Below are 53051 nucleotides of genomic sequence, written 5' to 3' on the forward strand. Positions count from 1 at the left end.
CTCAGCATTGGGCTGGAAAAGCCCCGTCGCATTCGAAAGGAAAGTGGCTTAAACGAGCACTTGGGGCGGCACAAAAACGGGACAGGTCCAGCTTCCGGACCCAATGGGAAAATCATCAATCTGATAATGGTTTCCCTGTCATATTTCTCAGCAAGAATTTCGGCCACCATCTGCTCAAGGGCGTTACTCGGCGCTGCAGGTGTCGGCCATACGTAGTCACCGATTTTTGGCGCAAATGCATCGTGCTCGTCTTCTCTGCTCATGGTTCAAATTAACAAGCCAGGAAAATTTCACAAGCACGGCTCGCAGGTGAATAACCCAACTTTCCAAAGGCCACTCCCTGCGCATTGCTGCCATTTGAGGCAGTCGATTTTGCGAAGGCGGTGAATGTCTGCTGCACGGAACAATCACTTCCGGCAACACACAGAAAAACCCTGCTCCACCTTCCCAACCCGAACCCTACAGATCCCGCATCCAGAACTGCAACGGCTTCAGCGTTTCTCCCTCCTCCCCGATATCCTTCCACGAGAATTGGGCGATTGCGCCGGGTAAGGGCTTGTATCCGCGGGCGCGCCAGAAGGTATCCAGCGGGCGGTAGTGGTCTGGGCGCAGGGGGTGGTCGGTGGGGCGCTGCACGCTGCAAAAGGCGCATTTGGCAAAGCCCAGTTCGCGGGCGTGCCCCTCGCGCGTGTCGAAGAATTTGTGGCCGACGCCCTGCCCGCGATAGTCCGGCAGCAGGACGGATTCAGCGCAATAGAAGATCTGCGACAGGTCCAGCCCGGTGTCTGCGAAGGCCGCGGCGAAATCGTCGGCGTGGTCGGTCAGCGGCGCACCGGTCGAGGCGCCGATCAGGCGGTCGCCATCGAAGGCGCCGACCACGATGGCCTGGTCGCTGTCGCGGTAGGATTGCAGGTATTTGCGTTCGTATTCCAGATCGCCGTCATAGAGATAGGGCCAGGCGTGAAATACCCTGATCCGCAGGCGGGCGACATCATCCAGAGCGGCCCCGAGTGCCGCTCCGGTCAGGGGGCGGACGTCACTGACGTCAGCCATTCGAGACCTGTTTGGTCCAGTCTGCAAGGTTATAGAAAGTGGTGACGCGGGTGATCTTGCCGTCCCTGAGGTCAAAGAACGACCCGGCAGGCAGGCGGTAGGTCTGGCCGTGCGCGTCGGGCAGGCCCTCGTCGGTTTCCAGATAGGTGCCGTTGACGATGAACTCGGCCGCAGCGCGGGTGCCGCCCTGAGCCTCGAACACAACGATGTCGGTCAGGTTTTCGCGGTAGCAGCGGTTCATATGGGCGCAAAAGGCGGCGAACTTGTCCTTGCCGACGCGAATCTGGCCTTCGTTCACGTGATGGGCCACGTCATCGGACAGGCAGGCCAGCATGCCATCGACGTCACCGGCGTTGAAGGCATCGAAATAGGTTTTGACGGTCTGGTTCATGTCCCCTCCGTTGGTTCGCCCCAGCGGTCTTTCAGATGCTGAATGATCTGGTCGCGGGTCTGTCGGTAGTGATGTAGCTTTTGTTCGCGGGTCTCGCCCATCCCGGTAGGGTCCATTATTGGCCAATAATCGACATCGAGGTGAAAAACACGGGTCAGTTCCAGCGCCTGACGCTGGCTGGCGGGTGAAAGCGCCACGACCAGATCGAACGAGCTGAGGTCATCGCCCCATTCCTGCATCTCGTCGAAGGAGCGCGACCGGTGGCGGGACAGTTCCACGCCGACCTCGTGGCAGACCGCGATGCTGAAGCCGTCGATTTCCAGATCGTTATGCACACCGGCGGACTGAACATAGGTGCCGGTGCCATAGAATTTCTTCATCAGCCCCTCGGCCATCGGGGACCGAACCGCGTTGTGGTCGCAACAGAACAGGACCGACTGCGGCAGAGGCTTCACGCGTCAGCCCCCAAAATGCAGAACGCAGATCAGCGTGAACAGGCGGCGGGCGGTGTCGGTGTCGACATCTGCCTTGCCTTCCAGCCGTTCCTGCAAAACACGGCTGCCTTCGTTGTGGATACCCCGGCGGGCCATGTCGATGGTTTCGATCTGGCTGGGTGGCAGCGATTTCACCGCGTCAAAATAGCTTTCGCAGATCTGGAAGTAATCCTTGACCACCTGCCGGAAGGGGCCGAGCGACAGGTGAAACTCGGCCGCTTTTTCGTTGGCCTCGGTTTCAATGTCGAAGACAAGCCGTTTGTCGCGGATCGAAAGCTGGAGGTGATAGGGGCCCTCGGGCACAACGCGGTCGTCGCGTTTGGGCAGCGAGAAGCTGTTTTCTTCCAGCAGATCATAGATGGCGACCTTGCGCTCCTGCTCGATCTCGGGCGTGGGCGGCGGCAGATTTCTATCATCCAGTTCGATATGCGAGATGCGGGTCATCTTTACAGTCACATTCCTTGCGTCAGCACAGACCTATAACAATGATATTCGGCGAGCAACGCACAGAAACGCCATATGCGCCCGGTCTTTGCGTCATTTCAGCCATTCAGGCGGTTCAGGCGCGCGGTGACCGAGAGGCCATGCGCCTCGAGGCTTTCCGATTGCGCCAGCTGTTCGGCAGCAGGGCCGATGGCACGCAGGGCTTCGGGAGTCATCTGACTAAGCGTGGTGCGTTTGAGGAAATCCATCACGCTGAGGCCAGACGAAAACCGTGCCGAGCGGGCGGTGGGCAACACGTGGTTGGGACCGCCGACGTAGTCGCCGATGGCTTCGGGTGTGTACTGACCCAGAAAGATGGCTCCGGCGTGGATGGTTTTTTCGCTCAGCGCGCGCGGGTCGGCCACGCAAAGTTCCAGATGTTCCGGGGCAATGCGGTTGGACAGGGCCGCGGCCTCGTCCAGGTTGCGCACGGTGATCACCGCGCCGTAGTCGCGCCAGCTGACCCCGGCGATGGCGCGGCGTTGCAGGGTTTCCAGCCGTTTTTCGACCGCCTGCGCGACGGATTGGCCGAATGCGGCGTCATCGGTGATCAGGATCGACTGCGCGCTTTCGTCATGCTCGGCCTGGCTGAGCAGGTCCAGCGCGATCCAGTCGGGGTCGTTGTCCTTGTCGGCAATGACCAGAATTTCCGAGGGGCCGGCAATCATGTCGATGCCGACCTTGCCAAAGACGCGCCGCTTGGCGGCGGCGACAAAGGCGTTGCCCGGTCCGGTGATCTTGTCGACCGGCGCGATGGTGTCGGTGCCGTAGGCCAGCGCCGCCACGGCCTGCGCGCCGCCGATGCGATAGACCTCGTCCACACCCGACAGCTGTGCCGCCAGCAGCACCAGCGGGTTCACCTGCCCGTCGGGCGTGGGCACCACGATTGCCAGCCGTTCCACACCGGCCACTTTGGCCGGGATGGCGTTCATCAGCACCGATGACGGGTACGATGCCAGCCCACCCGGCACGTAAAGCCCCGCGGCCGAGACGGCAGACCAGCGCCAGCCGAGTGTTGCGCCCGTTGCATCCGTCCATTCCTGATCCTCGGGCAATTGCCTTTCGTGATAGGCCCGGATACGGGAAGCAGCCAGTTCCAGCGCCGTGCGATCTTCGGCCCCGACCAGCGCCACCGCTTCTGCGATCTCCTGCGCGCTGAAGGCCAGCGTTTCGGGCGTCAGCGTCAGCCGGTCGAATTTGGCCGTCAGTTCGATCACCGCCGCGTCACCCCGGTTGCGTACGTCTTCGATGATCTGCGCCACAACCGCATCCACATCCGGGCTGTCCTCGCGCTTGGCCGAGAGCAGGGTCCGGAAGGCGGGTTCGAAATCGGGCGATGTGGTATCAAGGAAAACGGGCATGATCTGGCACTCCGGGCGTTGCGCATTGGGACATATCGCCCGGAGCGCGCGGCCTCAACCCTCAGCCCACGGGGTGCAGCGATTTGTGCATGGCAAAGCAGGACAGATCCCCGTGGCCGCAGCACCGGCCGGTAGCCTGCCAGCCGTGGCGCAGATAGAAATCCTGCGCGGTTTTTGTTGCCTCAAGCGAGGCTGAGGAACATCCCGCCGCGAGCAGTTCCCGTTCCAGCCGATTCAAAACCGCCGCCCCCAGACCACAGCCCTTATGATCCGGGTCGATGTAAAGCAGAGTGATCTCTCCGGTTTCCAACAAACCGCCTACGGCGGCCACCTGCCCGGCCCGTTCAGCCAGCCAGATCTGCGATCCAGGTTTGATCCAGCCCCGGATCGAGGCCGGGTCCTTGTTATCGGTCCATTGCGCGATGGCCTGCGGGTCACCCTGATGATCGGCCCCGCAGAGCTGCGTGATCGAACGGATCAGAACCCGACTGATGTCGAAAACGTCGAAAACGGTGGCGCGACGCAGAGTGACACCTTCGGGCACCTTCGAAAACGCCTGAGATATGCCGCGCTTGTTTTGCATCTATTCGGGATGATACGGGGCCTGACCGGAGGGGGCCTGATAAGGGCGCGTGACGTCCTTGAGGGTGGCATCCAGCGCCTCGACCGTCAGGCGGATCGCGCCGTCACCGGCCAGCGTCAGCAGGACATGGCCCGCGCCATCCTCGCCGGGTTCGAAAACGACCGACATCAGCGACATGATCATGTCGGTGTCACCGCGATCAATGCCCTGACTGGACACCGAGAGAACCGAACCGAAGACCAGCACCGACTGCACCCGTTCAAACGGGCGGTCGCGGCGGGCGGCGGCATCCTTGTCTTCCCAGCGAAAGCGGTTCAGCAGCAGGCCAAAGCGGCGCTGCGCCGGTTGCCACTTCATCTCGGTCACCGGAAACACGGCATCCTGCGCGAGGGTCGAGATCACCTGAAGGTCATCTGCATCCTCGGCCCCCAGATTAAGCGGCGCCTCGCGCCCGTCTTCAAAACTTGCGTCTGTCATTGGCCCTTGATCCGTTCAATCTTTGCACCCACGCCTTCCAGCTTGCGCACCACATGTTCATATCCGCGGTCCAGATGATAGACCCGGCTGACCGTTGTTTCCCCTTCTGCCGCAAGCCCTGCCAGAATCAGCGAGACCGAAGCCCGCAGGTCAGTCGCCATCACCGGTGCGCCTTTCAGTCGCTCGACGCCGGTCACCGTGGCGGTGCCGCCATGCACCTCGATCTGCGCGCCCATGCGCACCAGTTCGGGGGCGTGCATGAAACGGTTTTCGAAAATGCGTTCTTCGAGAACCGAGGTGCCCTCAGCCGTGCACATCAGCGCCATCATCTGCGCCTGCAAGTCGGTCGGGAAGCCGGGGAAAGGTTCGGTCACCACATCCACCGCGCGCACGCGCCCGTTTTTGCGCGCCACTTTCAGGCCGCCTGCGGTTTCCGAAACGCTGACACCTGCCGCATCCAGTTTGGCCGCAAAGGATTCGACCAGTGACATGCGACCGCCCAGCAGTTCGACCTCGCCACCGCAAATCGCCGGGGCCAGCATATAGGTGCCCAGCTCGATCCGGTCGGTGACAACCTGATGTGTGGCCCCGTGCAGGCGATCGACGCCCTGAATTTCGATGGTCGGGGTACCTTCGCCCGAAATCTGCGCCCCCATCTTGCGCAGGCATTCAACCAGATCGACGATCTCGGGCTCGCGCGCGGCGTTCTTGAGCACCGTGGTGCCCTTGGCCAGCGTGGCGGCCATGACGATATTTTCGGTGGCCCCGACCGAGGCAAAGCGCATCTGATGCACGGCCCCTTTCAGACCACCCGGAGCTTTGGCGTGCAGATAGCCGTCCTTCAGCTCGATCTCGGCGCCCAGCGCCTCGAGCCCTTCGACATGCAGGTCCATCGGACGGGCGCCGATCGCACAACCGCCCGGCAGTGACACAACCGCCTGCCCGAACCGCGCCAGCAAGGGACCCAGCACAAGGTTCGAGGCGCGCATCTTGCGTACGATGTCATAATCGGCGGTCTGGCTGGTCAGGCTGTGGCTGGACATTGCAATCACCTGACCGTCTTGCAACGACGACACCTCGGCCCCCAGCGATTGCAGCAGCGCGGTCATGGTCTTGATGTCGCTTAGCCGCGGCGCATTGGTCAGCGTCAGCGGTTCTTCGCTTAACAATGTTGCGGGCATCAGCGTCAGGCACGCATTCTTGGCCCCCGCAATCGGTATCTGACCGTTCAGCGGGCCGTTGCCCGTTACCAGAATCGAATCCATCTGCTCTTATCCCTCGTCCTTGTCAGGCTTGTCCCCCGCGGCCGCGCGCGCCTTGGCCTGCGCCTTGCGACGCGCCATGTTGGCCTTGAGCGCCGCCTTCAGCCGCGCCTCGCGCGCATCGCCGGGTTTACCTTGTTTTTTGGGTGAATTTTTATCCGTCATGATCTTTCTCTACAGGAGGCGAAAAAAACCGTCCAGACACCCTTGCGCCGCGTTTCGTTTGAGTCTAATCACCCGCCCACAGCGCTGCTGTAGCTCAGAGGTAGAGCACTCCCTTGGTAAGGGAGAGGTCGAGAGTTCAATTCTCTCCAGCAGCACCATCCTTCATATTCCTGCGAAAAAGCGCGCTTTTATCCGGAAGGGTTTGGGTGTTCCGGCGTCTTTGGCTATTGGCGTGTCAGAGACTTTTGTGGTGCGCGTTTGGTTTATGGGCGGTTCGATACAGCCCGGAGGCGTCGAGCGCTGCGCGTGGTAGTACCATGCGCTTGGCAAGGGGAGCCGCTGCGCGCCCGTTGCATCCCCCCGGCCAGCGGCTCTTTCAGGGCATTGAACCCATTCCAGAGCCATAGGTCGTTTCGTGACGGTCGGGCTTAGGTCATGCCCAGCGCTTCTTTGTACATTTCGATGACGGCCTCTTGCTCGGCGATGTCATCCTTGTCCCTTTTTCTGAGCGAAATGATGCTGCGCAGGGCCTTTACGTCATAACCGCGCGACTTGCTTTCAGCGTAGACCTCTTTGATCTGGTCGGCGATGTCTTTCTTTTCCATCTCAAGGCGCTCGATACGTTCCACAAACTGGCGCAGCTCGCCCGCGGTGACCTTGTAATTTGCTTCTGCTTCTTCAGACATGCTCATCTTTTTTGTTCCCGGTTATGGACCTGCAACCAGAAGAGGTCAGCCTGCGGCTGGCGGTGAACGGCGGTGGCCCGATCAACGGGAGCACCTTCGAAACACGCCTGCCCCAGAGGCTGAAACCCTGGTGTGGAATGCCGGATACAGTGCTGCCGCCCGGGTCGCAAGCACCCAATGGGCTGGCGCACTTGTATGACCCCAACCGATCCGTTAAGCGCGTGATCAGGTCACGAGGATATGCGGGGAACCATGTTTGAATTCATCACCTGGGGCGGTGCAGCCCTGTCTGTGGCCGGGCTTGCCGGTCTGGTCTGGTGCATTCTTCGCGTGATGCGGGCGCGCAAGGCCGGTCTGTCGGATGACGAGCTGCGCGCGGTGGTTCAGGGGGTCTTGCCCTGGAACCTGGCCTCGCTGTTTCTGTCGGTGCTTGGATTGATGCTGGTCATCCTCGGGATTTCCCTTGGATGACCATCCGGTTCACACCGGCAAGTTATCAAACTGCGCTTCAATCGCATCTTCGCACAAGGCCGCATCCAGACGACGCAGGCGCGAAGGCACCTCCATCCCCTGCTGCCGCATCCGGTCAACAATCTTACTCACACTCGGCTGAAGCGCCAAACGCGTTTCCAGACCCGCGTTCACAAGCTTACGTTCAAGCTGCTCGGCTTCGGAATAAAGACCAGTCGGTGTCATAACTATCCTCCCAAGTGGCGCCAGTATCCCCAATATACGTAACGGGATTACGACCCGCAGATAATATCGTAGCCTTGTGCGGGAAATTGCCTGCCATGGTCGAAGTTTCGGCAATCTGACGCGGATAGGTTAAAGATTAAGCCAGAATTACAGCGGTTGCTTTGACCGGCATCAAATTCAGGTTCGATATTGCATCACATTCCAATTCACATATATGATATGCGAGACCGAAACGGAGAAGATCATGACACCGAAAGTGAAAGCGTTTTTTGACGAGCAGACCTTTACGGTTTCCTACGTGGTTCATGAACCTCAGGGACGGGCCTGTGCCATCATCGACAGCGTACTGGATTTCGACCATGCCTCGGGGCGGACGTCGACAACCTCGGCGGACAAGATCATCGATTTTGTGCGCGCGCAGGACCTTAAGGTCGAGTGGATTCTGGAAAGCCATGTCCATGCCGACCACCTGTCGGCGGCCCCCTATCTGCAACAGGAGCTGGGCGGCAAGATCGGGATTGGCGATCAGATCGTCACCGTGCAGGACACGTTCGGCAAGGTTTTCAACGAAGGAACCGAGTTTCAGCGCGATGGCAGCCAGTTTGATGCGCTGTTCAAGGAAGGCGACAGTTTTCACATCGGCCAGATGCGGGGCGACGTGCTGCACACCCCCGGCCACACACCGGCCTGCATGACCTATGTGATTGGCGATGCGGCATTTGTTGGTGACACGCTGTTCATGCCCGATTTCGGCACGGCGCGCTGCGATTTTCCCGGAGGATCGTCGGCCACACTGTTCCAGTCGATCCAGAAGATTCTGTCGCTGCCGGACAATACCCGCATCTATGTCGGGCATGATTACAAGGCACCGGGCCGCGACGAATACGCGTGGGAGACAACGGTGGGTGAGCAGAAGGCGCTGAACGTCCATATCGGACAGGGGCGCAGCATCGAAGACTTCGTGGAAATGCGCGACGCGCGGGACGCCACGCTGGCTATGCCGCGCCTGATCCTGCCGTCTTTGCAGGTCAACATGCGGGCCGGTCAGATGCCCCCGGCGGATGAACAGGGCGATGTTTTCCTGAAACTGCCGGTCAACAAGCTGTGACGCGGGCACAACAAATCACAAAGGGAATTCCCACATGAATATTGAGTGGATCTGGGGGCTGTGCGGCGGTCTGGTGATCGGTCTGGCCGGGGCGGTCTACCTGCTGGGCAATGGCCGGATCATGGGCGCAAGCGGCATTCTGGGCGGCCTTGTCGATGGCAGTGCCAAGGGGAGCATGGCCGAAAAGCTGGCCTTTATTGCGGGACTTGTCGGAATGCCCGTTCTTCTGCACCCGTTGATCGCGCCCGAGGCCCAGACGCATCTTACCAGCAATCTGGGCGTTGTCATTCTGGCCGGGCTGCTGGTCGGTATCGGTACACGGATCGCCAACGGCTGCACCTCGGGGCACGGGGTGTGCGGTATCTCTCGGTTCTCGCTACGCGGCATCGTGGCCACCGTTTTCTATATCCTTGCCGGGGGCGTCACCCTTGTGCTGCTGCGTCATGTGATGGGAGTGATCTGATGCGTCTTATCATTGCGTTGATTGCCGGGTCACTGTTCGGCGCCGGGTTGCTGATTTCGGGCATGACAGACACCACAAAAGTTCAGGGCTGGCTGGATGTGTTTGGCAACTGGGACCCGACGCTGGCCTTTGTGATGGGCGGTGCCATTCTGCCGATGCTTGTGGCATGGCGGATGACAACAGGTCGCCAAAACGCCTTGACCGGCGGAGCCTTTCCACCCCCTGCCAAGCCCGAGGTTGATCGCAGGCTGATCGTGGGTTCGGTTCTGTTCGGGATGGGCTGGGGATTGGCCGGACTGTGCCCCGGACCGGCGATGGCCTCGCTGAGCTATGGCGGGCTGGGCGGGCTGGTCTTTCTGGTTGCAATGGCGGCCGGGATGTTCGTGGCACCACCGCTGGGCGCGCAACTGGACAGGGCGGCAAACGCGGCCTAAGGAATTGGCATGGAGATTCGTCAGATTACCCCCCGCTATGCTGTCTCGCCGCAGATCACGGTCGAGGATGTTCCGGCCATCGCCGAGGCTGGCTTTGCCAAGGTGATCTGCAACCGGCCCAATGCCGAAGTTCCCCCGGCCATGCAATCCGACGCGATCGGCGAAGCGGTGCGGGCCGCCGGTATGGAATATGAGGTGCTGGAGCTGACCCACCAGACGATGACGCCTGAGAACGTGAAGCGGCAGCGCGACATGGCGGAAAACGGCAGTGGTCCTGTTCTGGCCTATTGCGCCTCGGGCACGAGGTGTTCGGTGGTTTGGGCGTTGGGCCAGTGCGACCACATGAGCACGGACGACATCCTGAGTGCGACCGGCAAAGCCGGGTATCAGCTGGACAATCTGCGCCCCATGCTGGACCAGATCCGCGGCACTGGCGGCTGAGTGCCCCTCAACCTAGCTGGTGGACTCCGGGGGTGCCAACCCCGCCAGTTGCGTGATTTCAGCGACCATCCGTTCGGAATCGTTCACGATCAGATCGCTATCTGTCAGATCTGACACCCCGGCCGGGACGGTCTGGGCGTACGCATCATGCTCAGCTGGTTCAACCGGATAATCCTGCGGCGGTGTTCCACTTTTGCTGGCGATGAAGTCCTGCGCGTCAGCGCCGGTCAGGGCCGGCAGTGCAGCGGTTTCATTCAGCCGCACGGCCCGCAGGCCGCCGCATTGCCCAAGGCGACCGATACCGGCGCGTGTCCGGTCAATCGTCAGAACCTCGGTCCGGTCCAGACGCGCCCCGCGCAACGGCAGAATGTCCCCGATCCGCATTCCGGACAGGTCGGACAGCGGCAGCGACATGCGGCACAGCGCGGCGGTCAGTTCCGCCCGCATCACGCCTGAACACTGCTCCATACGCAGATCAACCTTTTCCCCGGCATCTTCGGCCACGTCCGGGACGGCAGGATGTTCCGGCAGAAAGACCGAGATGCGGCCCTGCTGCTCTCCGTTCGCGAGATCGACGGTCAGTTCGAAAATGCGATACGCTTCTTCCGTCATCGCCAGCGACAGGGTGCGCAAATCCTTGGCGCGCGAGGTAAATTCCAGCCCTTCAAGGCAAATCTGATCGCTTGAGGCGTCGAACAAAGCGGCGGAACCGGTCAACGCGGCTTCGATCAAGGGGGCCACGATGGCGGCGTCGGTATCAGTAAACGTGCGTGCGCCGGGATCACCGGACAGGACCTGACCAATGGTCTGGGCCTGAACAATGGCCGAGACCGCATTCGGGTTGAGACAGGTCGCGGCGCGGCCTTCGGGGCCGTCAAACACCAACAGCAGCCAATCCTGTCCTGCGGCGTCCCCCGGCACCTCCTGCGACTGGTTGGATTGCTTTGCCCCGATAACCGCCAGCGGCAGGTTCAGCCGGTCGCCCGCCGCCCGGGCGAACCCAAGGCGCAGCGCCCGCAGAACCGAGCGTGGGCGATCCCCCAGATCCTTTTGCCCAACGGACAGTTTGCGCGCCAACGCGGCATTGACATCTTGTGACATGACGCCCGATCACCAATTGTTCCAGCACCTGGCAACCGGTTTACACCCTCGGGCGTTACCAAGTCCTTTATGGTCGCTTCACTGCGCCGCCTGCTGATAGGCCTGTGGCAGGCTGATCCGGAAGGCCGCGCCGCCCTGCCCCGGCAGATAGGTAATCTCACCCCCCAGCCGCTGCATGATTTCGCGGCAGATGGCCAGACCAAGCCCCGCTCCGCCAGCCTTGTCGCCGCCCACGCGGGCAAATTTCTCAAACACCATCGAACGCGCGCCCGGTGGGATGCCGCTGCCATTGTCGATGAAGTCGACGATGACCCGCCCGCCGACATCATGGGCGGAAATGACCAGCACCGGATCGTCCGCATCGCAATATTTCTGCGCGTTCGAGATCAGGTTGATGAACACCTGCCCCAACCGATCCAGATCCGTATGCAGGAAAATACGCTCGGCCGTGCGGGTCCGGCGGACGGTGATCTTTCGGTCCGCCCCGGCCAGAGCGCTGGGCACGGCGCGGTCCAGAACCGAGCGCAGGCTGTCATCGCTGAGATTAAGGCTGACCTGCCCGTTTTCAAGCACGCTCAGATCCAGCAGATCATCGAGCAGCCGGGTCAGGCGCAGGGCTTCGTCATGAATGATCGCGGCATAGCGGGTCTGCTCCTGGCGGCTGAGGCCATCGGTGTCGCGCATGATTTCCGAAAACGCCCGGATCGAGGTCATCGGCGTGCGCAATTCATGACTGACCTGACTCAGAAAGCTGTCCTTCTGTTCGGAAATCTGGGTGAGCTTGGCGTTAGCCTCGCGCAGCTGGCGTGCGGTTCGGCTGAGTTCAGAGGACTTTTCCTCGAGCTGGCCGGAGTATTCCAGCAACTGCGCGGATTCGTCGGCCACGGCCAGCAGATCCTCGACCGAGACCGACGATCCGCCCACGATCTGGCCGATCATCGCATGGGCCATGGCCGCGCCGACCGAGCCGCTGAGCTCGCGTTCCAGACGGTTGAGAAAGCCCGGCGTCGGTTCCGGCAGGTGCGAACGGCCACCCTGTTTTTGCGCCTCGGCCTGAAAGAATTCCTGTGTGGGGCCGGTGCCCAGAATGCGCTGCGTCATGATCATCAGGTCTTCGCTTTGCGCCACTGACCCGGACCAACCGCGCGGCGCGACCGAGTGATCAAAGACGTTGACGAACTGCGCCCCTTGCAACCGCTCCAACGGGCTAGGAAAGCTGAGCAGGGACGCGACGCAGAAAGCAAGCGTGTTCAGGGACAAGGACCACATCACCGTATGCACCATCGGATCGATCCCCTCGATCCCGAACAGGGCATGAGGGCGCAGCCAGCCAAGGCCGAACAAGCCGTTTTGCAGCACGGTTTCGGGCATCCACGCGCCGCCCATTCCCGGCAGCAGCAGGGTGTATATCCACAGCACAAAGCCAACGGTCAGCCCGACCAGCGCCCCGGTCCGGGTCGCCCTGCGCCAGAACAGCCCCCCAACCAGCGCCGGCAGAATCTGCGAGATACCGGCAAAGGCGATCAACCCGATCGAGGCCAGCGCCGCACCGCCCCCGGACAGCCGGTAGTAGAAAAAGCCCAGCGCGATGATGGCGGCAATGGAAACTCGGCGTGCCATCAGGACAATGTTACGCACATCGCCCGATACCGAGCCGGTGCCTTCCTGCGTGTTCAGCCAGATGGGCATGACCACATGGTTCGACACCATTGTCGACAGGGCCATCGCACTGACGATGACCATCGAGGTTGCCGAGGAAAACCCGCCGATGAAGGACAGCATTGCCAGCCAGTCATTGCCCTGGGACAGCGGCACGGTCAGAACGAACAGGTCGGGGTTGGCGCCCTGGGGCAGCAGGTCCAGTCCGACCACGGCGATGGGCACGACAAACAGGCTCATGAACAGCAGGTAGAGCGGGAAAGCCCAGGCAGCGGTTCTGAGATGGCCTTCGTCATCGTTTTCCACCACCATCACCTGAAACATCCGGGGAAGGCAGATAAAGGCGGCGGCCGACAGAAAGATGAACGTCGTCCAGCGCCCGGCATCGACGTTCCACTGGCCGATTTCCGAGGCGTCGATCCGGTCCATCATCGGGCCAATTCCACCCGCGATCCCCCACACCACGAAAACGCCCACGGCGATCAGCGCAAACAGTTTGACAACGGCCTCGACCGCGATGGCCGTGACCACGCCATGGTGACGTTCGTTCACGTCCAGATTGCGGGTGCCGAACAGGATGGCAAACACGGCCAGTCCAGCCGCGACCCAGAACACGCTGGACCCTTCGCGATAGAGGCCTGACGGGTCAGCCTCGGCAAAGATCGAGAATGACAGGGTAATGGATTGCAGTTGCAGCGCGATATAGGGCGTGCCGCCCAGCACCGCCAGAATGGTCACGCAGACCGCCAGCGTATTCGACTTTCCATACCGGGACGACAGCAGGTCGGCGATCGAGGTGACCCGCTGGCTGCGCCCGACGCGCACCAGCTTGCGCAGCCCCCACCACCAGCCGACCATCACCAGCGTCGGACCGAGGTAGATGGTGACAAATTCCAGCCCCGACCGCGCGGCGTTGCCCACCGCGCCATAAAATGTCCAGGCGGTGCAATAGATCGACAGGGACAGCGTGTAGATCACGGGTGAACGCAACCATTTGCCGCGCCCGGCCGCAGCCATGCGATCCGCGGCGAAGGCCACTGCGAACAGGAACACGACATAGGCAAGGCAAACCAGAATCAGAACGTTTATGGTGGCCATCACTCAGCGCCCGTGTCCGATCCCTCGCGCGCGGCCATGCGGCGGGCGGCCAGCCCAAAGACAAACCCGGCCAGGATCAGCGCGCCCCAGCAGAGGAATATGTAATACATCGCCGAAGACAGGGGCACCGCCGCATCCCCGCCGGACGGGTCTGGCCACAGCAACGGAAGGGCCAGCAGCGCCGCACCCAGAAAGGGCAAAATCCGGGCGGCATCCGTCAACCTGTGACGACGATAGCTTTGTCGTTCCAGAAAAAGCGAGGGGCGTGTGCCCGGTGGTTTGGTCTTGTTGCCCTCGCCGGACATCATAAGCGCGTCGCCTGCGCGTGAAGGTCACGCACGGCTGTCAGAACTTCGGCATTGGAAAACGGTTTGGTCATGAAGCGGCTGACGCCTGCGTTTTCGGCCATTTCCCGGTCGCGCGACTGACCCCGTGCGGTCAGCATCAGAACCGGCAAGCCTGCCAGTTCCTCCATTTTTCTGAGTTCCCGCAGGATATCCATACCGTTCTTGCCCGGCAGCATGACATCCAGAATGACCAGATCGGGCTGCGCCCCCTGGATCACCTGAACCGCATCCGTTCCATCGCCATGCGTTTCGACCTGCCATCCCTCGCGCGACAGCAGGAACCGGATAGCCTCGGCGATGTTCGGTTCGTCCTCAATCAGCAGAACCTTTCGGCTCATATGTTCAGTTCCTCCCATAACCGGTCTTCCATCCCGAGACCGGTTCCCGCCAGATTAAGCGGTCTGTCATGAACGTGTCAAAAACCTTCGCTCAAAATCGACGGCTCGCGCCGGGACTTGCAATCGCGGTTTGGGCAGACACGGCAATTTGGCCCGACCTGAGTGACCGGCACCCCGTCTGACGGGTCCCTGACCGGGCGCACCACCATGACCGAGCGATAGGCCGGGTCCTGATCGTATCCCGACACCGCATGCGGCCAGGCATAAGCGACGCATTCGAACACGGCCGAGGACCTTCCGGTCAGGACGACCTGCTTGCGCACCGGCACCAGCGGACGGCTGAGGGCCGTGAACAGCGGCCAGAGCGGGCAGACATCGCCGTGTCGGGGCAAGGTAAACCCCTGAATCGGCTTGAGAAACAGGATACTTCCGGACGCGTCGCACAGTACCATGCCGACCGGTTGTGACAGGATACCATCTGGCAGAAAGGCCAGGCGCCTGAGGACGGTGGCAAAATCAACCGAGAACCGCTGCGCCAGTTCGATGGGGTTCGGATCACCCTGCTGAACAACCGCTTTGACGGCCTCCAGCGGCAGCGCCTGCGCGTCTGCGCGATAGATCCTGAGAACTTCGCGCGCAACGGTGCGCGCCGCCGAGGTATTGAGCCCGCTCAGGTCAACCGCGTCCACATCACCCCCGTCTTCCAGTTCGGAAATCGTGTAGGCGCGGGCTTCAAAGAAGGCTTCGACCTCTTCCAGGGGAACGGCACGCGGATCAACCGCCGAGTCGCTTTCGTCGAGGAAGGTCACCAGCGCCTTGGAACTGCCTGCCAGCCGTTCGGCATCCTGATGCAGGTTCTTGTGGAAACGCTCGCGCCATTCGGCCTCGATATCTTGGGTATCCGCAAGGATCGCGGCGGTCGAGCGTATGGCTGCGGCGGTTGACAGAACCTCGTGCATCGACGCGGCCAGTTGCGGGTCGTGCGTAAGGCGGTCGGACAGGGTTTCGACGTTCCGCTCCAAAGACACGACACGGCGATGCATTTGCGCCAGAACACCGGCCCAGCCGGGAAAACGCCCGGCGAACTCCTCGAGCCCGTCAACCTCGGCCTTCTGCCCGACCGCATCCTCGGCCGCCTCGCGCAGGGCGGAAACCAGAGTTGCCTCGATCCCCTGTGTCAGGACCGAAGGTTCAACGCCCAGCGCCGCCGCGATATCGACCAGCAATTTGCCCCCGATCCTGCGGCGATTGTGTTCGATCAGGTTCAAATAAGACGCCGATACTCCGGCCTGCCGCGCCAGTTCGGCCTGCCGCAGCCCGGCAATCTGCCGTCTTTCGCGAATGCGACTGCCTGTCAACGTGTCGCGCATGCTTACTTTCCCTGAATTCAGACCCGTCGAATTTCACGCTCGTTTTCAGATTATAGCATCTTTTTCCGCAGGTTAATCATTTCTTTTCAGCTGACATTTACAACTTTCACAAACTGGCGCAGACCACAGCATCGGTTTCGGGCGTCAATCTGGCGCAAGACATCGCATCCCCCCTTCATTTTCGCGCGCTTTCCCGGCACCATACACGCATGAGCGACCCCGCCTTTGAATATGCGCCGATCGGGCTTGTTGAGCTGGAAAACCGGATCATCCGGCGCTGCAACCTGCAATTTGCCCGCACCTTTGGCGGAGAAGAGAACGACTATCGCAACATGCCGCTGTTGCACCTTTACCCTTCGGTCGCGGATTGGGAGAGGATTGGCGAACGCAGCCTGCAGGTGATGCGCGGCACCGGATATTACACGGATGAGCGCGTCATGCGCCGCCGCAGCGGCGACCTGTTCTGGTGCCGCGCCCGGGGCCGGTCACTGACGCCCGACGACCCGTTCCGCCACGGTATCTGGAGCTTTTCCGACATATCCGAGGAACGACCGCTGGTTGAACTGACCATCCGTGAACGCGAAGTGGCCATCCTGTCCTGCCGCGGCCTGTCGGCCAAGGAAATCGGAGCAGAGCTGGGCCTGAGTTACCGCACAATCGAGGCTTACCGCGCCCGTTTGCTTGAAAAATTCGGCGCACGAAAGCTGTCTGAACTGGTCGCCAAATTATCGGGGATGCCCCTGTGACCCGTCCGACCCTTTAAATTACGCGTGAAACGCATGCCAGATGGTGCGAGTCGGCGCTTTTCATGCACCGCCGCTTAGCCTATAACCCTGCGTAATTTGATCAGAGCCCGCAAGAAACAGACGGGCCAAAGGGGAACCGTCGAGGATACTCATGACAGACACCAAACACGAAGCGGATGTGGCATTCATCAAGGCTCTGGCCGAATTGCTGCGCGAAAACGATCTGACCGAATTGCAGGTCAAACGCGAATATGGCGAAGAAGACAGCCTGAACGTGCGCGTCAGCCGTATGACACAGACCGTGGCCGCTCCGGTTCAGGTGGCCGTCCCTGCGGCAGCGCCCGCCCCAGTTGCGGCACCGGCTGCAGCCCCCGCGGCGGCCCCTGCAGCCGCCGAAGATCCGGCCAGCCATCCGGGCGCTGTCACCTCGCCCATGGTGGGCACGGTCTATATGCAGCCGGAACCTGGCGCGCCCGCTTTCATTTCCGTCGGTGCGGCAGTGTCCGAAGGCGACACGCTGCTGATTGTCGAAGCGATGAAGACCATGAACCACATCCACGCCCCCAAATCGGGCACCATCAAGCGCGTGCTGGTGGGCGATGGCGACGCTGTTGAGTTCGGCACCCCTCTGGTCATCATCGAGTAAGGCGGGCCCATGTTCGACAAGATCCTGATTGCCAACCGAGGCGAGATCGCCCTGCGCGTCATCCGCGCCGCGCGCGAGATGGGGATAAAAACGGTTGCCGTCCATTCCACCGCCGACAGCGACGCGATGCATGTGCGCATGGCGGACGAATCGGTCTGCATCGGCCCCCCGCCCAGCCCGCAAAGCTATCTGTCGGTGCCTGCGATCATTTCGGCCTGTGAGATCACCGGCGCGCAGGCAATCCATCCCGGCTACGGCTTTTTGTCCGAAAACGCCGAGTTCGTGCAGATCGTCGAAGATCATGGCATCACGTTCATTGGCCCCACCGCGGAACATATCCGCGTCATGGGCGACAAGATCACCGCCAAGGACACGATGAAGGCGCTGGGTGTGCCTTGCGTTCCCGGTTCGGACGGTGGCGTTCCCACGCTGGCCGACGCCAAGCGCATCGGTGAGGAATTCGGCTATCCCGTCATCATCAAGGCCACGGCTGGCGGCGGTGGGCGCGGCATGAAAGTCGCGATGAACGCGAACGAGATGGAAAGCGCCTTCATGACTGCGCGCGCCGAAGGCAAGGCCGCCTTTGGCAATGACGAGGTCTATATCGAGAAATATCTGACCACGCCGCGCCATATCGAGATTCAGGTGTTTGGCGACGGCAAGGGCAATGCGGTGCATTTGGGCGAACGTGACTGTTCACTGCAACGCCGTCACCAGAAAGTCTTTGAAGAGGCCCCCGGCCCCTGCATCACCGCCGAAGAGCGCGCCCGGATCGGCAAGATCTGCGCCGACGCGGTGGCCAAGATCAACTATATCGGCGCAGGCACCATCGAGTTCCTGTATGAAAAGGGCGAGTTCTATTTCATCGAGATGAACACCCGCCTGCAGGTGGAACACCCTGTCACCGAAGGAATTTTCGGCGTCGATCTGGTGCGCGAGCAAATTTTGGTCGCAGCGGGTGAACCGATGTCATTCGGTCAGGACGATCTGAAGATCAACGGTCACGCCATCGAGGTTCGGATCAACGCAGAAAAGCTACCGAATTTTTCGCCCTGCCCCGGCAAGATCACGGCCTATCACGCGCCGGGCGGTCTGGGCGTGCGGATGGATTCGGCGCTTTATGACGGCTATTCGATCCCGCCCTATTACGACTCGCTGATTGGCAAGCTGATCGTGCAGGGCCGCGACCGGGCCGAGGCGCTGGCGCGTCTTCAACGCGCGCTGGGAGAGTTGATCGTCGACGGTATCGACACCACCGTGCCCCTGTTCCACGCCCTGTTGCAGGAGCCCGATCTGCACAGCGGCGAGTACAACATCCACTGGCTGGAGCGCTGGCTTGCGGAGAACATGGAAAAATAAGGGCCAAGTGCCAGAGGGCCCGCGCCCTCTGGTCGCCCTATCAACGGCATGAGCCTGACCCCAGAACTGCTGCTGCACGGGTATTCCATCGGTATTTTCCCGATGGCCGAACACCGCGACGATCCTGAACTGTTCTGGGTTGATCCCAAGTTTCGCGGGATATTTCCGCTGGACGGGTTCCACATTTCGCGCAGCCTTGCGCGCCGCATCCGGAACTGCGGGTTCGAGATTTCAATCAATCGGGATTTCTCCGGCGTTGTTGATGGGTGCGCTGACCGGTCCGACACCTGGATCAACGCGGAACTGCACGCCCTTTATCGCCAGCTGCACCAATCGGGTCATGCGCATTCACTGGAAGTCTGGGACGGAGCGGCGCTGGTGGGCGGCGTTTATGGCGTGACGCTGGGGGCCGCGTTCTTTGGCGAAAGCATGTTTTCGCGCCGCACGGATGCCTCGAAAATCGCGCTCGCCTATCTTGTGGACCGGTTGCGGCAAACCGGCTTTCACCTGTTTGACACGCAGTTCCTGACCGCGCATCTGGCATCCCTTGGGGCGATCGAAATCCCGCGTGGGGCTTACAAGAAAGAACTGGAAGAAGCCCTGAACCAGAGCGCCTATTTTGCTGCGCCGATCACTCAGTCCGCAGAAGGCGTGATACAACGGATGACCCAAACGTCATACCGCGCGTGATCCAGCGCATTCAGCGCCGGAGAAGTCGCGATCATCCAACCGTCAAACAGCTGATCCGCTTTGCCCGTTTCCCAAATGGTCAGATAGGCGAAGGCATCGCCTGTCGGGTTATCCACCGGATACCGGCAATCCCCCAGCGCCACATCCAGCCCGAACACAGCTTCGGTTTGACCTGTCTGCAATTCGATATCAACCGTCTGGCCACTGACTTTGTCGAGCCCGCGCAGCATGGCGCCGGGGCCAGAGTTGACTTTCTGCTGCGCGGCGGCGCCGGTTCCAGCCAGCAACAGGGCAATCAGGGCGGCGCGCATCATTCGCCGCCATCTCCGGCTACGAACTTGACCAGCAGCGAGATTAGGCTGACCGCACCCTGGGTATCCTGAATCTCGTCTCCGGGTTCAAAAAAGAAGGGCGAACCGCCAGGCATGACTTCGACAAAGTTTCCACCCAACAGCCCTTCGGACGAGATCACGATGGCGCTGTCATCGGGTACAAGAACGCCTTCGGCAACAGAGAATGTCGTGTCGGCACGATAGGTGTCCGGGTTCAGCTTGACCCCGGTAACGGTGCCGATTTTCACACCGGCAAGACGGACATCCGTGCCGACGCCGACCCCTTCCAGCGACCGGAACGAGGCGCCCAGCTCATAGCCCGCAGCACCTTGCGACAGGCCGGTTGATTGGCTGGCATAAACGCCAAACGCGATGGCACCGGCCAAAACGACGCCTCCGACAAGAACTTCGGTCCAGTTATGGGTCGACATCTTCGCCTCGTTTATTCCGGGCTCCAGGCCTCGTAATCCCTGCGCTCAACCGGCTTGGCCCGCCGCAGCGACCCGGCAGGCGCATAGGCCAGCGCCGTACCTGTCAGGTTCTCCTGATGCGGTTTTTCCCAGGCTTTGTGCGGCAGTGGTTTGTCGGTCGGGGGTTCGTCCCAGGTGCGGTGCAACCAGCCGTGCCATTCGGGGTCAACCCGGCTGGCTTCGGCCTCGCCATTGAAAATCACCCAGCGCCTGCTGTCGTCGGCGGTGCGATAAAACACATTGCCTTCATTGTCTTCGCCCACTTTCACACCCTTGCGCGCCGTATAAAGCTGCGTGTTCAGTGTTGACCCGTTCCACCAGGTCACGGCTCGTAAAAGACTGTTCAGGATTCCCATCGGCTGCCTCCGGCATTTCGGTCGAGAGAAGGTATGGACCAAAGGCTCGCCAAGGTCCAGTGCCCCTTGGGCTTCCAGTGTTACTGCGGCAGGATGGCGGTCACTTCGATCTCGATCCGGTACTTCGGATCAATCAAACCGCATTCGATCATCGTCGCAGCCGGTGGATTGGCGCCAAACGTCTCGGCCAGAACCGGCCAGCACTGCGCGAACTCATTGCGGTCCGGCAACATGTAGGTGACCCGAACCACATCTTCAAAACCCGCGCCCGCCTCAGCCAGTGCCTTGCCGATGACATCCAGCGCAGACCGGCATTGCGCCACCACGCCCTCGCCCTGCCCGACGGTCCCGGCGACATGAACCCAGCCGCCCGCAACCACTGCACGGCAATAGCCGACTTTCGCCTCAAACTCACCGCCCGAAGAAATGCGCTTCACTGTCATAACCCGTCACCTTTGTTGTTCGAAAACTTGCTTAAGCTCCCGCCGCCTGATTGCGCATGCCTTCGCGTGCGAGCGACGGATCCCCAGCTTCATCTGGCTATAAATATCCCGGGGGAGATGCCCGAAGGGCAGCGGGGGCAGAGCCCCCTGAACCTGTTCAACTGAAGTCCCGCCGCCGCGAAATGACCGGCCTCAACCCGCCGAGGCCGATTCCTTGGCCGCATCGGCATAGATGAACAGCGGCTGCGCGTCGGACATCACCGCCTCTTCGTTCACCACAACTTCGCTGACATTTTTCATGCCCGGCAGTTCGAACATGGTGTCCAGCAGGATATCCTCGAGAATTGACCGCAGGCCGCGCGCACCGGTTTTGCGCTCGATGGCTTTCTTGGCAATCGCCTTCAGCGCGTCATCGGTAAAGCCCAACTCAACATCTTCCAACTCGAACAGGCGCTGGTATTGCTTGACCAGGGCGTTCTTCGGCTTGGTCAGGATGGTGACCAGTGCTTCCTCGTCCAAATCCTCCAGCGTTGCCAGAACCGGCAGACGACCGACGAATTCGGGGATCAGGCCAAATTTCAGCAGATCTTCAGGTTCCAGATCCTTGAAGATCTCGCCCACGCCGCGCTCGTCATTGTCACGCACATCGGCGCCAAAACCCATGGCCGAGCCCTTGCCGCGTTGTGCAATGATCCTGTCCAGACCCGCAAAAGCGCCGCCACAGATGAACAGGATGTTCGTGGTGTCCACCTGCAGGAATTCCTGCTGCGGGTGTTTGCGGCCGCCCTGCGGCGGAACGCTGGCCACGGTGCCTTCCATCAGTTTCAGCAGCGCCTGCTGTACGCCTTCACCGGACACGTCGCGCGTGATCGACGGGTTCTCGGATTTGCGGGTGATCTTGTCGACCTCGTCGATATAGACGATGCCGCGCTGCGCGCGTTCGACATTGTATTCGCTGGCCTGCAACAGCTTGAGAATGATGTTTTCCACATCCTCGCCCACGTAACCGGCTTCGGTCAGCGTGGTGGCATCGGCCATGGTAAAGGGAACATCCAGTATCCGGGCCAGCGTCTGCGCAAGCAGCGTCTTGCCACAGCCGGTGGGGCCGATCAGCAGGATATTGGACTTCGCCAGTTCTATATCATTGCCCGCTTTCTGGGCGTGGTTCAGACGTTTGTAGTGGTTGTGGACCGCGACCGACAGGACGCGTTTTGCGGTGGCTTGACCGATCACATAATCGTCCAGCACCTCACAGATATCCTTGGGCGTCGGAACGCCGTCCGAAGATTTCAGCCCGCTGGCCTTTGTCTCTTCGCGGATGATGTCCATGCAAAGTTCGACACATTCATCACAGATGAAAACGGTCGGGCCTGCGATCAGCTTGCGCACCTCATGCTGGCTTTTGCCGCAGAAGCTGCAGTAGAGCGTGTTTTTCCCGTCACCGCCTGAATTCGTCGCCATGATCTACCTTTCGGGCCTCATCCCAGCACCCCCGGCGGGAATGCGTTTTCGCCTGTTCGTGCAGCTTAGGCCAGCGCTTTGGCCGCTACAATCTCAAAATGGTTCCTGCACTGGTGGTGCAGGCTCCGAAACTCAGACCTCATCCGCGTCCATTTTTGCGCGGTTTTCCACGATCTCGTCGATGTGACCCCATTCCTTGGCCTCTTCCGGGCTCATGAAATTGTCACGGTCCAGCGCTTTTTCAACCGCCTTTTTTGTCTGCCCGGTATGACGCACATAGATATCATAAAGGCGATCCTTGAGCTTTTGCGTCTCGGCTGCGTGGATCATGATATCGCTGGCCTGACCCTGATATCCGCCGCTGGGCTGGTGCACCATGATCCGGCTGTTGGGCAGCGAAAAGCGCATCCCTTTCTCGCCGCCGGCCAGCAGAACCGATCCCATCGAGGCCGCCTGACCGATCACCAACGTGGAACATTTCGGCTTGATATACTGCATTGTATCGTAAATCGACAAACCGCTGGTCACCACGCCACCGGGCGAGTTGATGTAGATCGAGATTTCCTTGTTGGGGTTTTCCGCCTCAAGGTGCAGCAGCTGCGCCACAATCAGATGGCTCATGCCATCGTGAATCGGGCCGTTGATGAAGATGATCCGCTCTTTCAGCAGGCGGGAGAAAATATCATACGCGCGCTCGCCCCGGCTGGTCTGTTCAACGACCATGGGAACAAGCGTATTCATGTAGGTATCTACGGGATCGAACATTCGTAACCTGCCTGTTTTGCTGTGGATCGGGACATTATCCCAACAAGTGTTACCTGAGTCTTAGTGTTGGCTCCGGGGGGCTGCAAGGGGGTGTCGGTGAGAACGCGGAATGAATGTGGATCGCCGTCAATAAGATTGTCACACCTGCCGCTGTCCCGCAGCTGCACGCTATCCATGATTGCGCCCCGCTAAAGGGGCTGCGGGGAAAACGGCTGCGGGTTCCCCTTTTTTCATCACGGTTTTTTGATTCATACATATAGCAATAATTGATCGAAACATGTACTGAAGTGGCTCGCAGGCGACGAGCTTTACGTAACGGAAACTACGCCCGGTCAACGGGTTCACAAGGAACACATTCGATGGCACTTCCACAGCTGTCTCAGGACATGTCGCAACACGACCTGGATCGTATGGTCGATAATGCGACACGCGCGTCCAACTTCCTCAAAGCAATCAGTCACGAAGGCCGGCTGATGATCCTGTGTCACCTGGTCTCCGGTGAGAAATCTGTCACCGAGTTGGAAGAGCTGTTGTCCGCCAGACAAGCCGCTGTTTCACAACAGCTTTCCCGCCTGCGTCTGGAGGGGCTTGTGATACCGCGCAGAGAGGGCAAAACCATCTTCTACCGGTTGGCCGATGACCGCCCGCGCCGGATGCTTGAAGTGGTGTACGAGCTGTTCTGCGGTGACGACAGAGGCTAGCTCTGGCTTGGTGTCGAGAAAGGTGCTACCGAATCCGTATCGAGCACTGAGGAGACACACATGATCCGCGTAATTCTGATTGGCCTGAGCCTGTTTGCACTGACCGCCTGCGAAACCGCCAAAGGCGCGGGCAAAGATATCGAAAAGGCCGGGGATGCAATCCAGAACGCAGCTTCGGACGTGCAGGAAAGCCTATAAGCGCGCTTATCTTGCGGGCGAGCCGGACACTAACGCAATATATGGTTGAAGATTGCGCCCACACGCAGTAGTCTAGCCCTACAGGTGCATAGACGCGGCATTGCATATCTGACACTAAATCGGGGCTCTTTCGCGCACGCAGAAGAGCCCCGTTCCCATTCGGCAGGGGTGAGTGGTAGCCTGTATGAAACCGAATTTCGGCAAAGGAAAAGGCGTCAGGTGCGCAGACGCGGTCTTTGCATGTACCCTTACGGATACGCCCTGACGCCTTACCGGGTCGACGCACCCCGAGGAGCACTCCGATCCAGTCGCCCCAGCCCCCTGAGAGACTGCAGCCGCCGCTTTGTCCCCTAAGGTCCATCGCGACATGCATTGGCCGTTTGAGAAGATGGCCACCCGACCTGGGTCCGAGACCCACATCTGGCTGATCACCAACCGGTAAGCCTTTGCAGTTAAATGCAAATCCTAAGATCCGCCTTCCTCTGCTCAGACCCCCTTGGCCTTTGCGTCCCGCCCCGGTTCCGAAGACCCTGTGCGGTGAGATGACTGTTGCACCACGCCCTGCATCCGACAAGAAAATAGCACTGCAGCATGAAAATTAGACGGGGATAAGATGTTGATATCCGGCGGGAGAATTTTGTGGATAACCTGAGAAATGCCCATCCCGCGAAGGGTTGAGGGCGGAAAAATCCGGACATAAACCTGCCCCCCGAAATCCGGACGATGCTGCGGGTGCAAAACGCTCCGCGCGGGCCGTTAGGCCAAAATTGTGCGATTTGTACAACGCTCGGACCTCCAATCTTACGAATCGTACAGACGGAGATTCGCCGATGCGCTGCACCATTTCCTATGCCCGCGCCCATCTGGGGCCGTTGATCACCCGCGCCCAGGACCCGCGTGAAGTGATCATCCTGACCCGGCACGGCAAGCCGCTGGCCGCGCTGGTCTCGATGACCGAGGCCAACCGGATCTGGCAGTTGCAGGATGATGAGGAGATCGGATGGAAACACCCGCTGTCGGGGCTGCGGGGGATGTGGTCGAAGGGGCGCAACATCCCCGGTATGGAACCGGGACCGGACGGCCGCTATGTCACCGCACGCGAGGCCGCGCTGAAGGTCCGCGAGATCCAGATGACCCGCGCCGAGGAACGCCGCATTCTTGCGCGGGGCGGTCTGGATCCTGTCGCAGGCGGTGAACTGGCCGCCCGGCCTGCCTCCGCACGATGGAGACGCTGGTTCCGTTTCTGAGAAGCGTTCCGGCCCGGCGGTGGTACCAACACCCCCTCCGCCGCAATCCGTGAGCAATGGCGGCTCATACCCCTTAACAACCCGACCGGGCCGGAAACGCTTCGGTTCACCTGACGGGCCGGAACGGGGTCGAAAACAGTCCCAGTGCGCAGGCTACGGAATTCTCTGATCTGATGATCGGCACCCTTCTTTGGGGTGCGGGCCGTGCTGGCCTGTGACTGAGATTGGATGCGCGCGCGGCGGTTGCAACCTGTCTGAAGGAAACTTCATCAAGGGTTTATGCGCGGGAAAGGTGGGCAAGAAGAAAACCCCACCCCTGCCCGGTATTGCGCATCGCGTTTTTCCTTCCAACACCGCGCGCCACAACTTAAACAGGGATTTCAAATAACTGCCCTCATCCGGGGCGTCCGATCCAACTTGAAAAGCCCCAGACAGAACATGCGATTTCCAAAACGACAACATCGAGAGTTCAAGAGCGTTGTGCGCAGGTTCCGCAACGAGTTTTCACTGTTCGTGCTGGAACAAAGCCGCGGACAGGTGCTGTGCGGGCCAATGAAGGGGTTTCGCTTTGTCGAAAACGCTTTCTGGGGTGGGCATTCGGATACGGCCACGAAAATCTTTGGCCTGTATGAGCAGCAGAACCTGAAGGTGCTGAGCAACTCGGACAAGCCGGTGCTGGTGGATATCGGCGCGGCGGACGGCTTTTGGGGCGTCGGGCTGGTGGCCGCGGGGCAGTTTGAAAAAAGTGTGTGCTTTGAAGTTTCGGCAAAAGGCCGGGATGTGATCCGCGAAACGGCGGAACATAACGGTGTGGGCGACCGCGTGACGGTGTTTGGGGATGCGCTGACGGACACGGTTGCAAATATCGCAAGCGTGGCCCCTGACCCGGCGGACATCTTCTTTCTGATCGATATCGAGGGTGTCGAATTCAGCCTTTTGACCGAAGATTTTCTGACGCATTTCCGCAGATCGGAATTCCTGATCGAACTGCACCCCCAGATGGTGGAGGATGGCGATGCGAAACTGAAAGCGATCGAAGCGTTCTGCGCCGGGTATTTTGATATCACCTATGTGGACGGAAGCGTGCGCGACACGTCCGAGATGGATGAGATCATCCGGTTGGGGGATGATTTCAAATGGCCGATCCTGTCCGAGGGGCGCGGTTTTCCGATGCAATGGTTGCACTTGGTGCCGCGCGGGTGAGGCGTGGTTTCGGCGGTTGACCCGCAGACCCGAGGGCCCCAAACGGCCAGGACCCCAAGGACGCAAGCGCAGGTACAACCGCCAAACCAACCCCACCCCGTAGGGCGGGCTTCAGCCCGCCACCGGATGCAGCCTGTCCATGCGCATTGGTTTGGGGTCGGGGAAATGGGGGAGTGGTGGATTGGCGGGCTGAAGCCCGCCCTACGACACTATCGAAACGTCCTGACTAAATAGGCACCGATTTGAAGGACAGTGTAAATCATCCATACACCCAAACCTGCCTCAGCCAACCATACGGGGTCAAAACCCCAATCAGACCGAGCGACATGGTATGAGTTCAAAAAACTTCCAATAACGAAAAACGAAAGAAATGTCAGTGCTATGGTTACGATGGGTCTGCGTTCCAGCACATTTCGATAAGAAAAATTCATCTTGAGAACCTAACTCGGTAACCAAATGTTGACCAGACGGTTGATCAGCAGAACGGAGGGCAGCGCCGGCCCGAGGGGAGGCGAAAACGCGCCGCCCCATGGGGGCGGGTCGGCGCGGCCCGGCGGTGCCTCCGGGCGGGTGGGTTGATTGGGTGCGTTCAAAATGAGTGGCCAATCGAGACATCCGTCAACCCAAAACGCTAAAGGTGGTCGAATATTCTCCGTGAATCCACGTCGTCTGCTAACTGCATTCTTGCAAGTTCATTTGCTGATATGGTTGTGAAACTGTATCCAACGTCCCGCCGCATCGCAACGAGGACCTTAGCTACCGCTTTCATCACCTTTGCAAGCCGTTCAGCTAGATCACGGCTTTCGTTTGCAGTCTCTGCGGAAAAGCTGGTTAGGCAATCTTTGTAGTCCAAATATGCTCGAATTACTTCGTCAGAGCCCCAAAACACCACATCTTTGTGAAACTCCAGCATATCCTTGAGAATCTTATTCCCATCGATGGGCTTCCCGTGGATTTTTTGGTGGTGCATCGTATTGAAATAAAAATCATAAAAACGCTTGTAGATTTCTATTTTCTCCACAGATATTCGCTGTTTTGCTTCTCGTCTCTGCTCAAAGTATCTTCCTAAGAAGAATACAATCACCGAGCCTATCGCAGCTATCGCCGCACCTTTCACGGAATCCGAAGCTCCTGAAATCGTGGTCAGCGACCAATCAAAAACCTTCCACAGAACAATTGCGGTCGCTATTCCTACAACTCCTAAAATTAACTTGCGTGTTTTTTTCAAGTTTCTAATCCCAAACCCAAAAATCCAGAAAATAGCATACCGAGTGAATGTCTACACGGCTAGGTTAATTTGGTAGACCCGCCAGCGTGTTGGTAATTTCCACCGTGTGGGCACGCCGGTTGGCTGCGCCAACCGCTTTCGCCCACCCGCCTTAAAAATGGCCAGCTTTTAGCTGTCCATTTTTAAGGCGCTAATAAACGCCTCCTGCGGAATATCGACTTTCCCGAACTGACGCATCTTTTTCTTACCGGCCTTCTGCTTGTCCAGCAGTTTGCGTTTCCGGGTGGCGTCGCCTCCGTAGCATTTAGCGGTCACGTCCTTGCGCAGGGCGGACAGGGTCTCGCGGGCGATGACCTTGCCTCCGATGGCGGCCTGGATCGGGATTTTGAACATGTGGCGCGGGATCAGGTCCTTGAGCTTTTCGCACATCGCGCGGCCCCGCATCTCGGCCCGGTCGCGGTGAACCATGGTCGACAGCGCATCGACCGGTTCGTCATTCACAAGGATCGACATCTTGACCAGCGCGTCCTGACGGTAGCCGGTCATCTGGTAGTCGAAGCTGGCATAGCCCTTGGTCACCGATTTCAGGCGGTCGTAGAAGTCAAAGACGACCTCGTTCAGGGGCAGGTCATAGACGACCATGGCGCGCTGGCCCGCATAGGTCAGGTCCATCTGGATGCCGCGGCGGTCCTGGCAGAGTTTCAGCACGTCGCCGAGATATTCGTCGGGCACCAGAATGGTCGCCTTGATGCGCGGTTCCTCAAGATGGTCGACCTTGGACAGGTCGGGCATGTCGGCGGGGTTGTGCAGCTCGATCATCGCGCCGTCTTTCATGTAGACGTGATAGATCACGCTGGGCGCGGTGGTGATGAGGTCGATATCGTATTCACGCTCGATCCGGTCGCGGATGACCTCGAGGTGCAGCAGGCCAAGGAAGCCGCAGCGGAAGCCAAAGCCAAGCGCGGCCGAGGTTTCCATCTCATACGAGAATGAGGCGTCGTTCAGCGCCAGCTTCTCGATCGCGTCGCGCAGGTCTTCGAATTCGGCGCTGTCCACCGGGAAGAGGCCACAGAACACCACCGGCTGTGCGGGTTTGAAGCCCGGCAGCGCGACTTCGGTGCCATTGCGGTCATTGGTGATGGTGTCGCCGACGCGGGTGTCGCGGACCTGCTTGATCGAGGCGGTGAGAAACCCGATCTCGCCCGGGCCGAGGCTGTCGATCATCTGCATTTGCGGGCGGAAGACGCCGACGCGGTCGACATGGTGCAGGGTGCCATTCGACATGAACTTGACCCGCATCCCCTTTTTCAGCGTGCCGTCCATGATGCGGACCAGAACGATGACGCCCAGATAGGCGTCGTACCACGAATCCACCAGCATCGCCTTGAGCGGCGCGTCCAGAGTACCCTGCGGCGCGGGCAGTTTGTGCACGATCGCCTCCAGCGTTTCGTGGATGCCCTGCCCGGTCTTGGCGCTGACCCGGATGGCGTCGCTTGCGTCGATACCGATCACGTCCTCGATCTGCTCGGCCACGCGGTCACAATCGGAGGCGGGCAGGTCGATCTTGTTCAGCACCGGCACGATCTCATGATCGGCGTCGATGGCCTGATAGACATTGGCCAGCGTCTGCGCCTCGACCCCTTGGGTGCTGTCCACAACCAGCAGCGAGCCTTCGACCGCGCGCATCGACCGGCTGACCTCATAGGCGAAATCCACGTGGCCGGGGGTGTCGATCAGGTTCAGCACATATGTCTCGCCATTCTCGGCGGTATAGTCGATGCGAACGGTGTTGGCCTTGATGGTAATGCCACGCTCGCGCTCGATATCCATGCTGTCGAGCAACTGTTCCTTCATGTCACGATCCTGCACTGTCCCGGTCTCCTGGATGAGCCGGTCAGCAAGGGTGGATTTGCCATGGTCGATATGCGCGACGATGGAGAAATTGCGGATATGAGCGAGGTCTGTCATGGAGTGGGGATATGCGTCGGAAATGGGCTGTGGTCAATGGTTCAAGATGATCTGCCGCGACCAATACAACTTCATTGCCAATCGCATACAAATCGCTTCAAGGATTGTACTTAGCACCAAACTTGATGCAGGAGATAAACTTGCATTGCGGCGAAATACCGTTTCAAGGCCAATGCGCTCGCTGAAGGGCCTGCATGTTGGATGTAAAGCACTGATTGTACGTATACTCTGAAGCAAACTCCACATCCCGGATGTCAAGAATTGAACGCGCAACGTCGCCTTCAATGCGATCACTCGACCAATAGTCTTCATTGGCGATCAAGCTCTGTAGCGGGCTTCTTGGAGAATAAGGTGAGGCGAGCAACGCAGCTGCAGTGACGGTGCAATCGGGAACCTCTTCCGCACAGTAGTCACTACAAAAGTTACGAATGGGGGTCCAAGCTACTACCTCCGCGCTCAATTCAGCCGCTGCCTCTCTGATGTCGGTGTCATTTATCAATTCTCTTGGAGTGAATATGCCCCAAGCTAACTCAGCCGCTTTGAAGCGATCATCTCCAGTATTAAGCCAGGCCAGCGATGCCGAACCTCCATAATTTGGACCATCCGAACTATGTGACTGCAGGTACGACGCCCAGTACAAGAATATGCCAGCTTCTTCAGGCAATTTGCGATCCAGGCCTTGCAAAACCTCAACCAAATCAGCCCCTCTTCCATCGTAAAGCATGGATTGCGCGGCAAACATTGCTGTTATTGGCTCACCAAGTTCGACTAGCGCTGCGATAGCGGGCGCTTTATCTTCGAATTTGGCCACTTGCAGTAAAGCAAGGGCCAATGGTTCAGAGTTTTGTGCCTCTGTGAGCCATGACTTGCCCGATAGGCCACCGGGTTTTCGTAACAGAGCAATGCGGTCCTTGCGATCCATTTCAGAAGTTACATGCGCGTGAAAACTACTCTGGCTTGCAATGCTCGATAGTAATATTTGAGCCGCTGCGTTCCCCTGTTGCGCCTGTTCAGAGAAACTTTGCAATGCTGCCAAATCATCACCGTCCAACCAGGCCTTAACCGCCTCCTTGAATTCCGGCGCATCCTCGCCTTGCAAAAAAGACGTATCCGACAAGGCCGCTATCGGAGACAAACAAAGTAGCACTGACATAAAAAAAGATTTGATAGAAATCACCATCCTATCCCTTGAATTGACTGCTCATATTAACTTCCGAAGTATTTTAGTGCGTTGTTTTTATCCTCGTCAATTCAGCACCGCTTGAATTGACTGTCAAAACAATTGATCCCACCCCCCGTTTGATTCATACTCCGCCGCAGACCGAGAGGGGCATAAGACCCGTCCGGGCAGGCAAAAACGAGGCTCGAGTATGAAACAGTTCCTCATTATCGCATTTTGTGCGGCATCGCTGACGGCGGTGGCTCAGGTCGCGGATGCGGCGCAGATCAGGCAGGCGTGCATGGCGTCGGACCGCTCGGCGGCGACGCGGGACCGGTGCAGCTGCATTCAGCGCGTGGCGGATCAGGCGTTGACGCGCAGCGATCAGAAAACCGTGGCGAAATGGTTCAAGGACCCCCATCAGGCGCAGGTGCTGAAGATGTCGAAAACCGCGCGCGATGATGCGCTGTGGGATCGGTACCAGAACTTTGGCCAGATGGCGCAGGCGATCTGCAGCTAACCCGTTCAGAATACTTGACCTGATCCACGCTGCGTCCCAGAAAGGCGCAGCGAAAGGTGTATTGCATGGTAATGAAAGGGCTGACCCTGCGGGGCCTTGAAGTGTTCGAGGCATTGGCGCGGACGGGATCGGTGGCGCAGGCTGCCGAGATCACGGGGCTCAGCCAGCCATCCGTTTCGCAGCAATTGCGCAATCTGGAAAACGCGCTGGGGACCGAATTGGTCGATCACGGGCGGCGGCCGATGCGGCTGACGCAGGCGGGGCGCAGTTTCCTTGCGCGGGCCGAGGCGGTTCTGTCCGAGCTGCACATGGCCCAGAGCGAGCTGTCGGTCATGGATCTGGGGCATCTGACCACGCTGTCGATCGGGCTGATCGACGATTTCGACAATGATCTGACGCCCCGGCTGGCCACCCTGCTGGCCGACAGCCTGACCCGGTCGAAATTCAAGCTGATCACCCTGTCGAGCCTTGATCTGTTCGAGGCGCTGGCCGAGCAGCGCCTGCACATGGCGGTCACCGCCCATAGCGGCGAAGTGCTGGAGGGGGTGGTCGAATACCCGCTGGTCCACGATCCGTTCATTCTGGTGGCGCCGCAGGGATCGGGCGGGGTCGAGGCCGTGCAGGAGCGGCTGCCGTTTCTGCGCTATGCCCGCGAACAGCTGATCAGCCGCCAGATCGAGGCGCATCTGGCGCGCCGCTCGCAGGTGTTCGAGGAACGGTTCGAGATCGGCTCGCACATGGCGCTGATGGCCATGGTGGCGCGGGGTCTGGGCTGGGCGATCACCACGCCGCTGGGCTTCATGCGCGCGGCGCGGTTCCATGAGGGGCTGGAGGCGCACCCTGCCCCGTTCGGGGAGTTCTCGCGCAACATATCGCTGCTGGCGCGCACCGAGTGGTCCGATCAGGTCCCGCAGGAGGTTGCGGGCATGACCCGGCGTCTGATGCAGAACCAGATCGTGGACCCGGCGGTTGCCAAGCTGCCCTGGCTGAGTGGCCAGTTGCGGGTGACCGGCGGCTAGGTGTCCAGATGGGCGGCAAGCCCGTCAACCGCTGCTTCGATCAGGTCCAGAGCACCGTCGAAATCCCGCGTGTAATACGGATCGGGTACGTGATCGGCACCGGTCTGAGGGGCGAAATCCGTTAGCAGGCGAACCGGTGTGCCGTTGCCCGGTGGGCGCAGGTCTTCGATATCGGCGATGTTTTGGTCATCCATGCCGATGATCAGGTCGAACCGGTCGAAATCCGCGACGGTGAACTGGCGCGCGCGCAGGTCGCCGAGGTCGATGCCTCTGCGGATTGCGGCCTTCTGCATCGGGCCATAGGGCGGATTGCCCGTGTGCCAGCCCATGGTTCCGGCACTGTCGGTTGCATGATGCGGTGCGCGGGCGCGAAAGACGCCCTCGGCCGCGGGAGAGCGGCAGATATTGCCCAGGCAGACAAAGAGGATACGGTGTGTCATGGCCAAGGTGTAACGCGCGGAGGGGATATGGAAAAGATCGTCATTCTGACCGGGGCAGGGATTTCGGCTGAAAGCGGGCTGAGCACCTTCCGCGACGAAGGCGGGCTGTGGGCGCAGCACCGGATCGAGGATGTGGCCACGCCCGAGGGCTTTGCCCGCGATCCCGCCTTGGTGCAGGGGTTTTACAATGCGCGCCGCGTTCAGGCCGCCGCTGTGCAGCCCAACGCGGCCCACATGGCGCTGGCCCGATTGCAGCAGGGCTGGCCCGCAGAGGTCGTGATCGTGACCCAGAACGTCGACAGCCTGCATGAAGCGGGCGGTGCGACGGGTGTCATCCACATGCATGGCACATTGGCGGGTGCCTTGTGTTCCGGGTGTGATCATCGCTGGCCGGCACCGCCCGAGATGGCCGTTGCCGAGCCCTGCCCCGCCTGCGGCCAGCCCACCGCCCGGCCCGATGTGGTCTGGTTCGGTGAGATGCCTTATTACATGGACGACATCTACGACCACCTTGCCAGCGCATCGATCTTTGCCGCCATCGGCACCTCGGGTCAGGTCTATCCGGCGGCGGCCTTTGTCCACGAGGCGCAGGCGGCGGGTGCGCGGACGGTCGAGATCAATCTGGAACCGACGACCGGGCCCTCGGGCTTTGATGAGCGCATTGTCGGCAGGGCATCCGAAACGGTTCCGCGATGGGTCGGTCAGCTTCTTGCGGAAAATTCTTAAGCTACAGACAACGCTGGCTTAATTTGTGTACACTATCTGCGATAGCGACTGGAGGATGCGCCATGACTGATCAAGACCCCCGCACCGGTGAAATCCTGGATGACGGCAGCATGGCCGGGCGCGACATGCTGGGGGAACAGCTTTCCAGCCTGTGGTGGACTTTTCTGCTGCGCGGGGTGCTGGCCGGGCTTGTGGGCATCGCGGCGCTGTTCTGGCCATCGGGCAGCATCGCGCTGCTGCTGCGGCTGGTCGGTGTTTTGCTGATCCTCGACGGTGGGCTGACGCTTTTGGGTGTTGGCCGTCGCGGGGTGCTGGGTGGTGCCGCGATCGGCGCGCTTCTGATCGGGCTTATCTTGCTGATCTGGCCGGAAGGCACGGTGAAACTGGCGTTTTTCCTGTTGGGCGCATGGGCGCTGATCATCGGGATCGGATCCCTGGCGGCGGCCGGGCAGATGCATCCAAGTGACCCGCAACGCGGTTCCATGCGCGTCTCGGGATTTGTCGCGCTTGTCGTCGGGCTTGTCCTGATGATCTGGCCGGCGGTGGCGCTGGTTGCGCTGGGATGGGGTATCGCTTTCTCGGCGCTGGCCATGGCCGCTGTGATGTTCTGGCTGGCCTCGCGGTTCCGGCAGGCGGGCGACCGCGTCGGTATGAAGACCATCAACAAATAGCACTATCCGCAGCCGCGTGGAAAACAGGCCGGGCAAAGCCCGACCTGACGCATGGATGAGGGCCGCAGCGCGGCCCGAAGACAGGCGTTGCCCTAGTTCGAATGTGATCCGTGGCCGCCTTTGTCCTGACGTTCCAGATCGACGGGGATCTCGATCTCGACCTCGCCTGCCTTTTCAAAGATCAGCGTGACCGACACCATGGCGTCCTGTTCGAACGGGGCCGTCAGACCCATGAACATCACATGGTCGCCGCCGCGTTTCAGCATGTGGGTTTCACCGGCCGGAATTGCAAAGCCTTCTTCGACATGCACCATCTTGGCCACGCCGTTTTCATCGACCTTGTGGGTGTGCAATTCCAAACGCGCTGCCGCGTCCGAGGTTGCACCGATCAGCCGGTCATCGGCGTTGCCCTGATTGTGGATCATCATGAACGCGGCACCGGCGATGGCGGTCTTGCCCGAGGACCGGGCATAGGCGTCGTCAACCTTGATGGGGCCTTCGGCAAAGGCGGGGATGGCCAGCGACACGGCGGCCAGAGTTGCAAGCAGAGTGGTTTTGAGGGACATCGTGCCTCTCCTGTATAAAGGTTTGAAAAGGGTGGGTTTCAAACGCTGACAGGAGGCGCGCGGGCCGGGGCTGCGGGAACCGGCAGGGCGATCTGGTTGCCCAGATGCCGCAGCGGAGCTGGCTGCGCCCGTTCCGGCGCGGCTGGCAGTGCTGGTTGCGCGACAGCCACGGCCCCCAGCAGGGATATTGCATAGTCCGGGCAAAAATGCGGCGGTGCAGTGGGTTGCCCGTTTTCGTCCATATAGACGACGACCGGGCCGGTGCCCGTACACAGCACCATCTGGCCCACGGCCTTGTCCATGCCGCGCGACATGGCCAGCCCCTGCCCGGTCAGAACCAGCAGCAGGGACAGCGCATAAGGCAGAAATCTGGTAACAGCAGGTCTCATTCTGACCCAGCTATAGGTCAGCAGCGGGAAAAGCTTCAAGCGCCAAAGGGTCGCGCTTGAAGCTGTTTTTCAGTAATCCAGTCCGGGTCTTTTTACCGTGTCTGCGGTGAAGCTGGTATGGGACCGGTTCACCCAGCGCTGCATCCGCGTGCAGGTTGCAATCGCCTTGCGGAATACCGCGGCCAGAAACAGGAAAAGATAAAAACTTTTTAACGTCATAATGTGGCCCCCGCCTGATGAATGACAGTGACGTTAGGTCAGATTCGGAAACCTGTATGTGAAGAAGTTCACCAATGGCGAAAAATTAGTTCCAGATTGAGAACAATGGGGGCCGAAAGGGGCTGGCCCAACAGAAAAGGCCCCGCACCGAGAGGGTGCAGGGCCTGAAATTCTGTTGGTTGAAAGACCTTAGGCCGAAGCTTGCGCCTTGGCGATTTCTTTCTTCACTTTCAGAGCGTTTGCCGACAGCTCATCATCCTTGGCTTTGGCCAGGAACGCGTCCAGACCACCGCGGTGGTCAACCGAACGCAGCGCAGCCGCCGAGATGCGCAGCTTGACGCCACGGCCCAGAGTTTCGGACTGCAGGGTAACGTCATTCAGGTTCGGCAGAAAACGACGACGAGTTCTGTTTTTGGCGTGGCTGACATTGTTGCCAGTCATCGGGCCTTTTCCGGTCAGTTCGCAACGGCGCGACATGGTTTCTTCCTTTGTTTCTGGAGGCCGGGCTGGATACCCGCGGCCAAATCACAAGGGGCGCAACCCGAAGTCGCGCCCGAAAACTGGTTGGATGCGTGTAGTGGGAATCGCGCGGGGGGTCAAGACGGGCTACGCGAAATCTTTCATTTTGCCTGCCATGCAGGAATGGCCCGGACGGGCCATGCCGTTGGCAAGAGTATTTGGCAAAAGGTGAAACGTCTATGACGGCCCTTTAGCCGAGCGTGTCCAGAAGCTGACCGGCAGCGACCGCCGGGCTGAGTCGCCCTTGCGAGACTTCGTCGTTCAGGCGCTCCATCTCGGCGCGGGCCTGCGGTGTGTCGAGGCGGGCGAGAAGGGCGTGGCGGACCTCCTGATCGAACCAGTAGCGGGCCTGGGCAGCGCGGTTTGCCTCCCAGATACCGGTGTCGCGGCGCCATTGGGTCAGGGTTTGCATTTCGTCCCATGCCTGTTCCAGCCCGTGTTCTTCGACGGCGGATACGGTCATCGCCTTGGGGAAGCCTTCGGGGTCCTGTGGGCGTTTGCGCAACAGCCGCAGGGCACCGGCATAATCCGCGCAGGTGCGGGTGGCGGTCGCTTTCAGGTCGCCATCGGCCTTGTTGACCAAAATGATGTCGGCCATTTCCATGATGCCGCGTTTGACACCCTGCAACTCGTCCCCGCCCGCCGGGGCCAGCAGCAGCAGAAACAGGTCAGACAGTTCGGACACCACCGTTTCCGACTGTCCCACGCCCACGGTTTCGATCAGCACTACGTCATAGCCTGCGGCCTCGCACAGGGCGATAGCCTCGCGGGTGCGGCGGGCGACGCCGCCAAGGTGGCTTTGGCTGGGAGAGGGCCGGATGAAGGCGTTCTGCTCGCGGCTCAGGCGTTCCATCCGGGTCTTGTCGCCCAGGATCGAGCCGCCCGACCGGGCCGAGCTGGGATCGACCGCCAGAACCGCGACCCGCAGCCCCTGCCCGGTCAGCATCATGCCAAAGCTTTCGATGAAGGTGGACTTGCCCACGCCGGGCGTGCCGGACAGACCGATACGCAGCGCCTGACGGCCCGAACCGGCAAGCTGTGCCAGAAGGTCGCTGGCCTGTGCCCGGTGATCGGCGCGGTTGCTTTCAACAAGGGTGATCGCACGCGCCAGCGCCCGGCGCTCGCCCTTCAGAATTCTGTCGCTCAGGCTGTCTGTCTGCATTCTTGTCCCGATCCTAGAGGCAGGAACAGTTGCCGTGCTTGAGGGGTGTTTGTCCAGACCGGAGGCGGCAGGAATTGCGAAGATCGCGCAGCCTGCGTCATTTCGTGCGGGGCGATTTGCCGATTTGAGCGCGGAAACTGGACGCCACCTGCGGGATCGCGGATAAGGGCCGGATGATCCTACGCCTGCCCATAGACGACGCCATACCCGGCCTGCTGGACACCCTGCGCGCGCAGGGGCGGGCCGTGCTGCAAGCGCCACCCGGTGCGGGCAAGACCACGCGGGTTCCGCTGGCGATGCTTGAGGCGGGTTTGTGCGGCGGCAGGATCGTGATGCTGGAGCCCCGGCGGCTGGCGGCGCGGGCCGCGGCAGAGCGGATGGCAGAGACACTGGGAGAGCGCGCAGGCCAGAGTGTTGGCTATCGCGTGCGGGGCGACGCGAAAGTGTCAAAAGACACAAGGATCGAGGTGGTGACCGAGGGCATTCTGACCCGGATGCTGCAATCGGACCCTGACCTGCCGGGCATCGGGGCGGTGATCTTTGATGAATTCCACGAACGCTCACTCAACGCGGATCTGGGCTTGGCGCTGTGCCTTGAGGTCACGGGCGCGTTGCGGGACGATCTGATTCTGCTGGCCATGTCGGCCACATTGGACGCGGACCCGGTGGGGCACCTGATGGCCGCGCCGCTGGTTACGTCGGAAGGGCGGAGTTATCCCGTCGAGATGCGCTGGCTGGATCGGCCGTTGGGGCCACAGGCGCGGCGGCTGGATGCATTGGTCGATCTGGTCGTTGAGGCCGAGCGCGAGACCCGCTCCACCGGTGGCGGGATCTTGGTGTTTCTGCCCGGTGAGGGTGAAATCCGGCGGGCTGAGGCAGCCTTGACCGGACGCCTGCCCGCCAATTGCACGGTGCGCCCGCTGTTCGGGGCCATGCCCTTTGCGGCCCAGCGCGCGGCGATTGCCCCGGTTGAGACCGGACGCAAGGTGGTGCTGGCGACGTCGATTGCCGAAACCTCGCTGACGATCCCCGATATCCGGGTGGTGGTGGATATGGGGCAAGCGCGGCGGGCGCGGTTCGATCCGGGCTCGGGCATGTCCCGGCTGGTGACCGAGCGGGTAACACGGGCCGAGGCCACGCAACGCGCAGGTCGTGCGGGCCGTGTGGCCGAGGGGCTGTGTTACCGGCTGTGGTCAAAGGGGGAGGATGGCGCGCTGGCCGCGTACCCGCCTGCCGAGATCGAAGCCGCCGATTTGACCGGGCTGGCGCTGGAGCTGGCGCTGTGGGGCGCGGATGCCGCCGATCTGGCCTTTCTGACCCCGCCACCCGAAGGCGCGATGGTCGAGGCGCGCGCGCTTCTGGCGATGCTGGGCGCGCTGGACGGCAAGGGGCGGATCACCGAACACGGGCGGGCGCTGGCGGCGCTGCCGTTGCATCCCCGGCTGGGGCATATGCTGGTGCGGGCCGGACCGAGTGCCGCGCCTTTGGCCGCCTTGATGGCCGAGCGCGACCCCCTGCGCGGCGCGCCGGTGGATATCGCCTTGCGGCAAGAGGCACTGCGGGATGTGCGCACCTTTCAGCGCAACCGGGTCTGGCAGGTGAACTTGGGGGCCGTGGATCGGATCAATGCCGAGGCCAAGCGGTTGAGGAAACAGGCCGGAAGCAAGACGGATGATCTGAGCGCTGCTGCCATGGCCGCCCTCGCCTATCCCGACCGTATCGGACAGCGGCGCAAGGGCGATGCGCCGCGTTATGTGCTGTCGGGGGGCAAGGGTGTCGTGCTGGACAGCGGCGATTCGCTGGCCGCCGCGCCTTTTTTGGTTGTCACTGACACCGATGGCAACCCGCGCGAGGCAAAGGTGCGGATGGCCACCCAGATTTCGGAACGCGAGATCCGCGAACTGTTCGCCGATCAGATCGATTGGGTCGAGGTTTGCGCCTGGTCAAAACGCGAGCGGCGGGTCGTGTCCCGGCAGCAGGAGCGGTTCGGGGCGATCACGCTGGACGACCGCATCTGGAAGGATGTCCCGGACGACGCCTTGGCGCGCGCGATGCTGGACGGGGTGCGCGATCTGGGGTTGCGGCTGGACGGGGCCGCCGCACGGCTGGCCGCGCGGGTGGAACTGGTGCGTGCCGACGGGGTGGACCTGCCCGACTTTTCGGTCGAAGGTCTGATGGCCGAGCTGGACGACTGGCTGTTGCCGATGCTGTCCGGTGTCAAAAGCGCAGAGGACTGGAAACGGTTTGACCTGCTGCCCGCCTTGCGCGCGCGGTTGGACTGGACCCAGACCCAGGAGCTGGACCGCCGCGCGCCGGGATCGTTTGAAACACCGCTGGGGCGCAAGGTGCCGATCGACTATGGCGCGGCGGTCCCCGAAATATCGGTTCGGTTGCAGGAGCTGTTCGGCGTGACCCGGCATCCGGTGGTCGGCGGACAGCCCCTGAAGATCACCCTGCTGTCCCCGGCGCAGCGCCCGATCCAGATTACCCGCGATCTGCCGGGGTTCTGGGCCGGGTCTTATGCGGATGTGCGCAAGGATATGCGGGCGCAATACCCCAAACACCCCTGGCCCGAAGACCCGACACAGGCCGACCCGACGCTGAGGGCCAAACGCAGGCGGGATTAGACCCATTGCCGCGTCGCTTCCGGCAAGCGGCTCGGGCTTTCGGGGTTGTTGCGCGAAATCTCACAAATCACAGTAAATTGACCGAAAATCCGGTCATAATCAGAAATAAGCGGACATTTCATTGAAGTCTGGCATTATTGTTGTTACGTCACACAGGTTTCGAAGACAGAAACAGGATTTGAAGAACATCTCATGAGTGCTTGGCTGCGAAATATCTGGGAAGAGGTCGGACGCCCCTTGTTCCTGCGTCCCCAAAGGGTGCAGTTTGCGGCCCTGTGCACGCGCAGGCACGAGGATCAAGACGAGGTTCTGCTGATCACCAGCCGCGAAACCGGGCGCTGGATCATCCCGAAGGGCTGGCCTGTCAATGGTCTGGACGGGTTGGAGACGGCCCTGCTGGAGGCGTGGGAAGAGGCTGGCGTGCGTGCAGAAGCGGTCGACAAGGAGCCCATCGGCCAATTCACCTATGACAAGATCTTCAAGGGGGGATCGGCACAGTCGGTCCTGACCCGCGTCTACCGGGTTTCCGTGCGAGAACTTGCCGATGATTTTCCCGAAGTGGACAAGCGCAAACGTCAGTGGTTTTCACCGGCAGAAGCCGCCAAACGGGTGCAGGAGCCCGAGTTGCAGGCGCTGCTGCGACAGATGTAGCCGTTTCGCAACAATTTGATGGCTGCGCGCTTGCCCCTGAACCGGGAAACCGTTAGCTGCGGGCGATCTGCCAATCTTTGACCAAGCCCATGTCTGACACAAATTCAAAACCGCGCTGGCAGGCGCTTGACACCGACCTGCAACGCATCTCGCGCGTCGAAATTGCCAATCTTCATGTCGCCCGCCCGCTGCTGGCGCCAGGAATTGCACTGGCGTTCATGGTGCTTGCCGGATTGATGGCGGCGGTGCTGTTTGGACGGGCCGACGGCACCTATATCGTCGTGGCTGCGGCCGCGTTCGGGGCCTATATGGCAATCAATATCGGCGCCAATGACGTGGCCAACAACATGGGTCCCGCGGTGGGTGCGAACGCGCTGACCATGGGCGGTGCCATCGTGATTGCCGCCGTTGCCGAAAGCGCGGGCGCGTTGCTTGCGGGGGGCGATGTGGTCTCGACCATCTCGAAGGGGATCATCGACCCGGCCTCGGTGCAGAACAGTAACGTGTTCATCTGGGCCATGATGGCGGCGCTGATCTCGTCCGCCATGTGGGTCAATCTGGCGACCTGGATCGGTGCGCCGGTGTCGACAACGCATTCGGTTGTGGGCGGGGTCATGGGCGCGGGGATTGCCGCTGCCGGTCTGAGCGCGGTGAGCTGGGGCACGATGGGCGCAATTGCGGCCAGCTGGGTGATCTCTCCGGTTCTTGGCGGCGTCATTGCGGCGGCATTTCTGGCGCTGATCAAGACCAAGATCCAGTATCAGGACGACAAGATCGCCGCCGCGCGGCGTTGGGTGCCGATCCTTGTGGCGGTGATGGCGGCGGCGTTTGCCACCTACCTGTCGGTCAAGGGTCTGAAGCGGATCGTCAAGATTGATCTGCAGATGGCGCTGCTGATCGGTCTGGGCAGCGGTGTGCTGGTCTGGGCGCTGACGGTTCCCTGGGTGCGTCGCAAGTCCGAGGGACTGGAGAACCGGACCCGGTCGCTGAAAACCCTGTTTGGCCTGCCATTGGTGATATCGGCCGCGTTTCTGAGCTTTGCCCACGGTGCCAATGACGTGGCCAACGCGGTCGGCCCCCTGGCGGCGATTGTCCATGCGGCGGAGTTCGGGGATTTCGCCCAAAAGGTTTCTATCCCGCTATGGGTGATGATCATCGGCGCGTTCGGGATATCGTTCGGCCTGTTCCTGTTCGGGCCCAAGCTGATCCGGATGGTCGGTAGCCAGATCACCAAGCTGAACCCGATGCGGGCGTTTTGCGTGGCGTTGTCAGCGGCGATCACGGTCATTGTCGCCAGCTGGCTGGGCTTGCCGGTCAGTTCCACGCATATCGCCGTTGGCGCAATTTTCGGCGTCGGATTCTATCGTGAGTGGCAGTCGGATCGCAGGCGGAAACAGAACAATGGGCGAAACGCGACAGCGCAGAAGCTGGCCCCGGAAGAATACCGGCGGCGCAAGCTGGTGCGGCGGTCGCATTTCATGACGATCATTGCGGCCTGGGTCGTGACCGTGCCTGCCGCAGCCGCCATGTCGGCCGTGATTTTCTGGATATTGACCAGATTCGTCTGACGACTGCTATCAGAGCCTGATCTGTTCCGGGGACAGCGGATGATCGGGCGCGTGTTTGATCAGGTCAGACACTTTCGTGCAAAGGGGGGTGGGCACCCCGGTTTCGTGCCCCAGCCGAATGATATGGCCCTGAAGGCTGTCGATTTCCGTTTGCCGCTCGGCCATCAGGTCATAGGCCATCGAGGTCCGGGCGGTGGGGTCGATGGTGAGCATCCGCGCCGCGATCCGGCTGAACAAAGGTGTCGGCAGCCGCAGGATATGCGGCGTCATCCACGCCGGAAGCGGCGTTGTCGAGGCCACCGGATGCCCGGCCGCCTTGAGAACGGACAGCGCCTCGGCCATCTGATCGGCCATGAGGTTGCGCCAGTCACGGCTGAGCAGCTGATCCACAAGTGGCAGGCCCGACAGTGCGTTCAGCGCGTTGTTGAGGTTGATCACCAGCTTGCCCCATTGCACCGCCTCGATCCGGTCAGTCGCGATAACGGGCAGGTCCGGGCTGCTGAGGGCGGTGGCCAGATCGCCTGGGCCGTTCTGGATGACAATTTCGCCTGATGTGGCCCGGTGATAGGTGGCGGGGCCGTTCGGGACCACGTTGAAGGGGACCATGCCCGCGCGCACATCCCGACCGGGCAGGGCCTTGCGTAGGGTTGCCGCATTCTCGATCCCGTTTTGCCAGGACAGGACGGGCGCGTCCCGACAGGCGGCGTCCGCGATATGACCGGCCATATCCGCCGTCGCCCCGGATTTGACGGTGACAATGACCAGCTCGGCCTGATCCAGGCAGGCAGGATCGGCGCTGAGTGTCAGGGCTTCCGCCGCAACATGGGCATTGAGGCCATCGTAATCCGTGACCGTCAGCCCATGTTCGCGAATCGGGTCCAGTACACGGGCACGCCCCAGCAAGGTCACCGCATGCCCTGAGCGGGCCAGTAAACCGCCGCAGTAGCAGCCGATGCTGCCCGCGCCTGCGATGACAAGTTTCATGATACCCCCTCTGGTATACCAGAAAGGATCACCGCAAACGGACGGTTACACAAGCCCACCCGGCCCCGACGCCGTACGCGGGCGGGCCAGCCGGGGCTTAGTACGCTCAAACTGTTCTGAAATGGCGATAAATTCGCGGTCATCCCCTGCCGGAAGGTGGAAGGCGCCATTGACCCAATCGGCGCTTTTCCACTCATGAATCGCCGTCTCGATCTTTTCTTTCGAGGATGAGACGAAGTTCCACCAGATATAGCGATCCTTATTCAGGGTCGCGCCGCCCAGCAGCATCAGCCGCGCACCCTGCGGGCCTGCCCGGGCCGATAGCCTGTCACCGGGGCGGAACACCATCATGCGGCCTTCGTCGAACATGTCGCCTGCAATCTCGATCGATCCTTGCGTGACATAGACACCGCGATCCTCGTGGTCGTCGGGCAGCGGGAAGGACGCGCCGGGGGCAAGCTGAACATCCAGATAGAAGGTCTCGGACAGCATCGTCACGGGGCTGGTTTCGCCATAAGCGTTGCCGAGGATCAGCCGTGCGCTGACGCCCTTGTCTTGGATATGGGGCAGCGCGCCTTGCTTGTGGTGTTCGAACTCGGGGGCCATATCCTCCTGCGCTTCGGGTAGGGCAAGCCAGGTCTGAATGCCGAACAGCTTGTGGCCTTTGCCGCGCGTTTCTTCGCTGGTGCGCTCGGAATGGGTCACGCCACGGCCTGCAACCATCCAGTTGACTTCGCCGGGGTAAATCATCTGGTGAGTGCCGAGGCTGTCGCGATGTTCGAATTCGCCCTGATAGAGGTAAGTGACGGTTCCCAGCCCGATATGCGGGTGCGGTCGCACGTCAATGCCGCCTTCGGTGACGAATTCTGCCGGGCCGACCTGATCGAAGAAGATGAATGGGCCAACCAGTTGGCGTTTGACCGAGGGCAGCGCGCGGCGCACCTCGAACCCGCCCAGATCGCGGGCGCGGGGAATGATGAGTGTTTCCAGCGCGCCGTTTTCAGCTGCGTCGGTGGTGTGGGACGGGTTCCAGCTCACATTCGTATCCTCGGCTTTTTGATCATCCAAAGCAGGTCCGCATTCGCTAGGTCAAAATATATGCAGGCCCGGGCCCGGCGTCAGTGCAGCCCTGCACGGGGGACGTGCATATTTGCGGCATTCGCGCGTATGGGTGCATATTGATATAACCCCTAACTAGGGATAAATGACTGCCATGACACACGAGACTCAAAACCGAGAAAATCAGGCCCTGGTATTGGCCCTGTTGCGCAGCCAGCAGTTGTTCATGCGTGCCATGGGACCGGTGTTTCGCGCCGGGGGTCTGACGGCACCTCAGTGGGATGCGCTGGAGATCCTGAACACCAAAGGCGCGCTGTCGATCAATGACCTGTTGCGCCTGACGCTGTCCACATCCGGCAATCTGGATGTTGTCGTCAAAAACCTGATTCAGGCCGGTCTGGTGGAGAAGACCGTTGATGAAACCGACAAGCGCGCCCGCGTTTTACGCCTGACAGAAGCCGGAAAACAGAAAGTGGCCGCGTTCATGCCCGTCCACAATCAGGCGCTGGAACAGATATTCGGACGCCTGAGCACCGAAACCAGACGCGAAACGATCAGAACGCTCAACCAGCTTCGCAAAAAGCTGCCCCAACCACAGAAAGGCGAGACATGACCAACAAAACCTTCCTGACCACGCATGGTGTGATCTATATGTTTTTCGCATTGGCGCTGTTTTTTGCGCCAACCATCCTTTGGCCCAACTATGGACTGCAACTGAACGATCGGTATGCCGTGTTTCTGTCGCAGCATAATGCGATCTTTCTGGGTGGCATCGGCCTAATCAGCTTCCTGTTTCGAAACACTGAAACCGGTACCGAGACAGCACAGAACATCCTGAAAGGTCTGATGGGGACCAACATATTGGGCGTTGTCATCACGCTTTATGCCTGTCTGACCGGGGTGTTCACCGGCTTTGGCTGGTCCGACCCCATCTTCTTTGCGCTGCTTGCCATTCTGAGCTTTGTGCAGCTTGGCAGGAACCGCTGACCACACCCCCTACCCCCCTGAACGTGGAGCATTTGACCATGAGTACGATGAAAATCTGGGATCTGCATCTGGCCTATGACGGACCCGTAACCGCAGAGTTTCTGGCCGGAACAAAGGAACTGGCTGAAAGCATCGCCCAGGAACCCGGTGTCGTCTGGAAGATCTGGACTGTCGAAGAAGGCACGAACCATTTCGGATCGACCTATCTGTTTCGCGATCGCGCCAGTCTGGAGACCTACAAGGCGATGCACCTGAAACGCCTTGAGGCCATCGGGGTCGCAGTGACCTCGGATCATGTCTTTGACATCATGGAAGACCTCAGCGCGATCAACAACGCGCCGATACACGGCTGACGGACCCGGAGAGTACCCGCGCCATCAACCTGCCAGCCGCTTTGCATAGGTGGCGCGGGTCATCTCGACATCCTGCACGGTGATGCTGCCGACCTCGGGCAAGGTCTGGGCCAGAACGTCCAGAATGATGGCGTTAAGCTCGGCCCGTGTGGCCTCATCCCGGCCCCGCATCAACAGCAGCGTGGCATGCACGAAGGTCTGCGGTTGCGTTCCGATGTAGGAATAGGCAATCGGTGCGGCGCGGATCTTGAGCGCTGAGGCGTCGATTTCATCATGTTTTGCGAGAACGGTATGCAGCCGCTCGCAGATCATCTGGAAATCATGGGTGTCTTCCAGAGATTTGGAAAATTCCAGCGTTACGTGAGGCATTGAATGCTCCGGGGGTCATGAGAGAGCCTGATGGCCCTCTCGAAACTGCAAGTTGATCTTAAACGCCCAGACACCAGCGCATTACGGCCTTTTGTGCGTGCAGGCGGTTTTCAGCCTCGTCGAAGATGACCGAGTTCGGGCCGTCCATGACCTCGGAGGTTGCTTCTTCCTCACGATGCGCGGGCAGGCAGTGCATGAACAGCGCGTCGGGTTTGGCATGTGACATGAGTTCCGCGTTGACCTGATAGGGGCGCAGCATGTTGTGGCGACGTTCCTTGGCGGATTGGCTGTCATGCATCGAAACCCAGGTGTCGGCAACCACCAGATCAGCGCCCTCGACCGCTTTGTGCGGGTCCCGTTCGATGACGACTCTGGACCCCTTCTGGCGGGCAAACCCCATGAATTCTTCTTCGGGGTCAAGCTGGGCCGGGCCGGAGAAGGTCAGATCGAAGCCGAACTGACCGGCGGCGTGCAGGAAGGAGGCGCAGACATTGTTGCCATCGCCGGTCCAGACCACTTTCTTGCCCGCAATGGGGCCGCGGTGTTCCTCGAACGTCAAAACATCGGCCATGATCTGGCAGGGATGGGTGCGGTCGGTCAGGCCGTTGATGACGGGCACGTCGGAATACTCGGCCATTTCGGTCAGGATGGTTTCATCGAAGGTGCGGATCATAATCATGTCGACATAGCGCGACAGCACACGGGCGGTATCGGCAATGGTTTCGCCGTGACCCAGCTGCATGTCCTTGCCCGACAGCACCATGGTCTGGCCACCCATCTGGCGCACGCCCACGTCAAAGGACACGCGCGTCCGGGTCGAGGGCTTTTCGAAGATCAGCGCGACCATACGGTCTTTCAGCGGCTGTTCGTCGTCAGGGGCGGCCTTGGGACGGCCCAGACGCGCCTGTTTCATCGCGCCCGCCTGATCTATCATGGACCGCAGCGCGGTGGCATCGGTTTTGTGGATATCGAGAAAATGGTTCATATCGCTTCGCTTTTGGCTGGTCGGGCGGTGGGGGCCAGCCCCCACACCCCCGGAGTATTTGGGAAAAGATGAAGCTCAGGCAGTTGCGAGCTGGGTTTCGATCTGATTGACGGCCTTTTCGAGGCGGATCATGGCCTGGGCGATGTCATCCTCGGTCAGGGTCAGGGGCGGCAGCAGGCGGATGACGTTGTCGGCGGCGGGGACGGTGATGACCAGATTGTCATAGCCCGCATTGACCACATCAATATTCGGCGCCTTGCATTTCAGGCCGAGCATCAGGCCCGATCCGCGCACCTCTTCGAAGACCTCGGGGTGATCGGCAACCAAGCCTTCGAGTTTCTGGCGCAACAGGCCGGCCTTGCGGTTGACACCTTCGAGGAAGGCGGGTGTGGCGACCTGATCGATCACAGCACAGCCCACGGCGCAGCCCAGCGGGTTGCCGCCATAGGTGGAGCCATGCGTACCTGCGGTCATGCCGGAAGCCGCATCTTCGGTTGCCAGCACGGCACCGAGAGGGAAACCGCCGCCGATGCCTTTGGCGACCATCATGATATCCGGGGTGATCCCGGCCCATTCATGGGCGAAGAGCCTGCCGGTACGACCGACGCCGCATTGCACCTCGTCCAGGATCAGCAGCAGACCGTGTTCGTCACAAATGGCGCGCAGGGCCCTGAGTTCGGCGTCAGGCACGGGGCGGATGCCTCCCTCGCCCTGAATCGGTTCGATCAGGATGGCTGCGGTATCTTCGGTGATGGCGTCGGTGACACCGTCGAGATCACCGAAGGCGACGTGGACAAAGCCCGGCAGAAGCGGGCCAAAGCCTTTGGTCATCTTCTCAGACCCGGCCGCTGCGATGCCCGCCGACGACCGGCCATGGAAGGAGCCGTCGAAGGTGATGATCTCAACCCGTTCGGGCTGGTCTTTGTCATAGAAATACTTGCGGGCCATTTTCACGGCCAGTTCACAGGCTTCGGTACCGGAATTCGTAAAGAATACCGTATCCGCAAAGGTGTGTTCGACCAGCTTGTCTGCCAGTGCCTGCTGTTGCGGGATGTTGTAGAGGTTCGAGACATGCCACAGCGCGTGGGCCTGTTCCGTAAGGGCGGCCACCAGTGCCGGATGGGCGTGGCCCAGTGCGTTCACCGCGATCCCTGCGCCAAGGTCCAGAAAACGTCGGCCATCCGCCTCGGTCAGCCAGGCGCCTTCGCCCTTTACAAATGACAGGGGCGCGCGGTTATAGGTCGGCAGAACGGACGGGATCATGGGATCATCCTTTTCGGGTCGTTTGAGCCTCGTGAGTGATACACGAAGGCCCGGTTCGTCAACAGATTTGGTGAGATTTGTGCCAATTTGGCAGGCACATGGGATCAAACAGGCCGATTACGCAAAGAGGCGTCGGCGTCGGAGCAGCTGGATATGTGCGCGTTTGATCATGGCCGCTCTATAGACGTGAAAAGACAGCCTGAAAACCCTATTATTGCCGCCGCGTCAAAATTACCGCCGGATCATTTCGCCGGGCGCCAGCGGTCGAGCTTGCCCATACCGCGGGTGAAAGCCCAGGCAAGGATGCGGGGCATGCCTTTGGCGACGAGGGCATCGACGCAATGAGACTGGAACTCTTCCAGCGAAGCGTCGGGATGGCGGAATGCACCGTTTTCGTAACACAGCGAGCAGTAACGCGTGCTGCGCCCGCCGTCAGCTTCGGACCCGCCGCCCTGGGGATCTTTTGACAGCGGCATGCCGCAACTTTGGCATTTGGGACCCATGGTGCATGTCCTTGCAGAGAATGACTGTCTGACATAGGATCAAAACCATGGAGTTGAGTCAACGGTTTTGAAACATGCGGATCGGGGAACTTGCGCGGCGCAGCGGGCTGAGCCGTGACACGCTGAGGTTTTATGAACGCCAAGGGCTGATCCGGTCAGGCCCGGGGCCGGACAACACAAACAGCTATCGCGACTATCCCGAAGACGCGCTGATCACGCTGGAACAGGTAGCCGATGCACAGGCGGCAGGCATCAGCATTGCAGAACTGGTCATGTTGCTGGGGCAGTTGGAAGCCGCCGATCCCGACAGCTTTGACGGCGAGGCGTTTTTGCAGGACCGGATTGACGAGGTCGAAGCGCGGATTGTGCGGGCAGAGCGGTTTCTGGACAGCCTCAAACAAGCCAAGGCGGCGCTGGCGGCCCCACCGGTTTTGCGCTGAGCGCAGAATTGCGTCTTGCCAAGGCACCCGTTTTGGCGCACCGCTTTCGCCCATGTTCACCCCGAAGGCGCAAAATCCTGCTTTGGCCGCAGGGCTGATCTTTGTCGCGACCGCCTTTATCGCGGCGACGACGCTGTTGGCCAAGGCCTTGGGGACGGATACACTCGGGCCACCCTTGCACGCGATGCAAATCAGTCACGGGCGGTTTCTGTTTGCCCTGCTTGCCATCCTGTCGGCGGTCGCAGTGCTTCGTCCCCGGCTGGGGCGGCCCCATTGGGGGCTGCATGTCGGGCGAACCAGCTTTGGCTGGGCCGGGGTGACGTTGATGTTCGCGTCTGTTGCGTTCATTCCGATGGCGGATGCGACGGCGATCTCCTTTCTGAACCCGGTCTTTGGCATGGTTCTGGCCATTCCGCTGTTGGGGGAACGCGTCGGCCCGTGGCGCTGGCTGGCGGCGGCCGTGGCCCTTGTGGGTGCGGTGATCCTGCTGCGCCCGACACCTGCAAGTTTTCAGCCCGCCGCCCTTCTGGCGCTGGCTGCGGCGGCGTTTATCGGGATGGAGCTGATCTTTATCAAGAAACTGTCGGGGCGCGAGGCCCCGATCCAGATTCTGCTGATCAACAACACGATGGGGCTGGTGATCGCCACGGTCGCGGTCAGCTTTGTGTTTCACATGCCTACGCCACAGCAATGGGTTGCGCTGGTGGGGATCGGCCTGCTGATGGCCTGCGCGCAGGTTTGTTTCATCAACGGCATGGCACGTGCGGACGCGTCATTCGTGGCCCCGATCAGCTATGCCACACTGATTTTCGCCGCGCTGTACGATTTTGCGGTGTTTGATGTGATCCCCGACCGGATCAGCCTGATTGGCGCGGTCACGATCCTGACCGGAGGGCTGATCCTGGTCTGGCGCGAGGCGGTAAACCGCCGGACCTGACAGAAAAAACCGCCCTTGCGGTTCAGGGGCGACCTTTGTGTCGCAAATCCCCATGAATGGCGAGGTGACCGGCGCATTCTGGGCTGAGTTGATTTGCGAGTTTGTTATGCATGAACGCCGAATACCTGAATGGGTACGCCACGCGCCTGCCCCATCGGTGCGCGATTTCGGGATTCTGGCCGGAATCGAAGCCGTGGTGCGCGGTATTCTGATTTCGGTCTTTCCGCTGGCGATGTACCGGGCGCTGGGCGATGCCTCGTCCGTGTCATTCCTGTATTTCCTGATTGGCATCCTGTCCCTGCTGGTCGGGTTGATGGTGCCGTTCCTGATCCGTTTTGTACCGCGCAGATGGGCCTATTCCACCGGTTGCGTCATGTTCATCTGCGGTGCATCGCTGGCGATCGTGGGCAGCCCCGAGGCCGTGGTCGGCGCGTTGGCCCTGAATACCATGGCCGCGGTTGTCACTTTCATCTGCTTCAACACCTATGTGCTGGATTACATCAGCAAGATCGAACTTGGCCGGTGCGAGACCAGCCGCATGTTCTACAGCGCTTTGGGATGGACGGGCGGCCCAATGGCCGGTGTTCTGCTGATGGAGCTTTGGCGCCCTGCCCCGTTTGTCATCAGTGCCGGAGCGGCGCTGGTCATGCTGGCGCAGTTCTGGCGCATGCGTCTGGGCAATGGCAAGCTGATCACCAAGGCTCGTGGTCCGGCCAAGAACCCGTTGGCCTTTCTTCCCCGGTTCTTTGTCCAACCCCGACTGGTTGCCGGATATCTGTTTGCAATGATCCGGTCCTGCGGGTGGTGGATATATGTGGTCTACCTGCCCATTTTCGCCATCCAAAACGGGCTGGGAGAACAACTGGGCGGCATCCTTCTGTCATGCACTAACGCCATGCTGCTGGCCGCCCCGTTGATCCTGCGCTGGGTCCAGACGCGGTCGCTCAGGTCGGCTGTTCGCATCGGGTTTGCCGCCGCGGGGGCCTGCTTTTTCGCAGCCGGATTGGTCGCGGGATGGCCGGTTGCCTCGGTGGCTGCGCTGGTTCTGGGGTCTGTCTGGCTGATCGTTCTGGATATCTGCGCCGGATTGCCCTTCCTTATGGCCGTTAAACCGTCTGAGCGAACCGAGATGTCGGCGATTTATTCCAGTTACCGCGATGTCTCGGGCATTCTGACGCCCGGTGTTGCATCTCTGGTCTTGTTGGTGGCGCCGGTGGCCGGTGTGTTCGCGGCAGGCGGGATTGCCCTGTTTGGCGCTTGGGCTGTGTCGGCCCGCTTGCATCCGCGGCTGGGCGAATCCAAGCCTTCCCTGCCGCCCGACAGGTTGGCAGAGACCGGTTAAGCCTTTAGCCGATAACCGGTGCGCAGCATTTGCCAGGTGATCAACCCGATGGCCAGCGTGGCAAAGCCACAAACCGCCATGCCCAACCACGGTGAGCTGTCGGACACGCCGATCATGCCGTAACGCAGCCCATCGATCAGGTAGAAGACCGGGTTCAGATGGGTCAGGCGGTTCAGGACAGGAGGCAGCGCCTCGACCGAATAGAAGGTGCCCGACAGGAAGGCCAATGGCGTGACGATGAAGTTGGTGATCGCGGCCATCTGATCGAATTTGTTTGCAAAGATCCCGGCAAACAGGCCCAGTGCGCCCATGAAGGCGCCCCCCAGAACAACAAAGATCAGTGCAATCAACGGGTGCTGGGGCGCGATGGACAGCAAAACCAGCAACGCAACTGAAATCACCAGCGCGATCATCAGGCCACGGGCGATGCCACCGGCGAGATACCCCAGCAGGATCTCGAGCGGGGACAGCGGCGGCATCAGCGTGTCGACGATATTGCCCTGCACCTTGGCAATCACCATCGAAGAGGAGGTATTGGCAAAGGCGTTCTGGATCACAGTCATCATCAGGATCCCCGGTGCCAGAAAGACCACAAACGGCACGCCCATGACGTCAGGGCGGCTGGGCCCAATGGCGATGGTGAAGATCAGCAGGAACAGGCCAGCCGTGACCAGAGGCGCCAGAACGGTCTGGGTCCAGACCGAAAGAAAGCGCCGGATTTCGCGCTGCGCCAGCGTGTAAAGCCCCATCCAGTTGACCGCCCCAAAGCTGCGTTCGGTCTGTTCTGCGGGATTCTGCATGCTTTGCCCTCAACCTGATTCGAAGACAGCTTGTAACTCGGGCTGCAGTGTTTAGAATAGGGGGCTGAGACGAATTCCCAAGGCGGCCCGAATCCGGGGCCGCTTTCCGCTTTTGAAAGGCTGACGATGTCCTGGACAGACGAGCGCGTAGAACTGCTGAAGAAGATGTGGGGCGAAGGCCAGTCGGCCAGCCAGATCGCCAAGGAACTGGGTGGCGTGACCCGCAACGCGGTGATTGGCAAGGTCCACCGCCTGGGCCTGTCCAACCGGACAGCAGGCGCAGCCCCGGCCAAGTCCGAACCGAAAGAGAAACCGGCACCCGCGCCCAAGGCCGAAGCCAAGCCCAGACCCATGCCAAAGACAGAACCGGCGCGCCCGGCTGCTGCTGCCGAGGCGAAACCCGCCGTTCCGGCGCGCCGCCAGATCATCCCGGCCGGTCAGCCGCTGCCGCCGCAGCCTTCGGCCAACGAAATCAGCCCCGAGGCGCTGGCCAAGGTCAACGAGATCGAGAAGAAAGCCAAGAAGCTGACGCTGATGGAACTGACCGAGAAAACCTGCAAGTGGCCCGTGGGCGACCCCGCGACCGAGGATTTCTGGTTCTGCGGACTGCCGGTTGAGGCAGGCAAACCCTATTGCGAGGCGCATGTGGGCGTGGCCTTCCAACCCATGAGCTCGCGCCGCGACCGGCGGCGGTAATTGCGAACACAAGAACCTAAATCTTGTCTATGGAACGTGAAAAGGGCGCAGGCGTTTCGCCACGCCTCTTACCGGAGGCGTTGCATAGTCAAGAACGACGCAAGACGTAACGAGCTCTTACAAAGAAAACACTCTCGCTGAATGCTGCGAAGGTGTTTTAGTTCGGAGCGTCAACTTTGCGGAGATAGTGTTGAAGAAGTCGCCGTTTGGGCGCGTTCAGGATGCGGCCTCAATAGGCTTCCGCCTTCCCTTCATCCCGTCAGTCTAGGTTGTG

General features: G+C 60.7%; 67 protein-coding genes and 1 tRNA gene. 29 read left to right on the forward strand and 39 right to left on the reverse strand.

Annotated elements, in window-relative coordinates; translation table 11 throughout:
• The 10 genes from ACR0J7_RS18125 to ACR0J7_RS18170 all read right to left on the reverse strand — a co-directional run.
• Positions 1-263, reverse strand: a 263-nt coding sequence (locus ACR0J7_RS18125; protein ID WP_480915181.1) for a hypothetical protein, incomplete at its 3' end; no start/stop codon positions are given.
• A 196-nt stretch (positions 264-459) separates the two neighbouring features.
• Positions 460-1053 (reverse strand): GNAT family N-acetyltransferase, encoded by a 594-nt coding sequence (locus ACR0J7_RS18130; protein WP_480900226.1) that lies wholly within the window; start codon positions 1051-1053, stop codon positions 460-462.
• Entirely contained in the window at positions 1046-1444 is a 399-nt protein-coding gene (locus ACR0J7_RS18135; RefSeq protein WP_480488382.1) for a ketosteroid isomerase-related protein, read from the reverse strand. Before ACR0J7_RS18135 ends, ACR0J7_RS18130 begins: the two co-directional genes overlap by 8 nt.
• Complete coding sequence (locus ACR0J7_RS18140) at positions 1441-1899, reverse strand: arsenate-mycothiol transferase ArsC (protein ID WP_209505795.1); 459 nt, start codon at positions 1897-1899, stop codon at positions 1441-1443. Before ACR0J7_RS18140 ends, ACR0J7_RS18135 begins: the two co-directional genes overlap by 4 nt.
• Before the next feature lie 3 nt (positions 1900-1902).
• On the reverse strand, positions 1903-2382 hold the full coding sequence (locus ACR0J7_RS18145) for a UPF0262 family protein (protein WP_480520976.1): 480 nt from the start codon (positions 2380-2382) through the stop codon (positions 1903-1905).
• Between the two features lie 98 nt (positions 2383-2480).
• On the reverse strand, positions 2481-3782 hold the full coding sequence (gene hisD, locus ACR0J7_RS18150; RefSeq protein WP_480915184.1) for a histidinol dehydrogenase: 1302 nt from the start codon (positions 3780-3782) through the stop codon (positions 2481-2483).
• 61 nt (positions 3783-3843) lie between these two features.
• Positions 3844-4365, reverse strand: a complete 522-nt coding sequence (locus tag ACR0J7_RS18155; RefSeq protein ID WP_480495062.1) for a GNAT family N-acetyltransferase — start codon at positions 4363-4365, stop codon at positions 3844-3846.
• Positions 4366-4842: a DUF2948 family protein gene (locus ACR0J7_RS18160; protein ID WP_480560300.1), complete on the reverse strand. Its 477-nt coding sequence runs from the start codon at positions 4840-4842 to the stop codon at positions 4366-4368. It abuts the gene before it with no gap.
• Positions 4839-6107, reverse strand: a complete 1269-nt coding sequence (murA, locus tag ACR0J7_RS18165; protein WP_480507463.1) for a UDP-N-acetylglucosamine 1-carboxyvinyltransferase — start codon at positions 6105-6107, stop codon at positions 4839-4841. Before murA ends, ACR0J7_RS18160 begins: the two co-directional genes overlap by 4 nt.
• 6 nt (positions 6108-6113) lie before the next feature.
• Complete coding sequence (locus ACR0J7_RS18170; RefSeq protein ID WP_209505784.1) at positions 6114-6269, reverse strand: hypothetical protein; 156 nt, start codon at positions 6267-6269, stop codon at positions 6114-6116.
• 83 nt (positions 6270-6352) lie between these two features.
• Here ACR0J7_RS18170 and ACR0J7_RS18175 point away from each other — a divergent pair.
• Positions 6353-6427 (forward strand) — tRNA-Thr (locus tag ACR0J7_RS18175).
• 270 nt (positions 6428-6697) lie between these two features.
• On the opposite strand, the gene ACR0J7_RS18180 is transcribed toward ACR0J7_RS18175, so the two are convergent.
• The gene (locus ACR0J7_RS18180; RefSeq protein WP_209505782.1) at positions 6698-6961 is read right to left on the reverse strand and encodes a DUF2312 domain-containing protein; all 264 of its coding nucleotides are present in this window, start codon (positions 6959-6961) and stop codon (positions 6698-6700) included.
• A 17-nt stretch (positions 6962-6978) separates the two neighbouring features.
• On the opposite strand from ACR0J7_RS18180, the gene ACR0J7_RS18185 reads away from it, so the two are divergent.
• Positions 6979-7215, forward strand: a complete 237-nt coding sequence (locus ACR0J7_RS18185) for a hypothetical protein (protein WP_480900230.1) — start codon at positions 6979-6981, stop codon at positions 7213-7215.
• Positions 7208-7426, forward strand: a complete 219-nt coding sequence (locus tag ACR0J7_RS18190; protein ID WP_209505778.1) for a hypothetical protein — start codon at positions 7208-7210, stop codon at positions 7424-7426. The genes ACR0J7_RS18185 and ACR0J7_RS18190 overlap by 8 nt, the downstream gene beginning before the upstream one ends.
• Before the next feature lie 9 nt (positions 7427-7435).
• On the opposite strand, the gene ACR0J7_RS18195 is transcribed toward ACR0J7_RS18190, so the two are convergent.
• Complete coding sequence (locus tag ACR0J7_RS18195; protein ID WP_209505776.1) at positions 7436-7651, reverse strand: hypothetical protein; 216 nt, start codon at positions 7649-7651, stop codon at positions 7436-7438.
• A gap of 244 nt (positions 7652-7895) precedes the next feature.
• Between ACR0J7_RS18195 and ACR0J7_RS18200 the strand changes: the two genes are divergently transcribed.
• Genes ACR0J7_RS18200 through ACR0J7_RS18215 form a run of 4 tightly spaced genes read left to right on the forward strand, consistent with a single transcriptional unit; the run spans position 7896 to position 10097 of the window.
• Positions 7896-8759 carry an MBL fold metallo-hydrolase gene (locus ACR0J7_RS18200; protein ID WP_209505774.1) on the forward strand — a complete coding sequence of 288 codons (864 nt, stop codon included), beginning with the start codon at positions 7896-7898 and terminating at the stop codon, positions 8757-8759.
• A gap of 34 nt (positions 8760-8793) precedes the next feature.
• Entirely contained in the window at positions 8794-9222 is a 429-nt protein-coding gene (locus ACR0J7_RS18205) for a YeeE/YedE family protein (RefSeq protein ID WP_209505772.1), read from the forward strand.
• Positions 9222-9656, forward strand: a complete 435-nt coding sequence (locus tag ACR0J7_RS18210; protein WP_209505770.1) for a DUF6691 family protein — start codon at positions 9222-9224, stop codon at positions 9654-9656. Before ACR0J7_RS18205 ends, ACR0J7_RS18210 begins: the two co-directional genes overlap by 1 nt.
• A gap of 9 nt (positions 9657-9665) precedes the next feature.
• The gene (locus tag ACR0J7_RS18215; protein WP_267366616.1) at positions 9666-10097 is read left to right on the forward strand and encodes a protein tyrosine phosphatase family protein; all 432 of its coding nucleotides are present in this window, start codon (positions 9666-9668) and stop codon (positions 10095-10097) included.
• A gap of 12 nt (positions 10098-10109) precedes the next feature.
• Here the strand turns inward: ACR0J7_RS18215 and ACR0J7_RS18220 are convergent, their stop codons facing one another.
• The 5 genes from ACR0J7_RS18220 to ACR0J7_RS18240 all read right to left on the reverse strand — a co-directional run bounded on the left by ACR0J7_RS18220 (position 10110) and on the right by ACR0J7_RS18240 (position 16010).
• A complete protein-coding gene (locus ACR0J7_RS18220) occupies positions 10110-11198 on the reverse strand; it encodes a FliM/FliN family flagellar motor C-terminal domain-containing protein (protein ID WP_480495070.1) in 1089 nt (362 codons plus the stop codon).
• A gap of 78 nt (positions 11199-11276) precedes the next feature.
• Positions 11277-13955: a sensor histidine kinase gene (locus ACR0J7_RS18225; protein WP_267364699.1), complete on the reverse strand. Its 2679-nt coding sequence runs from the start codon at positions 13953-13955 to the stop codon at positions 11277-11279.
• Complete coding sequence (locus ACR0J7_RS18230; protein WP_209505761.1) at positions 13955-14263, reverse strand: hypothetical protein; 309 nt, start codon at positions 14261-14263, stop codon at positions 13955-13957. Before ACR0J7_RS18230 ends, ACR0J7_RS18225 begins: the two co-directional genes overlap by 1 nt.
• Entirely contained in the window at positions 14260-14640 is a 381-nt protein-coding gene (locus tag ACR0J7_RS18235) for a response regulator transcription factor (RefSeq protein WP_480484506.1), read from the reverse strand. Before ACR0J7_RS18235 ends, ACR0J7_RS18230 begins: the two co-directional genes overlap by 4 nt.
• A gap of 77 nt (positions 14641-14717) precedes the next feature.
• Positions 14718-16010, reverse strand: coding sequence for a helix-turn-helix domain-containing protein (locus ACR0J7_RS18240; protein WP_480915187.1), 1293 nt, complete (start codon positions 16008-16010; stop codon positions 14718-14720).
• Positions 16011-16219: 209 nt separating this feature from the next.
• Here ACR0J7_RS18240 and ACR0J7_RS18245 point away from each other — a divergent pair, with 209 nt between their 5' ends.
• From ACR0J7_RS18245 to aat, 4 genes are all read left to right on the forward strand, one after another.
• A complete protein-coding gene (locus ACR0J7_RS18245) occupies positions 16220-16756 on the forward strand; it encodes a LuxR C-terminal-related transcriptional regulator (protein WP_209505755.1) in 537 nt (178 codons plus the stop codon).
• 151 nt (positions 16757-16907) lie between these two features.
• Positions 16908-17402 carry an acetyl-CoA carboxylase biotin carboxyl carrier protein gene (gene accB / locus ACR0J7_RS18250; protein ID WP_480915189.1) on the forward strand — a complete coding sequence of 165 codons (495 nt, stop codon included), beginning with the start codon at positions 16908-16910 and terminating at the stop codon, positions 17400-17402.
• 9 nt (positions 17403-17411) lie between these two features.
• The gene (accC, locus tag ACR0J7_RS18255; protein ID WP_480488403.1) at positions 17412-18761 is read left to right on the forward strand and encodes an acetyl-CoA carboxylase biotin carboxylase subunit; all 1350 of its coding nucleotides are present in this window, start codon (positions 17412-17414) and stop codon (positions 18759-18761) included.
• A gap of 48 nt (positions 18762-18809) precedes the next feature.
• Positions 18810-19451 carry a leucyl/phenylalanyl-tRNA--protein transferase gene (aat, locus tag ACR0J7_RS18260; RefSeq protein WP_480870708.1) on the forward strand — a complete coding sequence of 214 codons (642 nt, stop codon included), beginning with the start codon at positions 18810-18812 and terminating at the stop codon, positions 19449-19451.
• Here aat and ACR0J7_RS18265 read toward each other — a convergent pair.
• The 6 genes from ACR0J7_RS18265 to ACR0J7_RS18290 all read right to left on the reverse strand — a co-directional run bounded on the left by ACR0J7_RS18265 (position 19397) and on the right by ACR0J7_RS18290 (position 23278).
• Positions 19397-19765: a DUF2155 domain-containing protein gene (locus ACR0J7_RS18265; protein WP_480488407.1), complete on the reverse strand. Its 369-nt coding sequence runs from the start codon at positions 19763-19765 to the stop codon at positions 19397-19399. The two genes, aat and ACR0J7_RS18265, sit on opposite strands and share 55 nt — an antisense overlap.
• On the reverse strand, positions 19762-20214 hold the full coding sequence (gene mlaD, locus ACR0J7_RS18270; RefSeq protein WP_480488409.1) for an outer membrane lipid asymmetry maintenance protein MlaD: 453 nt from the start codon (positions 20212-20214) through the stop codon (positions 19762-19764). Before mlaD ends, ACR0J7_RS18265 begins: the two co-directional genes overlap by 4 nt.
• Before the next feature lie 11 nt (positions 20215-20225).
• A complete protein-coding gene (locus tag ACR0J7_RS18275; RefSeq protein WP_267364687.1) occupies positions 20226-20609 on the reverse strand; it encodes an NADH:ubiquinone oxidoreductase subunit NDUFA12 in 384 nt (127 codons plus the stop codon).
• Positions 20610-20689: 80 nt separating this feature from the next.
• Positions 20690-21052 carry a RidA family protein gene (locus ACR0J7_RS18280; RefSeq protein WP_480773892.1) on the reverse strand — a complete coding sequence of 121 codons (363 nt, stop codon included), beginning with the start codon at positions 21050-21052 and terminating at the stop codon, positions 20690-20692.
• A gap of 192 nt (positions 21053-21244) precedes the next feature.
• The gene (gene clpX / locus ACR0J7_RS18285) at positions 21245-22513 is read right to left on the reverse strand and encodes an ATP-dependent Clp protease ATP-binding subunit ClpX (RefSeq protein WP_209505741.1); all 1269 of its coding nucleotides are present in this window, start codon (positions 22511-22513) and stop codon (positions 21245-21247) included.
• 132 nt (positions 22514-22645) lie between these two features.
• Positions 22646-23278 carry an ATP-dependent Clp protease proteolytic subunit gene (locus tag ACR0J7_RS18290; protein WP_480484514.1) on the reverse strand — a complete coding sequence of 211 codons (633 nt, stop codon included), beginning with the start codon at positions 23276-23278 and terminating at the stop codon, positions 22646-22648.
• A gap of 359 nt (positions 23279-23637) precedes the next feature.
• Between ACR0J7_RS18290 and ACR0J7_RS18295 the strand changes: the two genes are divergently transcribed.
• The 4 genes from ACR0J7_RS18295 to ACR0J7_RS18310 all read left to right on the forward strand — a co-directional run bounded on the left by ACR0J7_RS18295 (position 23638) and on the right by ACR0J7_RS18310 (position 26627).
• The gene (locus ACR0J7_RS18295; RefSeq protein WP_480900242.1) at positions 23638-23979 is read left to right on the forward strand and encodes an ArsR/SmtB family transcription factor; all 342 of its coding nucleotides are present in this window, start codon (positions 23638-23640) and stop codon (positions 23977-23979) included.
• Positions 23980-24039: 60 nt separating this feature from the next.
• Positions 24040-24177, forward strand: a complete 138-nt coding sequence (locus ACR0J7_RS18300) for an entericidin A/B family lipoprotein (RefSeq protein ID WP_209505735.1) — start codon at positions 24040-24042, stop codon at positions 24175-24177.
• 830 nt (positions 24178-25007) lie between these two features.
• Positions 25008-25424 (forward strand): type II toxin-antitoxin system Phd/YefM family antitoxin, encoded by a 417-nt coding sequence (locus tag ACR0J7_RS18305; RefSeq protein ID WP_480518955.1) that lies wholly within the window; start codon positions 25008-25010, stop codon positions 25422-25424.
• 552 nt (positions 25425-25976) lie between these two features.
• Positions 25977-26627 carry an SAM-dependent methyltransferase gene (locus ACR0J7_RS18310; protein ID WP_480900244.1) on the forward strand — a complete coding sequence of 217 codons (651 nt, stop codon included), beginning with the start codon at positions 25977-25979 and terminating at the stop codon, positions 26625-26627.
• A gap of 631 nt (positions 26628-27258) precedes the next feature.
• Here ACR0J7_RS18310 and ACR0J7_RS18315 read toward each other — a convergent pair.
• From ACR0J7_RS18315 to ACR0J7_RS18325, 3 genes are all read right to left on the reverse strand, one after another.
• The gene (locus tag ACR0J7_RS18315) at positions 27259-27855 is read right to left on the reverse strand and encodes a hypothetical protein (RefSeq protein WP_480915191.1); all 597 of its coding nucleotides are present in this window, start codon (positions 27853-27855) and stop codon (positions 27259-27261) included.
• 168 nt (positions 27856-28023) lie between these two features.
• Positions 28024-29823, reverse strand: coding sequence for a translation elongation factor 4 (lepA, locus tag ACR0J7_RS18320; RefSeq protein ID WP_480488419.1), 1800 nt, complete (start codon positions 29821-29823; stop codon positions 28024-28026).
• Between the two features lie 163 nt (positions 29824-29986).
• On the reverse strand, positions 29987-31003 hold the full coding sequence (locus ACR0J7_RS18325) for a hypothetical protein (RefSeq protein WP_480555988.1): 1017 nt from the start codon (positions 31001-31003) through the stop codon (positions 29987-29989).
• Between the two features lie 190 nt (positions 31004-31193).
• On the opposite strand from ACR0J7_RS18325, the gene ACR0J7_RS18330 reads away from it, so the two are divergent.
• A complete protein-coding gene (locus ACR0J7_RS18330) occupies positions 31194-31502 on the forward strand; it encodes a hypothetical protein (protein WP_209598134.1) in 309 nt (102 codons plus the stop codon).
• 65 nt (positions 31503-31567) lie between these two features.
• The gene (locus ACR0J7_RS18335) at positions 31568-32521 is read left to right on the forward strand and encodes a LysR family transcriptional regulator (RefSeq protein WP_480484520.1); all 954 of its coding nucleotides are present in this window, start codon (positions 31568-31570) and stop codon (positions 32519-32521) included.
• On the opposite strand, the gene ACR0J7_RS18340 is transcribed toward ACR0J7_RS18335, so the two are convergent.
• Positions 32518-32961 (reverse strand): low molecular weight protein-tyrosine-phosphatase, encoded by a 444-nt coding sequence (locus tag ACR0J7_RS18340; protein WP_480833030.1) that lies wholly within the window; start codon positions 32959-32961, stop codon positions 32518-32520. The genes ACR0J7_RS18335 and ACR0J7_RS18340 overlap by 4 nt on opposite strands.
• Positions 32962-32988: 27 nt before the next feature.
• On the opposite strand from ACR0J7_RS18340, the gene ACR0J7_RS18345 reads away from it, so the two are divergent.
• Together ACR0J7_RS18345 and ACR0J7_RS18350 are read left to right on the forward strand one after the other, a co-directional pair.
• Entirely contained in the window at positions 32989-33687 is a 699-nt protein-coding gene (locus ACR0J7_RS18345) for an NAD-dependent deacylase (RefSeq protein ID WP_480915193.1), read from the forward strand.
• A gap of 62 nt (positions 33688-33749) precedes the next feature.
• Entirely contained in the window at positions 33750-34358 is a 609-nt protein-coding gene (locus ACR0J7_RS18350; RefSeq protein WP_209505712.1) for an HdeD family acid-resistance protein, read from the forward strand.
• A 92-nt stretch (positions 34359-34450) separates the two neighbouring features.
• Here ACR0J7_RS18350 and ACR0J7_RS18355 read toward each other — a convergent pair whose 3' ends face one another.
• The 5 genes from ACR0J7_RS18355 to meaB form a co-directional block, all read right to left on the reverse strand.
• Complete coding sequence (locus ACR0J7_RS18355) at positions 34451-34924, reverse strand: copper chaperone PCu(A)C (protein WP_480488425.1); 474 nt, start codon at positions 34922-34924, stop codon at positions 34451-34453.
• 38 nt (positions 34925-34962) lie between these two features.
• Entirely contained in the window at positions 34963-35313 is a 351-nt protein-coding gene (locus tag ACR0J7_RS18360; RefSeq protein ID WP_480488427.1) for a hypothetical protein, read from the reverse strand.
• 69 nt (positions 35314-35382) lie between these two features.
• Complete coding sequence (locus tag ACR0J7_RS18365; protein WP_209505706.1) at positions 35383-35532, reverse strand: hypothetical protein; 150 nt, start codon at positions 35530-35532, stop codon at positions 35383-35385.
• Positions 35533-35721: 189 nt separating this feature from the next.
• A complete protein-coding gene (gene rpmB / locus ACR0J7_RS18370; protein WP_008756960.1) occupies positions 35722-36009 on the reverse strand; it encodes a 50S ribosomal protein L28 in 288 nt (95 codons plus the stop codon).
• Positions 36010-36241: 232 nt separating this feature from the next.
• A complete protein-coding gene (gene meaB / locus ACR0J7_RS18375; protein ID WP_209598140.1) occupies positions 36242-37213 on the reverse strand; it encodes a methylmalonyl Co-A mutase-associated GTPase MeaB in 972 nt (323 codons plus the stop codon).
• A 173-nt stretch (positions 37214-37386) separates the two neighbouring features.
• Here meaB and hrpB point away from each other — a divergent pair, with 173 nt between their 5' ends.
• The 3 genes from hrpB to ACR0J7_RS18390 all read left to right on the forward strand — a co-directional run bounded on the left by hrpB (position 37387) and on the right by ACR0J7_RS18390 (position 42059).
• Positions 37387-39840 carry an ATP-dependent helicase HrpB gene (gene hrpB, locus ACR0J7_RS18380; RefSeq protein ID WP_480915195.1) on the forward strand — a complete coding sequence of 818 codons (2454 nt, stop codon included), beginning with the start codon at positions 37387-37389 and terminating at the stop codon, positions 39838-39840.
• 192 nt (positions 39841-40032) lie between these two features.
• Positions 40033-40491, forward strand: a complete 459-nt coding sequence (locus ACR0J7_RS18385) for an NUDIX hydrolase (protein WP_480473641.1) — start codon at positions 40033-40035, stop codon at positions 40489-40491.
• An 89-nt stretch (positions 40492-40580) separates the two neighbouring features.
• The gene (locus ACR0J7_RS18390) at positions 40581-42059 is read left to right on the forward strand and encodes an inorganic phosphate transporter (RefSeq protein ID WP_480833036.1); all 1479 of its coding nucleotides are present in this window, start codon (positions 40581-40583) and stop codon (positions 42057-42059) included.
• Positions 42060-42068: 9 nt separating this feature from the next.
• On the opposite strand, the gene ACR0J7_RS18395 is transcribed toward ACR0J7_RS18390, so the two are convergent.
• Both ACR0J7_RS18395 and ACR0J7_RS18400 read right to left on the reverse strand, forming a co-directional pair.
• Positions 42069-43043, reverse strand: coding sequence for a 2-dehydropantoate 2-reductase (locus tag ACR0J7_RS18395; RefSeq protein WP_480900256.1), 975 nt, complete (start codon positions 43041-43043; stop codon positions 42069-42071).
• Positions 43044-43088: 45 nt separating this feature from the next.
• Positions 43089-44081 carry a pirin family protein gene (locus tag ACR0J7_RS18400; protein ID WP_480556001.1) on the reverse strand — a complete coding sequence of 331 codons (993 nt, stop codon included), beginning with the start codon at positions 44079-44081 and terminating at the stop codon, positions 43089-43091.
• 175 nt (positions 44082-44256) lie between these two features.
• Between ACR0J7_RS18400 and ACR0J7_RS18405 the strand changes: the two genes are divergently transcribed.
• Genes ACR0J7_RS18405 through ACR0J7_RS18415 form a run of 3 tightly spaced genes read left to right on the forward strand, consistent with a single transcriptional unit; the run spans position 44257 to position 45442 of the window.
• On the forward strand, positions 44257-44715 hold the full coding sequence (locus ACR0J7_RS18405; protein WP_480915198.1) for a MarR family winged helix-turn-helix transcriptional regulator: 459 nt from the start codon (positions 44257-44259) through the stop codon (positions 44713-44715).
• Positions 44712-45089, forward strand: coding sequence for a hypothetical protein (locus ACR0J7_RS18410; protein ID WP_480915200.1), 378 nt, complete (start codon positions 44712-44714; stop codon positions 45087-45089). The genes ACR0J7_RS18405 and ACR0J7_RS18410 overlap by 4 nt, the downstream gene beginning before the upstream one ends.
• Positions 45090-45127: 38 nt before the next feature.
• Positions 45128-45442: a monooxygenase gene (locus ACR0J7_RS18415; RefSeq protein ID WP_480473648.1), complete on the forward strand. Its 315-nt coding sequence runs from the start codon at positions 45128-45130 to the stop codon at positions 45440-45442.
• A 24-nt stretch (positions 45443-45466) separates the two neighbouring features.
• Here the strand turns inward: ACR0J7_RS18415 and ACR0J7_RS18420 are convergent, their stop codons facing one another.
• From ACR0J7_RS18420 to ACR0J7_RS18435, 4 genes are all read right to left on the reverse strand, one after another.
• Entirely contained in the window at positions 45467-45811 is a 345-nt protein-coding gene (locus tag ACR0J7_RS18420; RefSeq protein WP_480915201.1) for a 5-carboxymethyl-2-hydroxymuconate Delta-isomerase, read from the reverse strand.
• A 58-nt stretch (positions 45812-45869) separates the two neighbouring features.
• On the reverse strand, positions 45870-46796 hold the full coding sequence (argF, locus tag ACR0J7_RS18425) for an ornithine carbamoyltransferase (protein ID WP_480473650.1): 927 nt from the start codon (positions 46794-46796) through the stop codon (positions 45870-45872).
• A gap of 75 nt (positions 46797-46871) precedes the next feature.
• Positions 46872-48059: an acetylornithine transaminase gene (locus ACR0J7_RS18430; protein ID WP_480773904.1), complete on the reverse strand. Its 1188-nt coding sequence runs from the start codon at positions 48057-48059 to the stop codon at positions 46872-46874.
• Positions 48060-48301: 242 nt separating this feature from the next.
• Entirely contained in the window at positions 48302-48562 is a 261-nt protein-coding gene (locus ACR0J7_RS18435) for a zinc ribbon domain-containing protein (protein ID WP_480773905.1), read from the reverse strand.
• A gap of 74 nt (positions 48563-48636) precedes the next feature.
• Between ACR0J7_RS18435 and ACR0J7_RS18440 the strand changes: the two genes are divergently transcribed.
• The 3 genes from ACR0J7_RS18440 to ACR0J7_RS18450 all read left to right on the forward strand — a co-directional run bounded on the left by ACR0J7_RS18440 (position 48637) and on the right by ACR0J7_RS18450 (position 51281).
• Positions 48637-49002, forward strand: a complete 366-nt coding sequence (locus ACR0J7_RS18440; protein ID WP_209505680.1) for a MerR family transcriptional regulator — start codon at positions 48637-48639, stop codon at positions 49000-49002.
• A gap of 52 nt (positions 49003-49054) precedes the next feature.
• Entirely contained in the window at positions 49055-49939 is an 885-nt protein-coding gene (locus ACR0J7_RS18445) for a DMT family transporter (protein ID WP_480900261.1), read from the forward strand.
• Between the two features lie 106 nt (positions 49940-50045).
• Entirely contained in the window at positions 50046-51281 is a 1236-nt protein-coding gene (locus ACR0J7_RS18450; protein WP_480484540.1) for an MFS transporter, read from the forward strand.
• Here the strand turns inward: ACR0J7_RS18450 and ACR0J7_RS18455 are convergent.
• Entirely contained in the window at positions 51278-52081 is an 804-nt protein-coding gene (locus ACR0J7_RS18455) for an ABC transporter permease (RefSeq protein ID WP_209505676.1), read from the reverse strand. The genes ACR0J7_RS18450 and ACR0J7_RS18455 overlap by 4 nt on opposite strands.
• A gap of 126 nt (positions 52082-52207) precedes the next feature.
• Here ACR0J7_RS18455 and ACR0J7_RS18460 point away from each other — a divergent pair, with 126 nt between their 5' ends.
• Positions 52208-52777 (forward strand): GcrA family cell cycle regulator, encoded by a 570-nt coding sequence (locus ACR0J7_RS18460; protein ID WP_267363457.1) that lies wholly within the window; start codon positions 52208-52210, stop codon positions 52775-52777.
• Positions 52778-53051: the final 274 nt, after the last annotated feature.

The sequence above is a fragment of the Ruegeria sp. O4 genome, assembly GCF_056535125.1.

Bases quoted from the DNA above. Each gene is read 5' to 3' on its own strand.
- ACR0J7_RS18420 (WP_480915201.1), bottom strand. From the start codon at position 45,811: ATGCCTCACGTAACGCTGGAATTTTCCAAATCTCTGGAAGACACCCAT.
- ACR0J7_RS18450 (WP_480484540.1), top strand. From the start codon at position 50,046: ATGCATGAACGCCGAATACCTGAATGGGTACGCCACGCGCCTGCCCCA.
- ACR0J7_RS18160 (WP_480560300.1), bottom strand. From the start codon at position 4,842: ATGACAGACGCAAGTTTTGAAGACGGGCGCGAGGCGCCGCTTAATCTG.
- ACR0J7_RS18290 (WP_480484514.1), bottom strand. From the start codon at position 23,278: ATGTTCGATCCCGTAGATACCTACATGAATACGCTTGTTCCCATGGTC.
- ACR0J7_RS18300 (WP_209505735.1), top strand. From the start codon at position 24,040: ATGATCCGCGTAATTCTGATTGGCCTGAGCCTGTTTGCACTGACCGCC.
- ACR0J7_RS18145 (WP_480520976.1), bottom strand. From the start codon at position 2,382: ATGACCCGCATCTCGCATATCGAACTGGATGATAGAAATCTGCCGCCG.
- ACR0J7_RS18355 (WP_480488425.1), bottom strand. From the start codon at position 34,924: ATGTCCCTCAAAACCACTCTGCTTGCAACTCTGGCCGCCGTGTCGCTG.
- ACR0J7_RS18395 (WP_480900256.1), bottom strand. From the start codon at position 43,043: ATGAAACTTGTCATCGCAGGCGCGGGCAGCATCGGCTGCTACTGCGGC.
- mlaD (WP_480488409.1), bottom strand. From the start codon at position 20,214: ATGTCGACCCATAACTGGACCGAAGTTCTTGTCGGAGGCGTCGTTTTG.
- ACR0J7_RS18460 (WP_267363457.1), top strand. From the start codon at position 52,208: ATGTCCTGGACAGACGAGCGCGTAGAACTGCTGAAGAAGATGTGGGGC.
- ACR0J7_RS18215 (WP_267366616.1), top strand. From the start codon at position 9,666: ATGGAGATTCGTCAGATTACCCCCCGCTATGCTGTCTCGCCGCAGATC.
- ACR0J7_RS18130 (WP_480900226.1), bottom strand. From the start codon at position 1,053: ATGGCTGACGTCAGTGACGTCCGCCCCCTGACCGGAGCGGCACTCGGG.
- ACR0J7_RS18200 (WP_209505774.1), top strand. From the start codon at position 7,896: ATGACACCGAAAGTGAAAGCGTTTTTTGACGAGCAGACCTTTACGGTT.
- ACR0J7_RS18170 (WP_209505784.1), bottom strand. From the start codon at position 6,269: ATGACGGATAAAAATTCACCCAAAAAACAAGGTAAACCCGGCGATGCG.
- lepA (WP_480488419.1), bottom strand. From the start codon at position 29,823: ATGACAGACCTCGCTCATATCCGCAATTTCTCCATCGTCGCGCATATC.
- ACR0J7_RS18185 (WP_480900230.1), top strand. From the start codon at position 6,979: ATGGACCTGCAACCAGAAGAGGTCAGCCTGCGGCTGGCGGTGAACGGC.
- ACR0J7_RS18305 (WP_480518955.1), top strand. From the start codon at position 25,008: ATGCGCTGCACCATTTCCTATGCCCGCGCCCATCTGGGGCCGTTGATC.
- ACR0J7_RS18440 (WP_209505680.1), top strand. From the start codon at position 48,637: ATGCGGATCGGGGAACTTGCGCGGCGCAGCGGGCTGAGCCGTGACACG.
- ACR0J7_RS18220 (WP_480495070.1), bottom strand. From the start codon at position 11,198: ATGTCACAAGATGTCAATGCCGCGTTGGCGCGCAAACTGTCCGTTGGG.
- ACR0J7_RS18410 (WP_480915200.1), top strand. From the start codon at position 44,712: ATGACCAACAAAACCTTCCTGACCACGCATGGTGTGATCTATATGTTT.
- ACR0J7_RS18365 (WP_209505706.1), bottom strand. From the start codon at position 35,532: ATGACGTTAAAAAGTTTTTATCTTTTCCTGTTTCTGGCCGCGGTATTC.
- ACR0J7_RS18265 (WP_480488407.1), bottom strand. From the start codon at position 19,765: ATGATGCGCGCCGCCCTGATTGCCCTGTTGCTGGCTGGAACCGGCGCC.
- ACR0J7_RS18155 (WP_480495062.1), bottom strand. From the start codon at position 4,365: ATGCAAAACAAGCGCGGCATATCTCAGGCGTTTTCGAAGGTGCCCGAA.
- ACR0J7_RS18295 (WP_480900242.1), top strand. From the start codon at position 23,638: ATGGCACTTCCACAGCTGTCTCAGGACATGTCGCAACACGACCTGGAT.
- ACR0J7_RS18310 (WP_480900244.1), top strand. From the start codon at position 25,977: ATGAAGGGGTTTCGCTTTGTCGAAAACGCTTTCTGGGGTGGGCATTCG.
- ACR0J7_RS18350 (WP_209505712.1), top strand. From the start codon at position 33,750: ATGACTGATCAAGACCCCCGCACCGGTGAAATCCTGGATGACGGCAGC.
- ACR0J7_RS18345 (WP_480915193.1), top strand. From the start codon at position 32,989: ATGGAAAAGATCGTCATTCTGACCGGGGCAGGGATTTCGGCTGAAAGC.
- murA (WP_480507463.1), bottom strand. From the start codon at position 6,107: ATGGATTCGATTCTGGTAACGGGCAACGGCCCGCTGAACGGTCAGATA.
- ACR0J7_RS18180 (WP_209505782.1), bottom strand. From the start codon at position 6,961: ATGAGCATGTCTGAAGAAGCAGAAGCAAATTACAAGGTCACCGCGGGC.
- hrpB (WP_480915195.1), top strand. From the start codon at position 37,387: ATGATCCTACGCCTGCCCATAGACGACGCCATACCCGGCCTGCTGGAC.
- ACR0J7_RS18245 (WP_209505755.1), top strand. From the start codon at position 16,220: ATGAGCGACCCCGCCTTTGAATATGCGCCGATCGGGCTTGTTGAGCTG.
- ACR0J7_RS18205 (WP_209505772.1), top strand. From the start codon at position 8,794: ATGAATATTGAGTGGATCTGGGGGCTGTGCGGCGGTCTGGTGATCGGT.
- ACR0J7_RS18430 (WP_480773904.1), bottom strand. From the start codon at position 48,059: ATGATCCCGTCCGTTCTGCCGACCTATAACCGCGCGCCCCTGTCATTT.
- meaB (WP_209598140.1), bottom strand. From the start codon at position 37,213: ATGCAGACAGACAGCCTGAGCGACAGAATTCTGAAGGGCGAGCGCCGG.
- ACR0J7_RS18360 (WP_480488427.1), bottom strand. From the start codon at position 35,313: ATGAGACCTGCTGTTACCAGATTTCTGCCTTATGCGCTGTCCCTGCTG.
- ACR0J7_RS18390 (WP_480833036.1), top strand. From the start codon at position 40,581: ATGTCTGACACAAATTCAAAACCGCGCTGGCAGGCGCTTGACACCGAC.
- ACR0J7_RS18335 (WP_480484520.1), top strand. From the start codon at position 31,568: ATGGTAATGAAAGGGCTGACCCTGCGGGGCCTTGAAGTGTTCGAGGCA.
- clpX (WP_209505741.1), bottom strand. From the start codon at position 22,513: ATGGCGACGAATTCAGGCGGTGACGGGAAAAACACGCTCTACTGCAGC.
- hisD (WP_480915184.1), bottom strand. From the start codon at position 3,782: ATGCCCGTTTTCCTTGATACCACATCGCCCGATTTCGAACCCGCCTTC.
- ACR0J7_RS18210 (WP_209505770.1), top strand. From the start codon at position 9,222: ATGCGTCTTATCATTGCGTTGATTGCCGGGTCACTGTTCGGCGCCGGG.
- ACR0J7_RS18385 (WP_480473641.1), top strand. From the start codon at position 40,033: ATGAGTGCTTGGCTGCGAAATATCTGGGAAGAGGTCGGACGCCCCTTG.
- argF (WP_480473650.1), bottom strand. From the start codon at position 46,796: ATGAACCATTTTCTCGATATCCACAAAACCGATGCCACCGCGCTGCGG.
- ACR0J7_RS18455 (WP_209505676.1), bottom strand. From the start codon at position 52,081: ATGCAGAATCCCGCAGAACAGACCGAACGCAGCTTTGGGGCGGTCAAC.
- accC (WP_480488403.1), top strand. From the start codon at position 17,412: ATGTTCGACAAGATCCTGATTGCCAACCGAGGCGAGATCGCCCTGCGC.
- ACR0J7_RS18445 (WP_480900261.1), top strand. From the start codon at position 49,055: ATGTTCACCCCGAAGGCGCAAAATCCTGCTTTGGCCGCAGGGCTGATC.
- accB (WP_480915189.1), top strand. From the start codon at position 16,908: ATGACAGACACCAAACACGAAGCGGATGTGGCATTCATCAAGGCTCTG.
- ACR0J7_RS18230 (WP_209505761.1), bottom strand. From the start codon at position 14,263: ATGATGTCCGGCGAGGGCAACAAGACCAAACCACCGGGCACACGCCCC.
- ACR0J7_RS18325 (WP_480555988.1), bottom strand. From the start codon at position 31,003: ATGGTGATTTCTATCAAATCTTTTTTTATGTCAGTGCTACTTTGTTTG.
- ACR0J7_RS18435 (WP_480773905.1), bottom strand. From the start codon at position 48,562: ATGGGTCCCAAATGCCAAAGTTGCGGCATGCCGCTGTCAAAAGATCCC.
- aat (WP_480870708.1), top strand. From the start codon at position 18,810: ATGAGCCTGACCCCAGAACTGCTGCTGCACGGGTATTCCATCGGTATT.
- ACR0J7_RS18415 (WP_480473648.1), top strand. From the start codon at position 45,128: ATGAGTACGATGAAAATCTGGGATCTGCATCTGGCCTATGACGGACCC.
- ACR0J7_RS18405 (WP_480915198.1), top strand. From the start codon at position 44,257: ATGACACACGAGACTCAAAACCGAGAAAATCAGGCCCTGGTATTGGCC.
- ACR0J7_RS18330 (WP_209598134.1), top strand. From the start codon at position 31,194: ATGAAACAGTTCCTCATTATCGCATTTTGTGCGGCATCGCTGACGGCG.
- ACR0J7_RS18280 (WP_480773892.1), bottom strand. From the start codon at position 21,052: ATGACAGTGAAGCGCATTTCTTCGGGCGGTGAGTTTGAGGCGAAAGTC.
- ACR0J7_RS18190 (WP_209505778.1), top strand. From the start codon at position 7,208: ATGTTTGAATTCATCACCTGGGGCGGTGCAGCCCTGTCTGTGGCCGGG.
- ACR0J7_RS18195 (WP_209505776.1), bottom strand. From the start codon at position 7,651: ATGACACCGACTGGTCTTTATTCCGAAGCCGAGCAGCTTGAACGTAAG.
- rpmB (WP_008756960.1), bottom strand. From the start codon at position 36,009: ATGTCGCGCCGTTGCGAACTGACCGGAAAAGGCCCGATGACTGGCAAC.
- ACR0J7_RS18340 (WP_480833030.1), bottom strand. From the start codon at position 32,961: ATGACACACCGTATCCTCTTTGTCTGCCTGGGCAATATCTGCCGCTCT.
- ACR0J7_RS18135 (WP_480488382.1), bottom strand. From the start codon at position 1,444: ATGAACCAGACCGTCAAAACCTATTTCGATGCCTTCAACGCCGGTGAC.
- ACR0J7_RS18240 (WP_480915187.1), bottom strand. From the start codon at position 16,010: ATGCGCGACACGTTGACAGGCAGTCGCATTCGCGAAAGACGGCAGATT.
- ACR0J7_RS18235 (WP_480484506.1), bottom strand. From the start codon at position 14,640: ATGAGCCGAAAGGTTCTGCTGATTGAGGACGAACCGAACATCGCCGAG.
- ACR0J7_RS18225 (WP_267364699.1), bottom strand. From the start codon at position 13,955: ATGGCCACCATAAACGTTCTGATTCTGGTTTGCCTTGCCTATGTCGTG.
- ACR0J7_RS18275 (WP_267364687.1), bottom strand. From the start codon at position 20,609: ATGGGAATCCTGAACAGTCTTTTACGAGCCGTGACCTGGTGGAACGGG.